The sequence below is a fragment of the Nonomuraea sp. NPDC050451 genome (assembly GCF_044458585.1).
Genome location: NZ_JBITHZ010000001.1, coordinates 170,256 through 227,926 on the forward strand (window position 1 = coordinate 170,256; position 57,671 = coordinate 227,926).

At 67.9% G+C, this 57,671-nt stretch carries 39 protein-coding genes and 2 pseudogenes (1 of these 41 only partly in view); 16 read left to right on the forward strand and 25 right to left on the reverse strand.

The genetic code is table 11. The features are described 5' to 3' along the window. Positions 1–435: 435 nt before the first annotated feature. From ACIBI9_RS00680 to ACIBI9_RS00705, 6 genes are all read right to left on the reverse strand, one after another. A complete protein-coding gene (locus ACIBI9_RS00680; RefSeq protein WP_397219803.1) occupies positions 436–600 on the reverse strand; it encodes a hypothetical protein in 165 nt (54 codons plus the stop codon). A gap of 606 nt (positions 601–1,206) precedes the next feature. After that, positions 1,207–2,046 carry an SDR family NAD(P)-dependent oxidoreductase gene (locus ACIBI9_RS00685; RefSeq protein ID WP_397219804.1) on the reverse strand — a complete coding sequence of 280 codons (840 nt, stop codon included), beginning with the start codon at positions 2,044–2,046 and terminating at the stop codon, positions 1,207–1,209. A 478-nt stretch (positions 2,047–2,524) separates the two neighbouring features. Continuing rightward, positions 2,525–3,313 carry an NAD(P)H-binding protein gene (locus ACIBI9_RS00690; protein WP_397219805.1) on the reverse strand — a complete coding sequence of 263 codons (789 nt, stop codon included), beginning with the start codon at positions 3,311–3,313 and terminating at the stop codon, positions 2,525–2,527. A 37-nt stretch (positions 3,314–3,350) separates the two neighbouring features. Beyond that, positions 3,351–4,190, reverse strand: a complete 840-nt coding sequence (locus tag ACIBI9_RS00695; RefSeq protein WP_397219806.1) for an NAD(P)H-binding protein — start codon at positions 4,188–4,190, stop codon at positions 3,351–3,353. Between the two features lie 13 nt (positions 4,191–4,203). After that, the gene (locus tag ACIBI9_RS00700) at positions 4,204–4,620 is read right to left on the reverse strand and encodes a hypothetical protein (RefSeq protein WP_397219807.1); all 417 of its coding nucleotides are present in this window, start codon (positions 4,618–4,620) and stop codon (positions 4,204–4,206) included. Further along, a complete protein-coding gene (locus ACIBI9_RS00705; RefSeq protein ID WP_397219808.1) occupies positions 4,584–6,194 on the reverse strand; it encodes an FAD-dependent oxidoreductase in 1,611 nt (536 codons plus the stop codon). Before ACIBI9_RS00705 ends, ACIBI9_RS00700 begins: the two co-directional genes overlap by 37 nt. Before the next feature lie 120 nt (positions 6,195–6,314). Between ACIBI9_RS00705 and ACIBI9_RS00710 the strand changes: the two genes are divergently transcribed. Beyond that, on the forward strand, positions 6,315–7,208 hold the full coding sequence (locus tag ACIBI9_RS00710; protein ID WP_397219809.1) for a LysR family transcriptional regulator: 894 nt from the start codon (positions 6,315–6,317) through the stop codon (positions 7,206–7,208). Between the two features lie 405 nt (positions 7,209–7,613). Here the strand turns inward: ACIBI9_RS00710 and ACIBI9_RS00715 are convergent, their stop codons facing one another. Beyond that, positions 7,614–11,339, reverse strand: coding sequence for a helix-turn-helix domain-containing protein (locus ACIBI9_RS00715; RefSeq protein WP_397219810.1), 3,726 nt, complete (start codon positions 11,337–11,339; stop codon positions 7,614–7,616). Between the two features lie 1,250 nt (positions 11,340–12,589). On the opposite strand from ACIBI9_RS00715, the gene ACIBI9_RS00720 reads away from it, so the two are divergent. After that, a complete protein-coding gene (locus tag ACIBI9_RS00720) occupies positions 12,590–13,285 on the forward strand; it encodes a tetratricopeptide repeat protein (protein WP_397219811.1) in 696 nt (231 codons plus the stop codon). A 198-nt stretch (positions 13,286–13,483) separates the two neighbouring features. Here the strand turns inward: ACIBI9_RS00720 and ACIBI9_RS00725 are convergent, their stop codons facing one another. From ACIBI9_RS00725 to ACIBI9_RS00735, 3 genes are all read right to left on the reverse strand, one after another. Beyond that, positions 13,484–13,702 carry a hypothetical protein gene (locus tag ACIBI9_RS00725; protein ID WP_397219812.1) on the reverse strand — a complete coding sequence of 73 codons (219 nt, stop codon included), beginning with the start codon at positions 13,700–13,702 and terminating at the stop codon, positions 13,484–13,486. Positions 13,703–14,186: 484 nt separating this feature from the next. Next, positions 14,187–14,843 (reverse strand): DUF3159 domain-containing protein, encoded by a 657-nt coding sequence (locus ACIBI9_RS00730; RefSeq protein WP_397219813.1) that lies wholly within the window; start codon positions 14,841–14,843, stop codon positions 14,187–14,189. Further along, positions 14,840–15,985: an FAD-dependent oxidoreductase gene (locus ACIBI9_RS00735; protein ID WP_397219814.1), complete on the reverse strand. Its 1,146-nt coding sequence runs from the start codon at positions 15,983–15,985 to the stop codon at positions 14,840–14,842. Before ACIBI9_RS00735 ends, ACIBI9_RS00730 begins: the two co-directional genes overlap by 4 nt. Before the next feature lie 167 nt (positions 15,986–16,152). Between ACIBI9_RS00735 and ACIBI9_RS00740 the strand changes: the two genes are divergently transcribed. Continuing rightward, on the forward strand, positions 16,153–16,692 hold the full coding sequence (locus ACIBI9_RS00740; protein ID WP_397219815.1) for a TetR family transcriptional regulator: 540 nt from the start codon (positions 16,153–16,155) through the stop codon (positions 16,690–16,692). 298 nt (positions 16,693–16,990) lie between these two features. Here ACIBI9_RS00740 and ACIBI9_RS00745 read toward each other — a convergent pair whose 3' ends face one another. From ACIBI9_RS00745 to ACIBI9_RS00755, 3 genes are all read right to left on the reverse strand, one after another. Further along, positions 16,991–18,175 (reverse strand): DUF2786 domain-containing protein, encoded by a 1,185-nt coding sequence (locus tag ACIBI9_RS00745; RefSeq protein ID WP_397219816.1) that lies wholly within the window; start codon positions 18,173–18,175, stop codon positions 16,991–16,993. Between the two features lie 587 nt (positions 18,176–18,762). Continuing rightward, positions 18,763–19,524: a hypothetical protein gene (locus ACIBI9_RS00750; protein WP_397219817.1), complete on the reverse strand. Its 762-nt coding sequence runs from the start codon at positions 19,522–19,524 to the stop codon at positions 18,763–18,765. A gap of 1,202 nt (positions 19,525–20,726) precedes the next feature. Next, positions 20,727–21,653: a tyrosine-type recombinase/integrase gene (locus ACIBI9_RS00755; protein ID WP_397219818.1), complete on the reverse strand. Its 927-nt coding sequence runs from the start codon at positions 21,651–21,653 to the stop codon at positions 20,727–20,729. Positions 21,654–21,947: 294 nt separating this feature from the next. On the opposite strand from ACIBI9_RS00755, the gene ACIBI9_RS00760 reads away from it, so the two are divergent. From ACIBI9_RS00760 to ACIBI9_RS00775, 4 genes are all read left to right on the forward strand, one after another. Then, positions 21,948–22,481 (forward strand): DUF5994 family protein, encoded by a 534-nt coding sequence (locus tag ACIBI9_RS00760; protein ID WP_397219819.1) that lies wholly within the window; start codon positions 21,948–21,950, stop codon positions 22,479–22,481. 117 nt (positions 22,482–22,598) lie between these two features. Further along, positions 22,599–22,922, forward strand: coding sequence for an STAS domain-containing protein (locus ACIBI9_RS00765; RefSeq protein WP_397219820.1), 324 nt, complete (start codon positions 22,599–22,601; stop codon positions 22,920–22,922). A 1,730-nt stretch (positions 22,923–24,652) separates the two neighbouring features. Continuing rightward, positions 24,653–25,033 (forward strand): hypothetical protein, encoded by a 381-nt coding sequence (locus ACIBI9_RS00770; protein WP_397219821.1) that lies wholly within the window; start codon positions 24,653–24,655, stop codon positions 25,031–25,033. Further along, complete coding sequence (locus ACIBI9_RS00775) at positions 24,993–25,670, forward strand: site-specific integrase (protein WP_397219822.1); 678 nt, start codon at positions 24,993–24,995, stop codon at positions 25,668–25,670. The genes ACIBI9_RS00770 and ACIBI9_RS00775 overlap by 41 nt, the downstream gene beginning before the upstream one ends. 224 nt (positions 25,671–25,894) lie before the next feature. Here the strand turns inward: ACIBI9_RS00775 and ACIBI9_RS00780 are convergent. Both ACIBI9_RS00780 and ACIBI9_RS00785 read right to left on the reverse strand, forming a co-directional pair. Further along, positions 25,895–26,238, reverse strand: a pseudogene (locus tag ACIBI9_RS00780) (ATPase P); the annotation flags it as partial. Then, positions 26,172–26,603: an STAS domain-containing protein gene (locus tag ACIBI9_RS00785; RefSeq protein ID WP_397219823.1), complete on the reverse strand. Its 432-nt coding sequence runs from the start codon at positions 26,601–26,603 to the stop codon at positions 26,172–26,174. The gene ACIBI9_RS00785 and the pseudogene ACIBI9_RS00780, both read right to left, overlap by 67 nt. Before the next feature lie 546 nt (positions 26,604–27,149). Between ACIBI9_RS00785 and ACIBI9_RS00790 the strand changes: the two genes are divergently transcribed. Together ACIBI9_RS00790 and ACIBI9_RS00795 are read left to right on the forward strand one after the other, a co-directional pair. Next, positions 27,150–27,542 carry a MerR family transcriptional regulator gene (locus ACIBI9_RS00790; RefSeq protein ID WP_397219824.1) on the forward strand — a complete coding sequence of 131 codons (393 nt, stop codon included), beginning with the start codon at positions 27,150–27,152 and terminating at the stop codon, positions 27,540–27,542. Positions 27,543–27,600: 58 nt separating this feature from the next. Then, positions 27,601–28,080, forward strand: coding sequence for a Chromate resistance protein ChrB (locus tag ACIBI9_RS00795; RefSeq protein ID WP_397219825.1), 480 nt, complete (start codon positions 27,601–27,603; stop codon positions 28,078–28,080). 263 nt (positions 28,081–28,343) lie between these two features. On the opposite strand, the gene ACIBI9_RS00800 is transcribed toward ACIBI9_RS00795, so the two are convergent. After that, positions 28,344–28,649, reverse strand: a complete 306-nt coding sequence (locus ACIBI9_RS00800) for a hypothetical protein (RefSeq protein ID WP_397219826.1) — start codon at positions 28,647–28,649, stop codon at positions 28,344–28,346. Positions 28,650–28,882: 233 nt separating this feature from the next. On the opposite strand from ACIBI9_RS00800, the gene ACIBI9_RS00805 reads away from it, so the two are divergent. Then, on the forward strand, positions 28,883–29,716 hold the full coding sequence (locus ACIBI9_RS00805) for a hypothetical protein (RefSeq protein ID WP_397219827.1): 834 nt from the start codon (positions 28,883–28,885) through the stop codon (positions 29,714–29,716). Beyond that, complete coding sequence (locus ACIBI9_RS00810) at positions 29,713–29,982, forward strand: integrase core domain-containing protein (RefSeq protein WP_397219828.1); 270 nt, start codon at positions 29,713–29,715, stop codon at positions 29,980–29,982. Before ACIBI9_RS00805 ends, ACIBI9_RS00810 begins: the two co-directional genes overlap by 4 nt. Positions 29,983–30,044: 62 nt before the next feature. Here the strand turns inward: ACIBI9_RS00810 and ACIBI9_RS00815 are convergent. The 4 genes and pseudogenes from ACIBI9_RS00815 to ACIBI9_RS00830 all read right to left on the reverse strand — a co-directional run. Next, positions 30,045–30,281: pseudogene (locus ACIBI9_RS00815) on the reverse strand (PKD domain-containing protein); the annotation flags it as partial. 127 nt (positions 30,282–30,408) lie between these two features. After that, complete coding sequence (locus tag ACIBI9_RS00820) at positions 30,409–32,331, reverse strand: family 20 glycosylhydrolase (RefSeq protein WP_397219829.1); 1,923 nt, start codon at positions 32,329–32,331, stop codon at positions 30,409–30,411. Further along, positions 32,328–34,478: an alpha-L-fucosidase gene (locus ACIBI9_RS00825; RefSeq protein ID WP_397219830.1), complete on the reverse strand. Its 2,151-nt coding sequence runs from the start codon at positions 34,476–34,478 to the stop codon at positions 32,328–32,330. The genes ACIBI9_RS00820 and ACIBI9_RS00825 overlap by 4 nt, the downstream gene beginning before the upstream one ends. A 212-nt stretch (positions 34,479–34,690) precedes the next feature. Beyond that, on the reverse strand, positions 34,691–38,221 hold the full coding sequence (locus tag ACIBI9_RS00830) for a ThuA domain-containing protein (protein ID WP_397219831.1): 3,531 nt from the start codon (positions 38,219–38,221) through the stop codon (positions 34,691–34,693). A 481-nt stretch (positions 38,222–38,702) separates the two neighbouring features. On the opposite strand from ACIBI9_RS00830, the gene ACIBI9_RS00835 reads away from it, so the two are divergent. Beyond that, positions 38,703–43,091 (forward strand): ThuA domain-containing protein, encoded by a 4,389-nt coding sequence (locus ACIBI9_RS00835; protein WP_397219832.1) that lies wholly within the window; start codon positions 38,703–38,705, stop codon positions 43,089–43,091. Between the two features lie 190 nt (positions 43,092–43,281). Beyond that, positions 43,282–43,623 carry an RICIN domain-containing protein gene (locus tag ACIBI9_RS00840; protein WP_397219833.1) on the forward strand — a complete coding sequence of 114 codons (342 nt, stop codon included), beginning with the start codon at positions 43,282–43,284 and terminating at the stop codon, positions 43,621–43,623. A 14-nt stretch (positions 43,624–43,637) separates the two neighbouring features. Here ACIBI9_RS00840 and ACIBI9_RS00845 read toward each other — a convergent pair whose 3' ends face one another. From ACIBI9_RS00845 to ACIBI9_RS00855, 3 genes are read right to left on the reverse strand one after another with little or no spacing between them, the layout of a single operon-like run. Beyond that, the gene (locus ACIBI9_RS00845) at positions 43,638–44,282 is read right to left on the reverse strand and encodes a DUF3159 domain-containing protein (protein ID WP_397219834.1); all 645 of its coding nucleotides are present in this window, start codon (positions 44,280–44,282) and stop codon (positions 43,638–43,640) included. 4 nt (positions 44,283–44,286) lie between these two features. Further along, on the reverse strand, positions 44,287–45,468 hold the full coding sequence (locus ACIBI9_RS00850) for an FAD-dependent oxidoreductase (protein WP_397219835.1): 1,182 nt from the start codon (positions 45,466–45,468) through the stop codon (positions 44,287–44,289). After that, positions 45,465–46,916, reverse strand: coding sequence for an FAD-dependent monooxygenase (locus ACIBI9_RS00855; protein WP_397219837.1), 1,452 nt, complete (start codon positions 46,914–46,916; stop codon positions 45,465–45,467). Before ACIBI9_RS00855 ends, ACIBI9_RS00850 begins: the two co-directional genes overlap by 4 nt. A 50-nt stretch (positions 46,917–46,966) precedes the next feature. Between ACIBI9_RS00855 and ACIBI9_RS00860 the strand changes: the two genes are divergently transcribed. After that, positions 46,967–47,575: a TetR family transcriptional regulator gene (locus ACIBI9_RS00860; RefSeq protein WP_397219838.1), complete on the forward strand. Its 609-nt coding sequence runs from the start codon at positions 46,967–46,969 to the stop codon at positions 47,573–47,575. Here ACIBI9_RS00860 and ACIBI9_RS00865 read toward each other — a convergent pair. Then, on the reverse strand, positions 47,556–49,115 hold the full coding sequence (locus tag ACIBI9_RS00865; RefSeq protein WP_397219839.1) for a cytochrome P450: 1,560 nt from the start codon (positions 49,113–49,115) through the stop codon (positions 47,556–47,558). The two genes, ACIBI9_RS00860 and ACIBI9_RS00865, sit on opposite strands and share 20 nt — an antisense overlap. A gap of 568 nt (positions 49,116–49,683) precedes the next feature. Here ACIBI9_RS00865 and ACIBI9_RS00870 point away from each other — a divergent pair. Next, entirely contained in the window at positions 49,684–51,333 is a 1,650-nt protein-coding gene (locus tag ACIBI9_RS00870) for a CAP domain-containing protein (protein ID WP_397219840.1), read from the forward strand. 234 nt (positions 51,334–51,567) lie between these two features. Further along, positions 51,568–53,082, forward strand: a complete 1,515-nt coding sequence (locus tag ACIBI9_RS00875; protein ID WP_397219841.1) for a sigma-70 family RNA polymerase sigma factor — start codon at positions 51,568–51,570, stop codon at positions 53,080–53,082. A 133-nt stretch (positions 53,083–53,215) separates the two neighbouring features. Here ACIBI9_RS00875 and ACIBI9_RS00880 read toward each other — a convergent pair whose 3' ends face one another. Further along, a protein-coding gene (locus ACIBI9_RS00880; protein WP_397219842.1) for a ThuA domain-containing protein crosses the window boundary here: on the reverse strand, positions 53,216–57,671 show its 3' portion. It continues 167 nt past the right edge of the window; 4,456 of the gene's 4,623 nt are visible here — the last part of the coding sequence; the start codon falls outside the window, past its right edge; it ends in the stop codon at positions 53,216–53,218.

The window sequence follows — 57,671 nt, forward strand, 5'->3', positions numbered from 1 at the left end:
CTCGGGCCCCCCCCCCCCCCGGGCGCCCCGCCCCGCCCCCCGCGCCCCCCCGGGGGGGGGGGGGGGCCGGGCCGCGGGGGGGGGGGGGGGGGGCCCCCCCCCGGCCCCCCCCCCCGCCCCGCCTTAGCGTCCGCTCACGGGGAGATCAGGAACGACAGGCCGAGTTCGTTGAGCTGGGTGGGGCATAGCGGCCGCCGTCGAGGTTGGACGGTCAGTCTCCACCGAGCTGGTGCGCCAGCAACTTCAGGTGCGTGGCGAAGCGCCAGCAGGCGTCGGCGGCGATGTCAGCCGGGTTCCCGGGCGGGGGGAGCGAGGATCACGACCGCGACGGTACGCCGTGACCGGGTCGAGTGCCCTGGCTTCAGCCTGTTCAGTCCCCCTACCGCTGCGGCGAATCACAGGGATTGATCTCGGTGTAGCGGTCGTCGGCTTCGGTCAGATCAAAACCCTCTTCCCACTCGTACCTCTTGGCGGGCCGACTCGGAGGTGGTCGTACTCCCAGCGCGGCCCGGCCTCGCTGAAGACGTGCAGCCACGGCTGGTCGTCGTAGACCAGGAAGTGCCCCAGGTCGTCGCGGTCCTCCCGGATCTCCTCCGGCAACGTGACCGTAGTAGTCCACCTCGACCATCACCGGCATCACGTACCGAACCCACGCCGTCGTCGACCACCGCGGCGGTCGCCGGCGCGCGACGCATTCGAGCTTGGGAGAGGGGCTTGGCGCTCCCTCTTGCGCCCCGGTCTCGCAGAGCCTGCAGCGGGTCGACGGCCCGAGCGTCGACGGGCCCGGCCTGCTGCAAGCTGGGCACGAAGAAGGCCGCCACTGGTTGTGACCGCCTTTCGCGGAGTGCCTGGCGGGCGGGTCTCGGGGACACTACCCGAGTTAGCCCCGACCGGCCGGCAGCGGGGCGCACCTCCCGGATCGCCCGGTTGATCCTCGCGCTGTGGGTGCCGCCCGCGCCGCTCGGCCAGCACGTTCTGTCGGCGCAAGGCCCAGTGCGGAGCGATTTCCTCGATCGGGTGACCCGGGTGTTTACGGGAGATCCTGGTGTAGGCAGAACGCGACAAGGCCGTTCGGGTCCAGCCAGGCTCAGTCACCCCGGCATGATCCCGTATGGCCTTCTCATTGATGCACTTGAGACCTACATCGGGTCGCCGACCAAGATCACGATCTGATCGTGCGTGAGGTCGTCGGTCGAGCCAGGCTTCTCAGCCGACCCGGCCCTGCGCCTGTGCCGAAAGATCCTGCCAGTCGTCCCAGGTCTTGAGCCGGTCGGCGTAGGCCTGCTGGATCATCGGGTAGAAGCCCTGGCTGAAGAGCACCCGCAGGGGCGGGTTGTCGGAGTCGACGAGCGTGAGGAGTGCCTGGGCCGCGGCGGCGGGGTCGCCGGCGGGCTGCTTTCCGGCGATCGCGCCGAGGCGCCGGCGGAGACCGTCGTAGGCCGGGTCGGTCTCGGCCATGTGGCCGTTGGCGAGCGGGTCGGGGTTCTTGCCGGACCTGGTGGCGAAGCCGCCGGGCTCGATGATGGTCACCTTGACGCCGAAGTCGGCGACCTCGCCGGCGAGGGCTTCGTTCAAGCCCTCGAGGGCCCACTTGGAGGCGTGGTACGCGCCGCCGAGCGGCATGGCGATGAGCCCGGCCGCCGAGGACAGCTGGATGATGTGCCCTGCGCCCTGCTCACGCAGATAGGGCAGCGCGGCCTGGATCACCCACACCGCGCCGAACAGGTTGGTCTCCATCTGGTCGCGCAGCTCCTGCTCGGTCAGCTCCTCGACCGCGCCGACCTGGGCGTAACCGGCGTTGTTCACGATGACGTCCAGACGGCCGAAATGCTCCTTGGCCCGCTTCACGCTCTCGAAGACGGCGGCCTTGTCGGTCACGTCCATCTCGAGCGGGAGCACCGCGTCGCCGTAGGCGGCGACCAGCTCGTCAAAGCTTCCGGTGGTCCGCGCGGTCGCGGCCACCTTGTCGCCCCGGGACAGGGCGGCCTCGACGAAGTTGCGGCCGAGGCCGCGCGACGAACCGGTGACGAACCAGACCTTGCTCATGATCTCATTCCATTCTTCGTTTTTGTTGGGTTGTCGACCACGAGATGCCGGCAACCCGCTTCCTGTGACAGGCGAGGCTCGTGACCTGCGCCGCACCGGCGTCCCGAGTCCTCGTTGCGGTACCGGAGATCGCGAGACGTAAGGTGGTGGGCTCAACGACCCAGTTGGGAGGGACCCCACTGAGGCGTTCGGTGGTCGAACGTCGACCTTGACACCGTCCGGAAATCGCGCGCCTACGTGCCCTCGCCCGCCGCAAGGAGGCATACGTCGGCCCCTGGCTGCCCGAACCGCTGCTGACCACCCGAGGACGCGAGCTCGCCGAGTGCGCCTCGATCTCCATGTTGCTGGTCCTGGAGACCTCGGGCCTGTTGAGCGGGCGGATTTCGTGCTGCGCGACGTAAGGGCTCTGTCCCGTATTCGGTGGTGGCGCGAGTAAGCTTCCCCGGTACGGAGGTGGCCCGCTTTCGCCGGGTGGTGATCAGCCGCCGAACGTGAGTGCGGGCCGGCCCAGCAGCTCTTCCAGGGTGCCGCTGGTAGGGCCCGGACGGCTGGCGTAGTCGGCCAGGGAGCCGAGCAGGCGGGCCGGGACCTCCTCGGGCAGCCCTTGTGCGAGCAGGCCCTGCCGTACCTGATCGGGCGGGAGTTCCTGGAAGGACAACGTCCGGCCGATGGCGGCGCCGATGAGGCGCACCTTCTCGAACTGGTCGAGTGACTGCGGCCCGGTCAGCGTGTAGACCTTTCCCGCGTGGGCGCTGGTGCGGAGGGCTTGTACGGCGACCGCCGCGATGTCGGTTTCGTGGATCGGGGAGGTGGCGGCCCGGCCGTACGCGCCGCGCACCACGTCACCGGCCTTGATCTGGGGCGCCCAGGCCAGGGCGTTGGCGGCGAAGTCGGCCAGGCGCAGCACCGTCCAGTCCAGGCCGGAGCTGGTGACGAGGTCCTCGGCGTGCTTGAACTGGGCGGCGAAGCGGGCTTCCCCGGCTGGATATTCCACGGTGGTGGCCGACAACAGCACCGCGCGCCGTACGCCTTGCTTGATGGCCAGCTTCAGCAGGTCGCCGAGGCCGGGGCCGGTGGCGCGCGGGCTGATCTGGATGCCTTCCACTCCTTCCAGCGCCGACTCGATCCACTGGGGATGGAACAGGTCTCCGCTGACGGCTCCCTCGGCGGGATTGCGGGTGATCGCGGTGACGGGGCTGCCGTCCTGGAGCAGCTGGTTCATCACCTGGCGTCCCACGACGCCGTTGGCTCCGGTGATCAGGATCATGGCGGTTGTTTCTTTCGGTCGATATGTGGACACAGCGTCAGGCCGGCGTCGGGCCGAAGTCCTGCGCGCGGGAGGCGACCCACTGGGCATAGGTGAAGGCCGCCCGTCCGGTGATCTCCTCGATCGTTGGCAGGACCGTTGCGGTCCTGCCGTCCCAAGTGGCGAGCCCATTGATCATGTCGTCGATCGCGGGAGCGGGCATGCCGTGGTGGAGCATCTGCTCCCGGAACAGCTTGTGAGGCAGTTCCTCGAAGCGCAGCGGTCGCCCGATCGTCTCGGCGATGATTCGTACTCGGTCGATCCCTGTCAGCGACTGCGGCCCGGTGAGCAAGAAGGACTCGCCCACGCGTTCGTCGAGGAGTGCCTGGACGGATACGGCGGCGATGTCGCACGGGTCGACCGGGGCCATGGCGGCGTTGCCGTACACGCCGCGGACGATGTCGCCGGCCTTGATCTGCGGCACCCAGGCGAGGTCATTGGTCATGAAGTAGCCGGGGCGGACGAATGTCCACGCCAGCCCGGAGGCGGCGACGGCCTGCTCCAGGCGCAGGTGCTGTTCGCCGATCCACGAAGGTGTGGTGTACGCGGTCGCCGCGGAGGACAGCAGGACTATGTGCTGCAGGTCGGACAGCCGGGCCGCGTCGAGGAAGGCGTCGAGCCCCGTGAAGACGGGGAACAGGAATACCCGCTCCACGCCGTCCAGCGCCTCCGACAGGGTGTCCGGCTGGGTGAGGTCGCCGGGTACGATCTCGACCTGCTCGGGGAAGGAATGGCCGCCGGGGTTGCGAGTAATGACCCGGATCTTCTCGCCGGCGTCGAGCAGCTGGTCGACGACGTGGGATCCGACGTTTCCGGTGGCGCCGGTTACCAGAATCATGGTTGAGGTTTCCTTATTCGGTGAGTCGACCCGTCGGGTCGAGGTCGGGGGGTGAGCGCGGGCAGGCGGGCGAGCTCGGGGGCGGGTTCGAGCAGGGCGCGGCTGCCACCAGGACTTCGCGATCGTCCATCGAGATTTCGAGGGTCTTGGTCAGCGTTTCGTCCAGCTCCGGGTAGTCGCTGCGGTTGTGGCAGCCCGGGTCTCTCTGCGAGCGATGGCCCCCAGGACGGTCGCTCTGGCCACGAGCAGCGATGCCTGCAGGTCGAGCAGGTGGGCAAGGTCCTCGAAGCTTCGCCGGACGGGCGCACTCGTCGCCGAGCTTGATCAGGGCGGCGAGCCGTTCGTCGACGGCGGCCACGACGGCGGTGACCTCGCCGGCGGCGTACAGGCCGGTCAGGTCGGTGGCGTTGGTCTCGGCGTCGACGACCACGCCGCCCATGGAGCCGTGGGCGGTGGGGGCGACTTCGCTCTTGCACGCGAGGGGAGCCGGGAGAAGGGGGTGCCCCAGTCGGAGAGCTCGCGAACCGCATCCGGTGCCTCGCGGATCAGGATCTGGATCATCGCGGGGTCGCCGAGGCCGTAGCCCTCCTTGTAGGTGTCGGCGAAGTGCTGTTGCCAGCCGTCCTGCGGGTCTCTGGCGCCCAGCACGGTGTGGGCGTCCGTTCGGGCGCGCTTGCCCTGTGGCGAGCGGGTCGGGTACACCCGCCGGGGAAGCTCAGGGTCGGGGCTGTCCAGCGGTACGGCGTCGCCTCTGACCAGGCCGAGCTGCACGACCTGGCGCGGCAGCACCGCGTCCAGCAGCCAGTCGGCGGCGACCCTGATCCGGTTGCCCGGCATGACGTACAAGTGGTAGCCCCGGGTGACCAGCTTCGCGGCCACTCCGGACAGCGGCACGCCCAGCGGGTCCGCCGCCGCCTGCCACCCGCCGAGATCGACGAGGAAGCCCAGCAGCCGATGCCGGTACGGCTTGGCGCCCCGGCCCAGTCCGAGCGAGGCCGCGACGTTGCGGGCCACGGCTGCGCCGTGCCGTTCGGCGTGCTGCCCCGTCATCGGAGTGATCTCGCCCGGACCGGCCAGGTCGGGAACCGCGGCCGCGTCACCGGCGGCGTAGATCTCCGGGTGGCCACTCACCGCCATGAACTCGTCGGTCTGGATCCTGCCGCCCACGGTGGGCAGGCCGAACGCGTCGATGACCGGATCGGGACGGACGCCCGTCGCCCAGACGATGGTCCTGGCCGGGACGAACTCGCCATCGCTGAGCAGCACTCCGTCCGGCGCGGCCTTGCGCACCGTGGTGCCCAGCCGCAGCTCGGCTCCGCGCTTGCGCAGGACCCGCTCGGCGGTCCTGCCCAGGGGAGGGCGCAGTTCGGGCAGGAGACGGTCGTCGTACTGCACGACGACCCAGCGCACCGGCACGCCTGCCAAGCTCCGGTACTTGCGCAGCAGAGACCGGGTGAACAACTGCCCGACAGCGGCCGTCTCGGTGCCCGTGTAGCCGGCTCCCACCACAACGAAGGTCAGCCGGGCCCGCTGCTCCTCTGGGTCTTCGGCCGCGGCGGCCAGCTCGACCTGCCGGATGACGTGGTCGCGCAGGTAGAGAGCTTCGGGCAGACCCTTCAACCCGTGGCTGTAGGTCTGGCTGCCCTCGATCGGCAGGACCATGTTCACCGCACCCACGCTGACGATCAGCCGGTCGTAGCCGACCTGCCGCGATCGGCCCTCGGAGTCGACGTAACGGACCTCTCGCTGATCGGCGTCCAGGCCGGTGACGGTGCCGGGCAGCAACCGGGTGTACGGCAGTGCGGCGGCCAGGGACACCGCGACATGGCGCGGGTGCACGATCCCGGCCACCACGTCCGGCAGCAAGGGCTCGTAGAGCATGAAATCGGTCGGGTTCAGCAGGGTGACGTCGATCTCCCGCCGGTGCTTGCGGTTCAGAACCCGCGCGGCGTTGTAACCAGAGAACCCGCCGCCGATGATCACGACTCGTGGTCGGTGCGTCATGGTCCCTCTCCTCAGTCCGCTTGATGACGGCTCTCCAAATGGTGGATTTTCCGGCGATCCGGATCAACGACGCACTTCGCTATGCTCCGGTAAGCGCGACTTACAGATGAAAAGGCGGACGTGGAACTTCGTGACATCGAGATCTTCCTGACGCTCGCCGAAGAGCTGCACTTCGGGCGCACCGCCGAGCGCTTGCGCATCACCCACGCGCGGGTCAGTCAGGTGATCAAGCAACAGGAACGGAAGATCGGCGCCGACCTGTTCTACCGGACCAGCCGCAGCGTACGACTGACGCCGATCGGCGAGCAGCTCAGAGATGATCTCCGGCCGGTCTACCGGGAACTGCACGAGAGCATCAGACGAGCCAGCCAGGCCGCCCAGGGCAAGACCGGCGTGCTCCGCATCGGCATGATCCCCAGCTTCGCTTACGACCTGCGACCGTTCTGGGACGCCTTCCGCGCCCTGCATCCCCAGTGGGGCCTGCAGATCCGGCACAACCTCTTCATCGAACCGTTCAAACCACTCCGCAGCGGCGCGATCGACGCCCTGATCAGCTGGTTTCCCGTCGAGGAACCGGACCTCACCGCCGGCCCCCTCATCTGGACCGAACCCCGGGCCCTGATGGTGGCCGCCGACCACGAACTGGTCGAGCGTGGGTCGGCCAGCCTTGAAGCACTTGCCCATTACGGCGTCTGCGGGCCCTCGATCACCCTGCCCGACTACTGGGAAGACACCGCGGTGCCCTTCAGCACTCCCAAGGGCCGCCCGGTCACGCGCACCGCGCCGATCACCACCTGGGACGAAATGGCCACGCTGATCGCCGACGGCCAGGCCGTTCAGCCCGTTCACTGGCACGCCATCCGCTACAACGCCCGCCCCGACATCGCCTACCTGCCCATCCGGGACGCCCGCCCCATCAGCTGGGGCCTGGTGTGGCGGACGGACGCGGAGACCCCTGCCGTCCGCGGTCTCGCCCAGGTTTTCCGAGACTTGGGCGCGCTCACTTTCGACTGAGCTGGGCGCCTAAGGTGTGCTCCCCTTGGGTACATCCCTGCAGCGAACCCCGAGTGCTGATGACGGCGGTCTGGCCGGGCGCGGGCGGTCTCAGACGGTTCGTGACTGACTCGCGTGGTGGGAGAGAAGTACGCCCGGCCGCCGAGTTGAGCAGCCGGGAAAGGGACACGGGAACGGCCTTGACCACGTCCAGTTGGCCGCGGGATCACCGCCTCCCGTTCGATCGCCTCGCGCCGCTCGGCCGAGATTGGCCTGGCTTCCCCTCTGCTCGGTGTTGGAAAGGTCGATGCTGATGCGCCCGCGGGCCGAAACACTTCCTCGACGCCTGTTCGAGGAACGGACAAGGCCGTGAGGATCGCCGGCGGTGGCCGGGCTCGCAGGCGCAGGTGTCGCGCCGAGATGTCGTCAGTGGCAGGTCTTCTGATAGGCCAGTTCGGGGATGTGTTGTTGCCACTCGGCAGGGGACAGGCCGCCGTCCCGGCGGCAGATCACGGCGGTGGCAGTGCCGGGATCGACGGTGATCTCACGTAAGGACCCGTCGGTGGATGAGACGAGGAGGGCGGTCCGGTTGAATGCCACGGCCGGTACGGACGGGGTGGCGAAGCTGATCGGTGCGGCGATTCGCTGATATCCCCGCCAGTCCCATAGCTGAATGCCGAACTCGCCTTTGTCGGCGACGGTCGCGAGTAGTTCGCCCTGTGGGTAAGGGACAAGAGCGTTGATCGCTGCTGTGTGTGCGGTCTGCGGCGGGGCCAGGCGCCTGCGCAGCTCCCTGTCCCAGAACGTCAAACGCCCATCCATGTCGCCGATCGCGGCCATGTTCTCGATGAAGAGAATCTCTCCCTCGGCGCGGGCGTCGGATGAGTGCTGAAGCATCTCTCCGGTGGCCGTATCGACCAGGATTCGCCCCTTGCTGGATCTGTCCACGAACAACCGGCGCCCGTCCGGCTCGAAGGTCACAGCCCCTGATCCCGCACCGGAGACGGTGCGGATCCAGCTTCTGGCTCTCACGTCCCACAACTCCAGGTCGTCGACATCCAGGCCGTCGAGCGCCTCTTCGTTGTCCGGGTGCGCGCTGAGGGGGGCGATCGCGACGGTTCTGCCGTCGGGGGAGAAGTCCACGCGCAGGACTCCGACGGCTGTCTGTCTCCGGACGCGCAATGCGCCGACGTTGCGGCCGTTCGTGGTGTCCCACAAGGTCACCACGGGAGACCAGGGGTGGGTGAGCGCGAGCGTGCGCCCATCGGGGCTGAACACCGGGGAGTACGCCGTCTCCGTTGAGTCGTTTTCGGGGAGATCGTCGACAGGTAGCGGGTCGCTCACGGGTTTCCGCGCGGCGACATCCCAAAGGCGCACCTCCGGCCTGCCTTTCCGGCGATTCGACGTCACCAGGAAGCGGCCGTCCGGGCTGAACACCCGCTTGCCGCTTCCCGGAGCGAGCACCTCGGGGCGGGTGTAGGGGGAGATGTCCAGGACGTTCACCGTGCCGAACTGGCCGATCACGCCGAGGCCCCGGGCATCCGGCGAGAAGCGGGCATCGGCTCCCACAACGTCGGAGAGAACCGAGGAGCTCATCAGCAATGTGCCATCGTCCACCCGCCACAGAAGCACCCACCCCCCACCCCGCGTCCCGGCCAGGAACCGGCCGTCGGGGCTGAACTCCACACGTTCCGCAGGTGGAAGCAGCGGGCTCAGGGCCTCCTTGCCCGAGGAGATATCCCACAGCCGGACACCGTCATTGGTCGAGACGGCCAGGTGCTTCCCGTCTGGACTGAACAGGCCTTCCGTGGCGGTTTCCGGTAGCCGGGGGGCCCGGAGCGGCTTGCGCTTCTCGATGTCCCAGAGCTCCGCTCTCCGCCCCGAGCTCGACCTGCTGCCGGGGGCCGACGGGGTGCTCGTCGGCTCCTTGGCTTTCGCCGGGATGACCAGGGCCAGCCGGCCGTCCGGGCTGATGGCGCTGACCGGCTCGTCGAGCACGCGTGTCCGGTCCGCGATGCTCCAGGCTTCGTTCATCCCATCGCGGACCCCGATGAGAAAGCGCCCGTCCGGGCTGAACTTCGTAGGGTCGAGGTGGGGGAATGCCACGCCGAGGTCCGTCAGGCCTCCGGCGCCGACGGTCCACAGCTGTGCGTTGGTCCCGTCGTCCACCGCCAGCGTACGGCCGTCAGGACTCCACACCACTTCCGAGACAGGTTGGCCCGTCCATCTTGCGCTCGCGACCTCTTTCTTCGTGGCCAGGTCGAGCACGCGCAGGGCGCCCGGCTCAACCGCCGTACCGGGTGTGTAGACGGCCAGCCTGGTGCCGTCCACGCTGAGCCCATGCACCAAGTCGGTCGCGCTGTACGGGGCGGTGAAGACGTCCACCAAAGGCATCGCCATCGAGTCGATCAGCTCGCTCCTGGCCTCGGGGACCTGGGCGATCTGCCAGGCCGCGGCGCTCAGGCGGCGGGCCAGCTTCGGGTCGCTCATCCGCAGGACAGCCGCGCGCCTGGCGGCCAGCCGGGCCGTCGCCTCTTGCAGCCGACCATCGGCCAGGTCGGCCTGCCGGGTGGCGACGCCCGCCGCAACCATGGAGGCGACCAGCAACACGGCCAGAACGGCCGAGACGGCGACCCGCCTGCGGGCGGTGCGCCGGGCCAGTGCCGCGCTCGCGTCAACGAAGTTCCGTTCCAGGGGTGTGAGATCGTCACGGTCCGCCGGCTCGATGAACAGCTTGTCGACGACGGCCAGCCGGCTGCCCCGGTAGAGCAGCCCGGCATCCCGGCCCTGCGCCTCCCATGCTGTGGCCGCGTCGGTCAACTGCCGATGTGTGCGCAGCCGGTCGCGTCCTTCGTCCACCCAGCCGCGCAGTCGCGGCCACGACTCGATCAAGGCCTCGTGCGCGAGCTCCACGGTGTCCTGGTGCAGCGTGAGCAGCCTGGCCCCGGCCAGCTGCTCGATGACCAGCCCGGTGTCCGCCTCCCCGTACGGATCCAGCTCCGCCCGGGCGGCGGGACGGCGGGTGTCCTGGGCCTGCTCACCCGGCTGGATCAGCCTGAGCAGGACCCGCCGGGCGATGCTCGCTTGCGCCGGCGACAGGCCGGCATAGAGCTCCTCCGCGCTGTGGCTGATCGCCCCGTGGACTCTGCCCACGCTCTCGTAGGCGTCCAGGGTCAGCATCTTCCCCGTACGGCGGCGCCAGACCTCCCGCAGCGCGTGCGACATCAGCGGAAGCGCCCCGGGCTCGTCGGCGACGTCGGCGACGATCTCGGCAGTCAGCGCTCGCTCCACCGTCAAGCCCTCGGCGATGGCCGGCCGGACGATCGCTTCCCTGAGCTCGTCGGGGTTCATCGGCCCCACCAGCAGGTTCGCCTCGCGCAGCGCTGCGGTGAGCTCGCGGTGCTCGGCGCATCGCCCGTAGAAGTCGGCGCGCACCGCTATGACCACCTTCAACCGGCTCTGCGGTTGCCGCGCGCTGAGCAGCAGGTCGATGAACTGCCCAGGCTCGCGCTGGTCCTGGCAGAGCGTGAACATCTCCTCGAACTGGTCGACCACGATCAGCATGTCGGAGTCGCCCTCGCCCGGGAGAAGCCGGTCGGCGTGCGACATCGGATGCTCGCCCGGTGTGAATATCAGGCTCCGCCCGAGGGATTCGCCCGTGGGCGCCGTCTCCCGGCGTGCGGCGGGCACGAGCCCGGCGCGCAACAGGGACGACTTGCCGCTGCCCGAAGGGCCGAACACCGCGGCGAAACGGTGCCGTCGAAGCAGCTCGTGCAATTCCTCGACGAGGCGATCCCGTCCGAAGAAACGACCGGAATCGTGCGTGTCGTACGACGCCAGGCCCAGGTACGGCCCGGCGGCACCGTCATCGTCCGCCCTCTCGAGGGCCAATTCATGAGCGACCTGCTGCCAGCGGCACTCCCATTCGGAGACGTCTCCGCCGCATGTTTCCACGAAGGCGAGGACCACGGGCAGTGAAGCCAGACGCTCACCTGCCGCCGCCTGCGACAGCGTGGTGACCGAATAACCAGCACGCTTGGCCATGGCCCGATAGGTGAGGCCCGCTTCCTGGCGCAGCTTCCGTAACTCGGAGGCAAAGCGTTGCACCGGTCCCGCTGCCGGGTCCACCGGACTTTCACGACGGCCCACCACCGTTACGGGACTCCATTCACTGGACGATGAAGACGGTTCAGATGTGCTCGCTGATTACATCAACTGTTGACCCTGACTCGCGATCGCGTGCGTTGCGGGCCTGAATGCCTGTACGCGTGAGCGACACGTGCCGGAAGGCCGGTCGGTGGTCAGGAGCCGCCGCCACTGGTCGAGGAGGCGCGGAGCGGATTCATGCGCCGAGAAAAGCATTGTTTGCCTGCCCGATGAGGGGTGCCGAACAATCTCGTCGCCACGATCCTGGTGCCACAGGCCCCGGCGGGCAAGCGCCACGGGGACCGCTTGCCACTGGGAACCGCCAGGACGGTCATACGGACGTGGGACCTGTCCCGACCTGCTTGGATATCGGGCTCAGCGACTGCTGAATTCGGAGGACAGATGAACGACAGAGCATCGCGTCACGGGTGGCGTGGGGCGACAAAGCACAACGCCATGAGGCGCAACATCTCTGTTCTGGGGCTCGCAACCACCGCGACCGTGGCCTTGGCCACGGTGACCGCCGCGCCCGCCGTGGCCGCCCCACCGACCGCCTGCACGAAATATGGCTGCGACTTCGTCTGGGGCTCCGGCTATGGCCGATGGATATTCGGTCGTCGTCAGGGCCGACATCAGTTTCAGGCCCCAGCCAGACAAGTGGCACACGAGCGGCGCCGGAAAGTGCACTGAGCGTTCTTACGGCAATGTCACCGAGCGTATGGCCATCGCCTTCTACACCTGCCTGGGAAAGCAGAGCACCAACTACATCCTCCCGGGTCATGCAGCCCTGTCGTTCAGCACGGTTTCACCTGATCGGTTGTTCATCTTGCCCAGGCCGGGCGGACCGCACGCGAGTTGCCTCCCGCGGTAGCGCTGGGCTCTACACCGGAATCTACGAGTACTGGCTTTGGCAGGCGTGAGAGAAGGCCCCTGCTCGCCGGCGATGGCAATTAAATGAGCAGCTACACGCCTGCCGCCGGACCGTGGCCGGCGGGCCGGCAGTTCCGCGCCGGTGTGTCAAAGCCGGCCGCACTGGCGCAGTACTCCCTGGTTCTGATCCCTGCCCCGGTGGCCCGGCGAGACGCTCAAGGCCCACAAGAACGTAGGACACCAGCTCAGTGTGCGTAGGCCCAAATCATTCAAGCCGCACCCACCGTGCCGAAACAGCCGTCACGCGCCTTCAGGCCTGTGACGGCCTTCCAGGAAAGAGCGGCACCACAACGGTTGCCGCCCCGATGTCGATGGAGAGATGAGCCGTGGCGGAAGTCCCGGACGAGGGCGACGGGAGCAGGCGGGCTCGGTTGCTCATGGAATCGGTGCATCTCGGGGAGTTGGAGCGCGCGACCGACGCCTTGAGCGCCGAGCGAGAGGCCATCGCCATCTACCGACGGCTGGCCGCGGTCTCTCCCGAGTTTTACCTGTCTGAGCTCGCCACCTGCCTGACCTGTCTCGGCGTGACCCTCTCCGAGCTCGACCGGCATGGCGAGGCGTTGAACGCCGAGCAGGAAGCAGTCTCTGTCTACAGGCGTCTGGCCGCGGCCTCCCCCGACCGTTACCTGGCCGACCTCGCCGATGCACTCATCAACCTTGGGACGACTCTGGCGGAGCTGGACCGGCCGGCCGACGCCCTGAGCGCCGAGCAGGAAGCGGTAGCCGTGTACCGGCGCCTGGCCGCGGCCTCCCCCCACCGTTACCTGGCCGACCTCGCAGAGGTGCTCGCCGACCTCGGCGTGACCCTGACCGAGCGCGGCCTGCCGGCCGAAGCGCTGCCCCTGGTGGAAGAGGCGGTCACCATTCATCGGAAGCTGGCCGCGGCCTCCCCTGAGCGGCACCGCGCCGGCCTCACCCATTCCCTGGCCGGCCTTCACGTCGTCATCTCGGCGCTCGGCCGCGACGAGGAAGCACGCCGCTCACGGCCAGCGCCTCGGCCGACTGTCGGCGATGGCCCCTGAGCGAGGTCCGGCACAGCCGCGACCTGCTCACCCGACCAAGAGAGGACGAAACGTATACGTACAGCGATCACACTTCTGGCCGGCCGTGGCGAAGCACGCAAGGGCACGTCCGCCATCCAGTGGCCGTGCAAGAAGGAAGCGAGCGAGCGGCCTTGGCAGATCACCAAGGTCGGCTGGTACTCCAGTGACATTTCGCGATCATGGTTCGGATCTGCGCTGGTAGTGGCAGTGCCGGGCCGTGGCCTGGTGGCGTCGGCGCCAGTGTGACCAGCGTAGAACGTCCGTGATGGAGCGGTGCTGGGCCAGCATGAGTGCGGCGAGCAGCCGGCGGATCTCGGGCAGTGTCAGCGGGATGCGGTCCTGGTCGCCGGGTGGCTGGGCGGCGGCGATGGCTAACGGCGGGGCCGGCGCGAGCATGGCCAGGGTGACGTGCCGGTGTCAGGCCGTCCAGCCGCGTCATTCGACGTGACCGCCTCGGCGGGCTGATCCACGAATACGCGCAGGTCGCATAGGGCGGCCGAGTTCTTGGCACGCACAGGGCTCGATCCACCAGCATCGCAATCAGTTGCTCATCCGTCATCGAACGATCCGGCTCGGCAGGCGGCTGGTTCATGGACGGCGACTCCACAGCGGTCTCGGACATCAGGTCTATCTCCCATGATCATCAGATCCGCCGTTAGTTTTACAGTCCCGAGCCGGTGAATGCGGACCTTCTCCTTTGGCGCGCGGAAGTCGTTGTCGTTGAGCAGTTCGTCGAGCCAACGCGCCAAGACTGCGACGGCTTGGGGTCGATTCTGTTCGGGCATGGGCACGATCTTCGGTTCAGTGACCGTAATCCATGGAGACGGCTCGCGTTGCGTGATGGTGTTGGAATATCCAGGGGCCGAGTTGGATGAGGCTGTCAACGGTTCGGCCCGATGACAGCCGGAGCCGGGGCCGGGTTTGTCGGGTCCGCTTGGGCGCGCAGGATCCGCCAGCACAGATAGACGCAGACGCCCATTGCGGGAGCACCGCCCAGCAGTGTGGCGGCGATGCCGAGCGGAGTCACCTTTCCGGCCAGGTACAGAGGTACCAGCACCATTGTGGCAATGCCGTACTTCGCCAGGAAGACCGCCGTGCACACCTGATAACGCCGTCGCCGTGCAGGGTCTCGCCGCCAGCCGAACCGTTCACGGCGTGCTGCCCCCACCGCCAACCCGATCACGGGCCACCGCACCAGAATGGATACCAGGAACACCGCACCCCCAGCCGCCTGCATGAGCACGGTCGGAAGGTAGAAGTCGACCGCGTGCCCGGTACTCCCGGCCAGCAACGCAGAGACCCCCACGACGACCAGCCCGACCGCTGCCTGCCAGTACTTTCTGTCGGTGAATACTCGAGCCACGGCGAACACCACCACGCCACCGACCGCCACCAGCGCGGAGGTCAATACCTGATCGGTCACCAGATAGGCGACCAGGAACAGCACCCGGGACGCGGCTCCTTCGGCGACCGTGCGCCAACCGCCCACCGCGGCGAACAAGGACAACGACTTCTGGGTCAATACGTTGAGACTCATGTGCCCGCCTTCGCCGCGGCAGGCGCGGAGAAGCTGTTCCGGCGCATCGTGTCCTCGTACGCGTCGATCGCGCCGATCAGGTCAAGCCGGCCGCGATACGTCTCGACCAGGGCCTCGCAGAGGCGGTGCGCATCCCGCATCGCCAGGTTGCCGCCGAAACCCGGGGCCAGGTGGATGGCGTCACCGATGACCGTCACCGGGCTGGCGGGCCAGGCGGGTATCGGCGGGATCGTCCCGATGCGCAGTGCGACCGTGATGTCCGGCCACGCCTCGGCGACGACCAACCGCAGGGCCGAGGGCAGGTTCACGATCAACTCCTTGGCCTGGCGCCACATCGCAGCCGGTGATCCGGCCGAGCCGAGCTGCTCCCGCGTGATCGGCAAAGCCCACATCGCATAGTCCTCGACCGTGGCGACCGCACTGAGGGGCAAGGCAGGCAGCCACCGCTGCCGCGCAGCCACCGGCGACTCGGTGAACCGCAGCACGCCCAGCACCATCATCGTGCCGTGCACCCGCACGCTGGTGGGGCTGTCGCCGATCAGCCCGGGCAGCCCGGTATCGGCAATCGCCCGCAGCGCGGTCGCGCCCATGAGCATGCGCCGTCCCGTATCGACCACCCGCGCGTGCGGCAGGTACTGACGGCGGACCGCCGAACCGATCCCGTCCGCGCCGACCAGCACGTCCGCCGTGTCTGTGCCGCCGTCGGCAAACCACACCTGGACCGTGCCGTCGGCTCGCTGCTCGAACCGCGTGAACTCCGCCCCGAATCGAACCACGTCCTCCAGCCCTGTCAGCAACACCGCACGCAGCAACGGACGATGAACCTGCCGCCCAGGCCGCGGCCGGCCCGCCACGCCGTCGGACGGCTGAGCGCCCACGATGGTGAGCGCTCCATCCACTTCGGACAACGTCAGCGTCCGCTCGCGCGGCCCGCCCATCGTGGCCTCAGCCATCGCGGCGTGCGCCGAAGGCAGGCACGCTCGCAGCGCCTTGGCGCCTCGGTCGTCGACATGCAGGCTGACACCCTGCGCACGTCCCCGCGCGTCGTCTCGCTCGTACACGACGACATCGATCCCCGCCCGACGTAAGCCCTGTGCCAGCGTCAACCCGCCCAGACCCGCGCCAACCACGATCACCTTCATCGCGACCCCTTTCTTCATCGCTGATGAAGTTCAAGCTATGGGGAGTTGACGTGAAAGTCCACCTATGATGAAGAAACTCCCGATAGACTCGTCCGGTCATGACAGAACACAGTTCCCCCGCTCGCCCCGGGCGCTGGCGAACGGGCGCGGAGAGCAAGCAGCGGATCTTGGACGCGGCACGTGCACTGTTCCGCGAGCACGGCTACGGCGGCACCACGGTGCGCGCAGTCGCCGCCGACGCGGGGGTCGATTCAGCGATGGTGTTCTACTTCTTCGGCAGCAAACAGGGCCTGTTCGCCGCCGCTGTCGAGATGTCCGCCCAGATCCCGCCGGCCATCGAATCGATCTTCGCCGACGGCCTCGACGGCATCGGTGAGCGCATCATCCGGACACTCGTGGAGAACATCGACGCATCAGGCCGCACCCCGCTCGCGATGCTCACCCGGTCGGCCCGAACCAACGACCAGTCCGAAACACTGATTCGCGAATACATCGACCGGGAAATCACCAGCCGAGTGGCGACACTGCTCGGCACGCCGGACGCCGCATTCCGGGCCGCCATGGTCAACGTCCAACTCTTGGGCCTCACCGTGGCGCGCTACATCGTACGGATCGAACCGATCGCGTCATCGTCCGTCGACGAACTGGTCAGCCGGTTCGGACCGCTCGTGCAGCACTGCCTGACCGGACAAACCGCACCGCCCTGAGTGACGCTCACCAGCACGCAACCGAGCATCGGTTCTACCGTCCGGCCACCGGAAGACAAGGCATCCACCGAACCGTCGAGAAGCGACGGAATAACGCACGCTCCGAACATCGACGCTTCACCAATGGCGCGTTCGGAGGGGCCGTCTCAGAGTGCGGTCTCGCCGAGACCGAGCCGGGATCGTTCACCCAGCCTTGCCCATAGCCCGAGCGTCGAGCCTTCGACCGGTGCGTGCGACGGGAGCACAAGAGAGCGCATCACTTCCATGCCTGTGTGGATGGATATTCGCACCCGGAGCGCTATCGATCTCGCGCCCTGAGGCTGGCCTGATCGGCGGCGGTACGGCCCGCCGCCCAGCCCTCCCGGTCCCAGGACGTGCGGACCGCATGCGAGACCAGGTTCGGGAACATGCGCTCGACCGCCTGCTCCACCTCCTGCTCGCGGGCCGCCAGCACCGGCACCAGGTCGGTGCCCCGGCTGGCGCTCTCCTGCGAGACCGCGGCCGCCGTGGCCTCGGCGAGCCGCTCCCCGATCCTGGAAGCGAACGCCGACAGGAACGACTGGCGGAATGTCTTGTTCCTCGATCGGCCGGTGCCGTGCTTCCTGGTGCCCGAGTTCACCAGCGCGGTCTGCGCCTGCACCAGCAGCGAGGTGAACAGCATCTCCACCCAGGACAGGTCCGCCGAGAACCCCAGCACGGTGGCGAACCCCAGCTCCTTCGACCAGATCACCCGGCACCTGTTGGCCTCGGCGATGAGAACGAGCAGCACGGCCTTGGGCTGCTCGTACGGCGCGTCGATGCCGACCCGGATGCCCGCCGGGGCCTCACCCCCGCCTGGTTGCGCGTCCAGCATCGCCGCGTCGATGCTGTACTTCGCCATCAGGCTCTGCGCCGCCGACATGAACGTCTCCGCCTCCGCCTCGTACGCCGTCGACTCCGCCTTGGCAAGCAGCGCCCGCACCCGCGCGAGCGTCTTCTCGCTGACCGCGTGCGAGCGTGCCTGGACCGTACTGCGAGCAGCCCCGGGCGGCGGGCTCAACGACTCCAGCCGGGGCAGCCCGGTCAGCAACTCCAGCAGTTCCAGCACACCGGAGACGGTCACCAGACGGCCGGCCCCGTCGCGCGCCTGCCGCGCCGCCAGGTAGCCGCCCTTCCACCACACCGCGGCCTCCAAGCCGGCGAGTTGGTCGCGCCAGCGCTCATCCACCGTGGCCGGCTCATAGGCCCGCATCTCCCAGGCGATGAGGTCGGTCGCCGCCCGCCCGTGCCAGTCGGTCAGCCGCCTGGCCGCGATCCTGACCACGTCGGCGGGCTGCCAGCCGTTCCGCCACAACCCCGAGATCGCACGGGTCGCGACCTCCACCAGCACGCGATCGGCGTCGTCCCGGTCGGCCAGGAAGGCGGCGGCGGAGTCGAAGGACGCCTGATCCTCGCGGGCGAGCGCCTCCATCGCCGCGCCGATCAGCTCATTGGCCTTACTCACACATGCCGTCCACCTTAATGAAAGTCCGCCAGAACTCTACCGTGACGGAGCCCCATCCCCTGCTCACCGGCGCGGAGGAAGGCGGCGAGGTCCTGACCGACCCCGTGGGGCTCAAGAACTCGAATCACTCTCAGCGCAGAGGCCTCGTCCGGTTGAGCGGGAGGGGGTGAAGGCGCCGAGCGACCAGCCCGGGTCGGCTGGGATCATGTTTCGTGATCTTGTCTACGGTGTACGCCGTCACTCGGCGGCTCATCGTCGGCAGGCGCGCCCATCGTAGGATTTCATTCGCCCATTCCGCCGAAACCAACCCGGATCAGATTCGTCGTACCACCAGGCTGGCCACCGGCTCCCGAGGGCTGGGAACCTCGCTCGGATGGCTACCGAATCAGTCCTGGCCCAAGGCGCCGGACAATTGGAGCTTCTGGGTAGCCGAGTAACGCGTCGACTGGCGAATCATGGATTCGAGCCTGTCATGAAGCGGCCACTGAGCAAGCGCACTCGTCTGCGCCCGCCGCCCGGTACTGAGTGGACGCCGATCCAGCCGTAACCTTACGGACTTTCATCCGAGGGTCGTTGATCTGGACCGCTCAGGGTGCGTTGGGCGGGGGTGTGCTGGTTGGCGTAGGTGGCGGTCGTTGCGCAGGAGGCGTGGCGGCGATGAGTTGCATGACGCCGGGGGCGACGCCGCCGTCGCGGAGCATGGTGATCATGGTGTCGGCGAAGAGCGTATGGGGTGATGTGTTTGGCCAGGCCACGTTCGTGGGCGAGCGTGAGGGCCGGTTGGAGGATGCGGTTGCGCTGGTTGTGGTGGTCGATGAGCTGCCGGTGCGGCTCTGGAATAGCGGCTGGTCGGCGTGGCTTCCTTCTGCGTGCCGGATTATCAGGGCTGTGAGGTCTGGGCTGATGGGGACGACCCGCTGTTTCTTGCCTTTGGGGTGGGGCTTGAGTCGCCATCGGCGGCGGCCGGTGTTCTCGTCGAGCAGGTAGGCGTAGGTCTGGACGATGTGGATCTGGCGGCCTGCGGGGTCGAGGTGGGTGACGTGGAGGCCGGCGATTTCGCCCCAGCGGAGGCCGGTGGCCATTTCGGTGATGATGAACAGGGCGGTGTCGGGGTCGATGTCGTGGACGGCTGTGAGGTAGAGGACGGCTCGTGAAGTTACCGGTGTGGTCGGCAGGCGGAAGCCGGTGCAGGGGGAAGAGGTGAGCAGCGGGGGTTCGCCGTCTTCGCCTTGATGGAGGGCTGCCTGGAAGACGGTTTGATCGCTCCCCGGTACACCTTCGCCACTGTGGCAGCCGACAGTGTTCCCGCGCCTGGCGGTGCAGGCCGGGGTGAGCCTGCTGTTTGCCACTGGCGGAGCACCTCGGGGGAGAGGCAGCCAGTCGTCTTCACGGCGATGTCGTTCGCTTGTGCCCATCGTCGTGCGGCTTGTTCGTCGGACAGGGGTGGGCGGGGTTGGTGCTGGTTGCCGGCGGAGGGTTTGGTGAGCATCCATTCCACCCATTCCCTCAGCACCCGGCGGGTGACCTGGTCGAGCGGCAGGTGACCGAAGCGGGGGGAAGACGTGGCGTTCGGCTTCGGCGAGGTAGGTGGCGCGTTGGGTGGGGGAGGCGCCAAGACAGGTGGCGTAGTTGTGGCGGGCGTACTGCTCGAAGCTCGGCATCTCAGGGTCGCATGTGGGATCGTAGTTCGGATCTTCGATGTCGTGACAGCCCTTGGGGTAGCCGTGGGGTCGGTTCTCGCCGCTGAGCGTGACCAGAGCGGCGAGTCATCGGCCACCTGGCGGTCGTAGCAGGTCTCGAAGTCTTCCTTGCTGTTCCTGCCGCCGCCGATTCGCCACTTGACCAGCCAGGACTTCGCGCCGTTCGTGGCCGTGCGTTCGATGATTCTCGCCACCCGTGCCCCCATTGACGTGCTGGTGGCATGGTGACGGACGGAGGGGATGGCGGGTGGCGGTCACGCGCGGAGATGATCAAACGTCGACTGCCGCATGGCGAGCTGCGGGAACATCGGGGAACATGATCTTGAGGTGATCATTCGCGACCCGCTGACATCGTCCAAAACAGGCTTTCGACCTGCGGTGATGTCGGTAGGGCGGGTGGGACTTGAACCCACGACCCACGGATTATGAGTAGGTTCCCTCGGTGTCATTCAGTGCCGCGGAGTGCTGTTTTCTAGCGCTGTGGCCGAAATTCTCCCCGCCGTCGTGTCGGGAAGTGATGATGGATGCCGCGTTGTATCGCGTACACGCGAGCAACCACCGAGCAACCATGCGTTCTTGGCGATCACCGTTATGCGCCATTTGCCCCCTATCTCAGCACGGCTGTGTAGGGTCAGGATTTCGTGGCGACGCCCCAGCCCACAGCAAAATTGAACGCGTACGAGCAGCCACCGAGCAGTCATCGGCCCGGGCGATGTTGTCTGCTCGCCAGGATGACTTGTAGTCGCTTCGCAAGCGATGCAGAGCCGGCTTGACATGCATGGATGGAGTTTTCGGCAGGCGCAGGTCTCGTGCAGGTGGAGCGCCAGGGAGAGCGTCGCTGAGCGGGCTGTCTAAGGGTCGGTGACGAGGGTGTCCAAGGCGGCGGCCTTGTCGGCTTCGGTGGGCAGGGCGTAGCGGCGGGTGGTGTCCAACGAGCCGTGGCCCAGCAGTTCGGCGACCAGGATGGGGTCCTTGCCGTCGCGGATGAGCTGGGTGGCGAAGGTGTGGCGCAGGACGTGTGGGCTGAAGGGCTCGGCGGGGTCGTCATTGAGGCCGACGGCGGCGCCGAAGCCGGTGATGATGTCGCGGGCAGCGCGGTCGCTCAGCCGGGCGCCGCGGTGGTTGAGGAACAGCGCGGCGTGGGTGTCGGCCCCCTTCCAATCGGCGCGAGTTGTCAGCCAGTCGGTCAGGGCCTGGCGCAGGTCCGTATGGACGGGCAGCAGGCGGATCTTGCCACCGTCGCGGCCTTTGCCACGGATGCGCAGTTCGCCCTTGCGGGCTGAGAGGCGCAGGTCGGCCAGGTCGAGGCCGACGACTTCGGAGATGCGCAGGCCGGCGTAGTAGGGCAGCAGGGCGATGGCCTTGTCGCGCGGGGATGCGGTTTGCTGGACGTGGCGGATGTAGCGGAGGGTGCGCCGGGTGTCCAGAGCGCGGGGGGTGGTGCGGCGGGTGTCGCGTTCGCGGTGGGCCTGGGGTTTGCCGAGGCCGCGGCGGGTGTAGAAGTCGTCGATGGCCGACAGGTAGGTGTCGATGGTGTTGGGGGCGCGGCGGCCGGTTTTGAGGTGGCGGCGGAAGTCGCGTACCGCGCCGGTGGCGGCGATGGGGTCGGTGAGCGGGTCGCCGTCCAGGGTGCCGGCGTCGGCCTGGTCGGTCAGCCAGGCCAGGTAACCGCGCAGCCGGGAGGCGTACTTGGTCCTGGTGGAGTCGGCCAGTGGGGCGTGCTCGAGTGCGGCGGTGTAGTCGGCCAGGATGGCGGCGTGGGGGGCGGAGAGCGGCACGGCCCGCGTCCGGCTTGCGTTTCCGGAAGCCACTCCGGCCGGCTGCGGGATCTCTGAGGATGTGTTTCCGGAAGCCACCCGCTCAGTCTACTTCCGGAATTACCGAATTCCGGAAGTACGAGGTAGAGTGAAGACACCGAGGTCTTTTCGAGCGTTGGCAGCCAGGTCGGCGTCGCCCCCGGCGAACCACCACCGGCCCCTTTCGAAGGGGCCCGGACAGGTCAGACGACCATGACGCCGACACTTCTTTCTCAACCGGCACCGCTCAGCTCTGTCTCATCGACGATCCCTCGGGTGGATTCCGCGCTACGGCTCAGCCTCCACCCGGTGCTGGACCGGCGAGCCCTGGTGGACGGGGCCTGGTGGCCTTACTCCCGTGACGCGGCCGCCGAGTTGCCCGGTCTCATCGCCGCCGTCGACCAGCGGCTGGGGCGGATCACGCTGATGGTCGGAGTGTCCCGGGACGCGTGGCAGGACATCCCGAGTCGGATCCCGGCACGCGGGCGGCAGGTCCGCATCGGCTGGTTCCGCCACGCCGACCCTCACGTGGTCGTTCTGTTCTTCGCCGCCGCGAAGCCGGTCGCCCTGCTGGTCATCCCGCCGGATACGGCCGACGGCCCCGCTGAGGCCACGCTCAAGCTCACCGCCCACGACACCGCCGGCTTGACTGCCGATGACATCCTCATCCACGCGCGCTTGCCGCCCGAGCCCGCCACGCTTGTGTGCGCGATTGCCGCCGGCAGCTTGGCCTGCTGGGAGAACGAGGGCGGGTCGGTCACCGACCAGGAGGCGCCCTCCTCCATCGCACGGCCGTCAGGGCCGGCGTGACCCGGTCGCCTGCGGCCGGATCGAACGGTTCAAACACTGCCCGCTCTGGCGGCAGACCGGCTTTCCGGCCGGCAGGCATCTCAGCCCGCTTCAGCTTCTCCAATGAGGAGGCATTCCATGACCGTCATCGACACCGCCCCGCTCGGCGTGGCTGACCCATCGAGGCCGACCACCGTCCATCTGTCCGGCGACATCGACATCTTCACCAGCGCAGCGCTTCGCCGGCAACTCATGGACACGCTGCACTACAGCACAAGCCTGCTCATCCTCGACCTGTCCGGGGTCACGTTCTGCGACGCCGGTGGCCTGGGCGTCCTGGTCGGCATCCAGCACCGCGCCCGGCCGATGGGCATCACCGTGGCCCTGACCGCGCCCCGACCGTTCATGTCCCGGCTGCTGCACATCACTGGCCTGGACCGCGGTCTGCCGATGGTGGCGTGATCGGATGCCCACGCAGGCTCCTCAGGCTCCGCCCCCGGCATACGAGGGGCGATCTCCGTTCCCGCACGCCCGGCAGCGCCTCAGCGCCGATGGTGGGCAAGTGGCACTGAGGACCCGTGTCCACACATCGGGGTAAGCCTCCGCCCTATATCCGCGACAGCTTCTGGCGCGGTCGGACCTTCACCAGTCTGGAGGAGATGCGCGAGCAGGCCGCGCGCTGGTGCCTTGAGGTCGCCGGGACTCGAGCCTGCCGGCCGCTGGCCGATGCCGCGCCGTTGGTGGTGTTCAACGCGATCGAGGCCGTCCGGCTGACGCAGGTGCCGTTCGTGCTGTCGCGCTGGTCGCCATTCCTTCCTGCCCGTCCCCGGGCCGACCGGTTCAGTTCCCTTCCCCGGCTGTCGTCGCATGCGGTGACCGGGGGACGCTTGTCCTGGTCGTGGAGCCGGTCGTTTCAGGCCGTGTGCCGCCTTGGGGGTTGCGATGTCTGGTCGTCTCCGGGCGTCTGGGCCACCGCCACCGCCCAGCTGCTGCCCCGGCTGCTGGCCGGCCGCACGAGCGGGCCGATCTTCTTGGCCGACCGGCGCCCAGGCCTGCGCGCGTACGCGCAGCCGCCGACATCTGTCCCGCCATCGGCCGCAGCCGCCTGTCCTACCCCTGCCGAGTTCCTGTTCAAGACCGCCTTCGCCGAGTTCGACTCGCACGGCCGCAGGCTGCACCCTGCACCACCTGCGCCACAGCGCGCTGACCCACCTGGCCGCCGCCGGCTGCACCGCACCGAAACTGCAGGCCAAGTCCCGCCACCAGCACCTGGCCAGCCTCGGCCGCTACGTCCGCGCGGGTAGCCCTCGCGCCGCTCGGCGGCCACCGGCAGCATGGCGACCGCGTCGGCCAGCAGCGGTCCTTCCGCGCGCTGTGCCGCAGCCTGGAGCGCGTGCCGGGCAGGACACGCGGCCGCGACCGCCAGGTCAGGGATGGCGGCCATCAGGGTCATGCCGGCCAGGGGGCCGCACCGGTGAGGGCGATGCTGATCAGGGAGTGGCGTCGTGGGGGGCATGCTGGTCCTCTCGCAGACGACTACAAAGAGCGAACGCCAACATCACGCAGGTAGCCAGGCGGTGCACCGCCTCATCAACGCCGAGGCGCCAAGGCCGGGATCGCAGCGCTCACCCGCAACAGCCAGCTGCCCCTGGCATAGAGACGTTCAGGAGTGGGCTGCGCGGATCTCCGTCACGGTGAACTCGTCGACGATGTGCCGGTTCTGCACCAGGAACCCCACCACTCCCGCCACAGCCTCCACGCCCAGGGCGGCTCTCACACGTGCGCTCAGAAGGTAGACGAGAGGCGTCGACGGCTGAGTGAGAGTGAGGCCGCGGTCGTGGCGGTGCACGTCCTGCAGCGCCCTGATGGGGATCGGCCGCTCGGTGGTGAACCACGCCGCGACCTCCCACAGTGGCTGTGCCGGATCGACGTCAGCACAGGCGTGATAGCAGGCGACGCAGCCGTGCCCGGCATGCTGACCATGCGGGCAGGTCCACTGGGCGACGTCGGCCTGGCTCTGGGCATGGGCCCGCAGGACGGCCGCTTCGGTGACGCGGCGGCGCGCCGGCCTTGACCGGTCTTCCCACGGAGAGACAGAGTCGCTGCTGATGTTCGGATCCCTTCGCGGCTACATCCCAGTATGTCGGAGCCTAGTCTCGTTACCCGGTCGGTACCCGAGCGGTGGGAGTCGCATGCGATCCACGAGCTCTTCGCTGGCGTCCGGCGATTCCGGAGACGGCATCATATCTTCACCGCGCGCGGACCGGTTGCTGGACTTCAACCCGGCCGCCGTCATTGAACTGGCTCCCGCCGTACGCCCCAAGCCCGTCATCTGGACCGATGAGAAGGTTACCCAGTGGCGCAAGGACCACGCCAAGCACGCCGACCGGCTCAAGCGAGCTCGCGAAGGGAAGCGGGTCGACCCGATTGCCTCCTACGTCGGCGCTCCGCGACCATCGCCGGTGATGGTGTGGACCCCCGAACAGACGTCGGCGTTTCTCGCTTACGCTCGCCGGGGATCGGCTGTTCGCGTTGTATCGGCTGATCGCGGTACGCGGCCTGCGGCGTGGTGAGGGGGTCGGGGTGCGGTGGCCGGACGTCATCTTCGAGAAGGCACGGATCGGTGTGCATTGGCAGATCACCCAGCTTGGCTGGGATCCGATCCAGGGCACCCCGAAGACCGATGCCGGTGACCGTGAGATCGCGGTGGATGCGGAGACGATGGCCATCCTGAAAGAGCACAGGAAACGTCAGGCCCGGGAACGGCTGGCGGTCGGCGGAGACTGGGCCGAGTCCGGATTCGTGTTCACCGATGAGCTGGGCCGGCCGCTGCACCCACAGCATGTGACCGACCGCTTCTACTGGCTGTGCTATGAAGCCGGTCTGCCGCCGATCCGGCTGCATGACCTGCGCCACGGAGCGGCCACCGCCATGCTCGCGGTCGGGGTGGACATCAAGATTGTGCAGGAAACGCTCGGGCACACCTCGTCGGCGTTCACCCGCGACACCTACACCAGCGTCTACCCCGAAGCCGCCGCCGCGGCAGCAGAAGCGACCGCCGCACTGCTCGCCGCGCAGGCGCCGTCGTCGGCCTCGCCGGGACGCCACACTGCTCGGCCCGTAACAGACCATAAGCCGAGGGCGAACGACACGTCTGGAAAAGTTGGCGGCTCGGTGATCCACCTGCCACCAGCAAGGCGGCCACAGTGACGTCCGGGAGGAGCACGTTGACCTTCCGGAAGTAGACGTGGCCGGGGAGACAGGTCGGCCGTGGTTCGTTCGGCCGACCTGCTTCCGTGATCTTCCGCACCTGGCCTCCTCATAGGGAGGGGCCCTGCGGGGAAGGGAGGGATGATGCGGCCTCAGGGATGTGGTGCACATTTCCTGAAGAGAATCGGAGCGGAGTACTTCTGGGGGACGCTGCCTGCTCCGGCTCACTCCCGGCCCTCGACGGTGACGGGTGGACCGGCTGGGATCCGCAGCGCGGGGTGCAGGACCGGCGGGGTGAAGCGGCGCGGCCGGTTGGCGTTGCCGACGACCGACAGCGAGGAGGCGGCCATCGCGGCGGCCGCGGTGATGGGGAGAGCCGCAGTCCTAGGAATGGGTACAGAACGCCAGCCGCGATGAGAATGCCGACCGCGTTGTAGACGAAGGCCAGGAACAGGTTCTGCCGGATGTTGCGCATGGTGGCCCGCGACAGCCGTACCGCGGTTACCACCCCGGACAGCGCGCCGGAGATGGGCGTGATGTCGGAGGCCTCGATGGCCACATCGGTACCGGCCCGGCCAGCACCAGCTCGCCGCCAAGCTGTCGCGCCCTACGGTGCGCGCTGATCAGCGCGCCCATGCCTTCGAAGCCGCAGGACGCCAGCTGGGTCAGATCCACCACCACCGCGGCGGGCCGCTCGGCCAGGACACGGACCACCTCACGTACGAGATCGGCGAGGGTCGCCGCGCCCAGCTCGCCCCGCAGAGCGATCACCGGGCAGACCGCGGAGTGCCACACCACCACGATCGCCAGCTCATCCCCCCGCCTCGGACACCGCCCCTGCTCGGGGGTCTGCTCGTGGATCTGTACTTGGCTGTGCTCGCCCATCGCGATCACCTCACTGCCTGGGCCTCTGCCCGTTCTGGCGTCGATCATGTCGGGGCGAGAACTGGTTCTTTCCCATCGCGGCCAGAAAATCTGTTGTCATCACGGTAGACATTCGCGCCTGTTGGGGATAATGTCTCTGACATCGCAAGGGACGGATCCACGAGGGCAGCGCAGCACGAGCACCATGACGAACTGCCCGGACGGACGTGGACTGCAGTAGGGAAACGAAGGAAGGGCAAGGAGGCAGAAGGTCGGACTGTCGCGGCCGGTGCAGAGCAAGAGGGCCGGGGCGGTGGACGCGCTGCCGTTGTAGGACGTCGACGCAGGCTGTCGACGTAGGAAACCGGAAAGGAGTGTTGAACGCCATCAGGATCGCCCGTTGCCGGCTGGATGTCATCGCCGCACGGGTACCGCAGCTCCACGATAAGGACGGTGGTCTACGGTCACGCTTACGCGATCCCCGCACCCCGCCTCAGCAGGCGGGCATCTGCGGAAGAAGTGAACCGGCCGGATGGCCGGTCGATGGTGTTAAACCTCATTCGGGCCCCGGCGCATCCAGGCGCCGGGGCCCCTGTTCGCATTCGGGAAGGTTGAATGGATCAAACAGACCAGGTGTCGCCCTCCAGGCGAAACCCGCACCACCGCACAGAAGACACGGCGGCTGACAAGCCGGCCGCCTCCTCAGGCAGTCCCGAGCAACGGCTTGATGACGAGGACTACCCGGCCTACAGCATGGGCCGGGCCGCTGAGATCCTGGGCGTCACTCCGGCGTTCCTGCGCAGTCTCGGCGCCGCCAAGCTGATCGAGCCGTTGCGCTCGGAGGGCGGCCACCGCCGCTTCTCCCGCTACCAGCTCCGCCTGGCCGCCCGCGCCCGCGAACTCGTCGATGCCGGCACTGCCCTGGAGGCGGCCTGCCGCATCATCATCCTGGAAGACCAACTCGCCGAGGCGCTGCGCATCAACGAAGAACTGCGTCAACGCGACTGACCGATGCATTCAGGCCCCGGCAGAGCCCGGGGGCGCCGGGACCCACCGCGCAGCAACGATGTCAGACAGCGCTGCGACCAAGGCCCCCGTGACCGAGGAGAACGGCTTCGCCGTCTCGATCGCCGTGCACGAGGGCTCCATCGTGGCGCGCGGCCGGCGACTGCCCAACGAGCCGACCCGGCTGCGGGCGGCGGTCTGGCGCAGACTGCGCAACCTCGGCGCCGTCTACCTGCAGAACTCCGCCGCCGCGCCGCGCACACCGCAGGGCGAGCGGGCTCTGCGGGCGCTGCGCAGCGAGATCGTCGAGTCGATGTCCGGCCAGGCGTTCCTGGTCAGCACAGGACGTGATCGCCGAGCAGGTCCCGCAGCGGCACCTCGTCGTCACGATGGGGGGATTTTTCCCGCCATGATGAGCGGCCGCGTGCAGCAGCGCCGATGCGTCATCGTGCTGGTCTTGCCCCCCGCGGCCAGCGCGGATCTTCCCCGTGTTGTGGACATGATCGTGTTCTCCCCCGAAATGGTGAATGATCTTTCTTGACTTCCGTCTACGTTTGTGATCATTTCCACACCTGGAGTGATACCCCCGCCCCGGCGAGCTGGCATGGAAATATCCGCGCAGTTTCACAGGTGAACTCAGCAGCGGAAACACCGTTCGTGATCCACTCAATGTGGGTTGTGGGCTCATGTGGGCTAACTCCCCTGTACTGCCTCCCTGGCGGATTGAGCTGACGGGCTTCCTTGGGCGCCGGGCGGGCGGCATCGGGGGTCCGGGCGAGCGGAGTTGTGGCGCGCTGACCGTGGTTATGCGGCGCCCGCCGGTGTGGTGGCCAGGACGTGGCAGATGCGTTTGGCGGCTGTGGCGGGGTCGGTGACGTCGTTGATGGGTTCGGGCCATGACCACCAAAACAGCCATTGGTCGTCCATCGGTGCGGCGGAGATGATCTCCGACAGGGTGGGGGCTTGAGGGTTGATCACCCGTAGACACGGTAGCCGTTCGTCCGGGGTGAGCAGGCGGGCGTGCAGGCCGAGATCATGCAGTAGTTCCCGCAGGTTGGTGAGGTGGGCGGCCGCTTGCGCGGCTATGGCGGGGGCAACAGGCTCGGGCATGGCTGGCTCCAAAGGATGGACAGGTGGCGAGGAGAGGGATGGCCTGCTGTTCACGGGGCAGGCGGGTGCGGCGGCTGGGGGTGTTCCAGCTGGGTCTGGTTGCGGCCGGCGGCTCGCCGGGCGTGGTAGGTCTGCGCCTGCCGATAATGTCATCCGGCCAGGTCATGGCCTTGCTGAGAACGGTCGGATGCGCGTGATCCTCAACCGTTCGGAGTGCGGCATGATGATCGTCCGTGCTCTTTCGCCTGGCCTATCTCGCTGTCACGAACGCCTTCGCCGCGCTGCGGTTGCTGCCAGTGAGCGATCGGGATAAGGACGTTGAGATCCTCGCCCTGCGTCATCAGATCACCGTTCTCGAACGGCAGCTCGGTGCCGACGCCAGGGTGAGATTCGCTCCCGAGGACCGTGCCTTTCTCGCCGCCCTGCTGACGTCGTTACCCCGCGAGGTCTTGCGCCGGCTGCGGCTTCTCGTCCGGCCGGATACCGTCCTGCGCTGGCACCGCGATCTGATGACACGGCGTCATGCCAGCACGTGTTGGCCGAAGCGGCCGGGGCGCCCGCCCACGGTCCGCTCCATTCGCACGCTCATCCTGCGCCTGGTCCGGGAGAACCCGTCCTGGGGATATCGTCGGGTGCATGGTGAGTTGGCCGCGCTCGGCATCGCGGTCGCGTCCTCCACGGTCTGGGAGATTATCCAGCAGGAAGGGCTTGACCCGGCCCCCGACCGGGCCTCCACCTCGTGGGCCGACTTCCGGCGCTCCCAAGCTGATGCGTTGCTGGCTTGCGACTTCATCGAGACCGTCACCCTCAGCGGGCAGCGCCAGTACATCCTGGCCGTCATCGAGCACGCCAGCAGGCGCGTCCGCGTGCTGGGTACCACCGCCCATCCGACCGCAAGCTGGGTCGTCCAGGTGGTGAAGAATCTCGTGATGGATCTGGAAGAGGTCGGTTGCCGGGCCCGCTACCTGATCCGGGACCGTGACGGGAATTTCCCGGCCTCCTGGACGAGATCCTGGCCGAGGCCGGTATCCGGACCGTGCTCACCGGGATCCGGGTGCCGCGGATGAACGCGGTCATGGAGCGTTGGGTGCAGTCGTGCCGCCGTGAGCTGCTCGACCGCTGCCTGGTGTGGAACGAACGCCACCTACGGCACGCCCTGCGTGAGTACGAACAGTTCTACAACGGGCACCGTGCTCATCAAGCCCTGGGTCAAGCGGCTCCACTACGCGCCGTCCCGGACCCGATCACGGATCCGAAGCGAATCGTCGACCTGAACATACGTCGGCGGGACCGGCTCGGCGGGGTCCTCCACGAGTACTCACATGCCGCTTGATCTGCATGGATGTAATTTTTGGCAGGCGCAGTGTTCCCGGCGGTGATCTTCGTGCTGGCCGCCGCCGTGTCGCCTCGGACGTCTTTCACCGTCAGCCGGGCCTCGAACAGCCCCTTCGTGGTGTAGGTGAAGGTCGGGTCGGCCTCGGTCGAGTCCGTTGTCCCGTTGCCGTCGAAGTCCCACGCGTAGGCGATGTTGTCACCGCTCGAACCCGTGCTGGAGAACTGGACCCAGAGATACCGTCCCGGATCTTGACCTGTGCCAGCGTGTGCACGCGGCCGGTCGTGAAGGTCTCCCAGCTACCCGTGTTCGCGGGTGAGCCGGCCGGGCCGTGGTAGCGATCACGGCCCGGCCGGCTCCATGCGTCACCTGGCGACGAAGGGGTCGAGGCTTGATGCGGATGCTGGTGGAGCGGCCGGTCTTCGGCTATGGCAGGGCCCATTGCTGGTTGGGTGTGCCGTGGCAGGTGTTGATCACCAGTTTGGGGAATTTCGTGGTGCCCGCGGCGTTGACGTCCAGGCACTTGCCGAGGGCGGTGAGTTTCTGGGCGGTGGAGTCGTAGGTCCATTTCTGGGCGGCGGTGCCGTTGCAGGCGTACAGCTGCACGGCTGTTCCGTCGGCCGGATTGGCGTTTTCGACGTCCATGCATTTGCCGAGGGAGCGGATCTCTCCGTTGGCTGGGTTGTAGGCCCATGACTGGTTGGCGCCGCCGTTGCAGGTGTAGAGGATCAGGTCGGTGCCGTCCTCGCTGTTGAAGGCGGGGACGTCGACGCATTTGGCCGATCCGGCTCCCACGATCGGCCCAGCGGGAGCGGTGCCCCACGGGACTTGGGTGGAGCGGTAGTAGGTGGTCTTGCGGAGGTCCCAGCGGGGTCCCTGGGCGCCGAGGCGGGCGCTGAAGCTCAGCCAGTTGTGGGTCGAGGCAGGTGACCAGCCGATCTCGGCGATGGCGGCCAGCCGTGGATTGGTCATGAATTCGGCGTCTTCGATGTCGGCGATGGTCTCGGTCCACAGGGGGGCTTCGACTCCACGGATGCTGGATTCGCTGACGCCGCTGATGACGGTGGCGGGGTCCCAGCCGTAGGCCTTCTGCACGTCGACGTAGCCGGCCCAGTCCAGGCCGAGCGGGGTGCTCGGGTTGTACTTCATGTCCAGGTAGGCGTTTCCGGGGGGTGAGAACACCAGCTTTCCGCCCTGCGCCACGACGCTGTTGGCGTGGGTCGCGGAGCCCCAGTACTGGCCGGTGGTGTCGGTGGGGAGGGTGGCCTGGCCGATCTCCTGCCAGCCGACCATCTTCTTGCCGTGAGCCGCGACGGTCTCGCCGACGCGTTTGACGAACTCTTTGTAGCCGGACTCGTCGGTGCTGTGCGCTTCGTCCCCGCCGATGTGGAGGTAAGGGCCGGGCGTCATCGCCGCGAGTTCGCGGATGACGTCGTCGACGAACCTGTACGTGATCTCCTTCGAGATGCAGAGCGAGCTGTACCCGACCGCGGTGTCGGTGCGAAGCGGCGGCGCCTTGCCGTCGCAGTTGAGCTCGGCGTAGGAGGCGAGTGCCGCGTTGGTGTGCCCGGGCATGTCGATCTCGGGGACGACGGTGATGAACCGGTCGGCCGCGTAGCGGATGATCTCCGCGTAGTCCCGCTTGGTGTAGTGGCCGCCGGGTCCGCCGCCGACCTCGGTGCTGCCACCGTAGGTGGCGAGCCGGGGCCAGCTGTCGATCTGGATGCGCCAGCCCTGGTCGTCGGCGAGATGCAGGTGCAGGACGTTCACCTTGTACAGCGCGGCCTGGTCGATGAAGCGCTTGACCTCGTCCACGGTGAAGAAGTGGCGGGCCACGTCGAGCATGACGCCTCGCCAGGCGAACCGCGGCTGGTCGGTGATCGAGACACCGTTGATCGTCCAGGGGCCCGGCTGGACGGTGGGGCTTTCCACCTTCGGTGGAAGGAATTGCCGGAACGTCTGCACGCCCCGCATCAGCCCTTCCTGGGTGCGTGCGGTGATGGTCACCCCATTTGCGGTGACCTCGATCTGGTAGGCCTCCTGTGCCATGGTCGCGGCCCCGGACAGGGAGAGTTTGATGCCGGTACCGGACGTCATGATCGGGAACGGATAGCCGGTGGAACGCCGCAGGATGCCCGCCAGGTACTCGGCCACAAAGCCCGACCCGACGATCGCCGTGCTCTGCGACAAGGTGAAGGACGTCCCGGCGGTGACGTTGACCGACGCCGGGACGGGAACGATCTGAGGCGGGTCGCCGGGTGCCGCCACCGCGGTCTCGGCACTCGACAGCGGGAGTAACGTCGCCGCGGCCGCGATCACGGCCAGGCGCCGTAACTGGGTTGGTTTCATCTCGTATCTCCAACGTAGGTGTCAATGCGGTCGACGAGCATGTACTGGCCGGAGCGTTTGACGGCTTTGAGGGTGTGCCGGCCGTGGGGCAGGCCGCGGCGGGAGTAGAGGAGCTGCTGGGACAGCCGGGTGGGGTTGGTCGTGTCGACGGTGGCTTGGAGAACGCCGTCCAGGTAGAAGTCGACCAAGCCTTGGTCGACGTACTTCTCGGATCGGAAGTCGATGCCGGTGCCGGTGAAGGTGTAGGAGAACGCGTCACCGTTGGTCGTGGTGTAGTGGACGTCCTTGTTGTAGTCGTCGGCGTAGCTGCGGTTGGTGCTGGTGTGCCAGGCGCCGGTGTAGGTCGTGCCGGGGGCGTCGTCGTTGAGGGTGGTCGGCGGCCCTGAGGGATAGAGCTGGGTGGCGGGGACGATCTGCTGGGGTGTGTCGGGGCTGGACCAGAACAGCTTGGCGGCCGACGCGCCGCCGTTCTGGGTGACCTCCATGGTGATGGGGTACCGCTTGCCGGCCGTGAGAGTGATGGTGCCTTTGTCGATCTTCGCGGCGTGCGGCGTCGTCTTGCTGATCACGAGCTGGTCGCCGATCCAGAGGCGGATGGTGTCGTCGGACAGGGCGGCGAAGGTATAAGGCTGGCTGTAGCGGGGTTCGATCGACCCGGTCCAGCGGGCGGAGAAGTTCGTGGTGGGGATGGCTGGTGCGGGGGAGCCTTCGTACTTCCAGTCGGCGTTGACGGTGGGGTCGACGCGGGTGACCGCAGGGGTTCCGGTGAAGGTGTTGTTGGCCCAGAACTGTGCGGTCAGTCCGGTGCCTGTGCCGACGGGATGGGCGGGTGCCGGCGTGATGTCCAGTTCGATCACCGCGGCGATCGGATCCGGAGCCGCGCCGGTCGGCCGCAGGTCGTAGCCGTCCCCGGAGGCGGTCACCGACACCGCGGCGCCGGTGGCCGGCACGCGGGCGCCGGTCACCGTGAACGGGGACTTGGCGGTCAGATGCAGGGCTGCGCCGGAGGTGGGCCAGGTGTAGACGGAGGCGTAGAGCTTGTTGCCGTTGCGGCTGACCACGCCCCAGGAGGGTTTGGCGACCAGGCCGGTATAGGAGGCGCCGTAGACGGCCGGTCCGTTCGCGCGGAGCCAGTCACCCATCCCCTTGAGTCTGTCGAGCTGTGGCTGAGGGATGACTCCCTTGTCGTCGGGCCCGACGTTGAGGAGGTAGTTTCCGCTGCTCGCGGAGATGTCCACCAGATTGCGGGTGAGAGTGGTGGTGGACTTGTAGTTGGTGTCGTACGCGGCGTACCCCCAGTGGTCGTTGATGGTCATGCAGGACTCCCACAGCTGGCCGTCGGTCGGGGTCGCGGGAATCTCCTGTTCCGGGGTGCCGTAGTCGCCGTCCGAGATGCCCCGTTTGGCCACTCGGTTGTTGACGATGGTCGTGGGGGAGAGGGTCCGGACGTACTCCTCCAGACGCGCGCCCTCCTGCGCGGTCCACGGGTCCTCCCACTCGCCGTCGAACCACAGGACGGCGATGTCCCCGTAGTTCGTCAGCAGCTCTTTGAGCTGCGCCTTCATCCGTGCCACGTAGGCGGCGTAGTTGGTGGAGCCCGGTTGGGCGTCGGGATCGTGCCAGTCCCAGATGGAGTAGTAGAAGCCGAGCTTCACGCCCTGGGCACGGGCGGCGGTGGCGAGTTCGGCGAGGATGTCCCGCTTGAACGGCGTGCGGTCGTGGATGTTCCAGTCATTCTCCTTGGTGGGCCACATCGCGAAGCCGTCGTGGTGCTTGGTGGTGATGACGACGTACTTCTGCCCCGCCGTCTTCGCCGCGCTGATCAAGGCGTTGGCGTCGAAGCCCGACGGGTTGAACGTGGCGGCCTTCGCCTCGTACTCGGCCCACGGGATGGCGCAGTTGCGCCTGATCCATTCCGCGTCGCGGCAGAGCGTGCCGTCGGGGCGCCGGTACTCGCCCTGGTAGGCGCTGTAGAGGCCGAAGTGCATGAACATCCCGAAGTGCCCGTCCCGCCACCACTGCGTGCGTGCCGACGTGAACACGTCATCGGGCGTGTAGTTGTCACCGGGTTCCGCCCGGACGGGCCCACCGGTGAGCGCGAGGGTGGAGCAGAGGATCAGCGAGCTCAGCACGGCTCCGAGTCGCATGGCCTACCTCCCTGCAAGATTTGCTGTGCTCTCCTGCTTGGCGATGGAGTGGTACAACTGCGGCAGCGTGTCCCCGTCGACGGTGCGCGCCGCGCCCGCGTGCTCAGCGGTGTGGCTGAACGGCTTCGTACGGGTCGCCCAGTACCGACCGGCGTCCGACCGCCAGACACGCCAGCCTGCGACCGGTGGTCTGGCGGTCGGTGCCATCGAGATCAGCCCACCTTGGTGAGACGGAACTTCTGGTTGTCGGCGTTGGTGCAGTTCCATTGGATGACGGCGCCGCCGTCGGCCTGCGAGACGCCGCTGACGTCGAGGCAGAGGCCGCTCGCGGCGGCGGTCACCTTGTAGGTCCCGTCGCTCGTGACGGGGAAGAACCGCTGGTGGACGAGGTGGGCATGGCCGGACGGGTGGCAGGACCACTGGACCAGCTGGGTGCCGCCCGTGGTGGAGCCGTTGGGGACGTCCAGGCACTTGCCGCTCTTGACGTTCTTGAACTGGTAGCCGCCCGCGGCCACCGGGATGGCCTGCCATCTCTGCTCGGTGCCCGTGCCCGCGGTCATCTGCACGATCGGCGCGCCGTCGGCGGCGGAGGCGTCCTTGGGGGTGACGTTCTTGCCGCTGTGTTGTGCGGTGATGGTGTAGACACCGGCTGCGGGACCGCCCTGGGTCTCGCCCGCGAACTGGATGGCGTCCAGGTCGAAGCCGTTGTTCTGGCTGTTCTTGAAGACCGCGTAGATGGACTTGGTGCGGACGTCCGACTTCACCGGGACGGCGGCGGTCATCTGGTAGGTGTCCCATCCGCCGGTGTTGTGGACGGGTGCGGTGGCCAGCAGGGTTCCGGTGGGGGAGTCGGCGTGGAGTTCGATGTTGCCGCCGCCGGACGGGCTGGAGATGCGGAAGGCGGCGGAGGTGATGTTGTTGAGGTCCATCGGGGTGAAGGCGATCCAGTCGTTGTCGCTGATGTCGCCGATGCGCTTGCCGCTCTCGGCGCCCGCCTGGTCGATGACGCGGACCCCGGACATGGTGGTGAAGTACTCGGCCTGCTTGCGCTTGGGCTGCAGGACGGCCTTGGCGTATCCGGTCAGCGGGTTCTCGCCCTGGTCGGTGTAGTGGGCGTTGATGGCGTAGTAGAGGTTGGCGCCGGCGGGGTGGCCGCCCAGGTCACTGGTGGTGATGGTGCCTTCGCAGCCAGGCTTGTCCACCGTCTCGTGCTCGTGGTCGTCGTGGCCGAGCGCGGGGTTGACCAGGACCTTCGAGCAGTCGATGGTGCCGCCGTCAGGGTCGGTGACCTTGACCTTGTACGGAATGTCCTGGCCGAATTCGATGAGCGTGCCGTTCAGGGGAGTCTCGATGGTCACCACCGGCTTGGAGTTGCCCACGGTGATCTCGACGTTGGCGAAACCTTCCTTGCCTGTGGAGTCCTTCACACGTAGCTGGGCGGTGAAGCGTCCCTTGGTCTGGTACGTGTGCGACGCCTTGGCCGCGGTGGAGTCGACGGTGCCGTTGCCGTCGAAGTCCCAGGCGATGCCGACCGGGTCGCCGTCGGGATCGGAGCTGCCCGCGCTGTCGAACTCGACCGTCAGAGGTGCGGGTCCGTCCGTCTTCGACGCGGTCGCCTTGGCGATGGGGGCGCGGTCGCCGCCGGAGTAGTCGATCCGGTAGAGGCCGGAGTCGCTGTTGCCGCCGCCGAACTGGCTACCCCACTCCAGCAGGTACATCGACCCGTTGGGACCGAACGTCATGTCCATGGGCTTGGTGAACGAGCCGAGGAACGGGTCGATCTTGAGCACGTTGTCCTGGTCGTCCAGGTGGATGGTCTTCACGAAGTGCCGGGACCACTCGTAGAAGAAGTTCTTGCCGTCGAAGTAGGCGGGGAACTTCGTGGCGGAGGGGTTGGCGGCGTTGTACCGGTACACCGGTCCGGCCATCGGCGCGGCGCCGCCGCTCCCGAGTTCGGGGAAGGTCGGGGAGGTGCCGTAGCCGTACCACATGACTGGCTTCTGGATCGGCGGCAGCTCGGTCAGCCCGGTGTTGTTGGGCGAGTCGTTGACGGGCGCGGTGCAGTTGAACTTGGGGCCGATGACCTTGGTTTCGGGGTTGTAGGGGGCGTAGGGCTGGTTGTCGCCGTGGCAGAACGGCCAGCCGTAGTTGCCGGCCTTCTTGATGATGTTGTACTCGACCAGCCCTTCCGGCCCGCGGTCCGTCGTGGGCCCGCCGCGGTCGGGACCGTAGTCGGCCGCGTGCACGTATCCGGTCTTCTGGTCCACGGTGAAGCGGAAGGGGTTGCGGAATCCCATGGCATAGATCTCGGGCTTGGTCTTGGCCGTGCCAGGCGGGAAGAGGTTCCCGGCCGGGATGTCGTACGTACCGTCCGCCTTCGGTTTGATGCGCAGGATCTTGCCGCGCAGGTCGTTGGTGTTGCCCGCGGTGCGGGCGGCGTCGAGCATCTGCTGCCCGGGACGCCAGTCGAGGGGTGCGTACCCCTGCCAGTCGGGCGACAGGTTCGGCGGGACGTCGTCACCGGTCCCCAGGTAGAGCGTCCCGTCCGGCCCGAACTCGACCGCGCCGCCGGTGTGGCCGGGCTCCGGATAGGTGCGCTGCCGGTACGCGGGCACTTCGAGGATCTTCTTCTCCGTGGCCAGGTCGATCTTGTCGCCGCTGACCGTGAAGCGGGAGAGCCGGTTGACGTCGGTGCTGCTGCTCTCCGGCGACCAGTAGACGTAGATCCACCCGTTCTGGGCGAAGTCAGGGTCGAGCTCCATGCCGACCAGGCCGTCCTCGCCGCCGGTGTAGACGCTGAGCGTGGCGGCGGTGACCGTGGTGTGCGTGTCCGGCTTGAAGATCTTGATCTCGCCCTTGCGCTCCACGTAGAAGACCCGCCCATCGGGAGCGACGTCCAGCTCCATCGGGTCGGCGGTGTTGTCGTCCAGCGTGACCTTCTCGAAACTGCTGGTCACCGTGCCGCCGCAGTCGCCCTCCGCGGCGCCCGCGGCCCACTGGATGCCGCCGAGCACATGCTGGCGGAAGAGGGACTCGGCGTAGGCGGCGGTGTCGTGGCCCATGGCGGTGGCCCAGACCTTGCCGCCCTCGGCCTTGCGGCACCAGGAGATGGGATGGTCGGGTCCCATCTTGGAGGGCCCGGGGTCGTAGGTGGTCTCGTCGGCAGAGACCAGGACGTGCACGTTGCCGCGCGGGTTGGGCGAGAAGTTGTACCACTCCTCCGCGCGCTGCCAGCGCAACGGCAGGTCCTTGGTGGAGGGGTGGACGCGGTCGGTCACCTTGGCAGTGCCCTGCAGCACGCCCGGAGAGTGCGCGGGCATGTGCGCGCCACCGTTGACCAGGTCGTCCCACCAGGGGAACTCGCTCTCGATGCCCATGTCGAGGGTGTTGTGGATGCCGACGATGCCCTTGCCGGAACGGACGTATTTCTGTACGGCCTGCCGCTGGCTGTCGTTCTCCCAGACCATGCCGGAGTTCTGCAGCATGATCAGCACGTCGAACGTGGCGAGGTTGGCGTCGTTGAAGGCGCTGGAGTCGTCGGTCTGGACGACCTCGAAGTGGTTGGCGGCTCCGAGATCTTTGATCATCTGGATGCCTGCGGGGATGGAGCTGTGGACGTAGCCGACGGCCTTGGTGAACAGCAGCGCGCGGAAGACGTCGTGCTGGGCGGTGGCGGCGACGGCTGTACCCGAAAGTAATAACAGCAGGAATGGGGTGATCAGGGCAGCAAGAACTCGACGCATGGGGGGTCTCCGGGATCAGAGATGGGTGAGGGCTAGTCCGCCGGTGAAACCGGCCTCAACGCCCTAGCGCGGGGCGTCAGCCGATTTCCGGCCTGCATCCCTCATATTGCCGGATGCTAAGGCGGCTTATGTCGAGCGTCAAGCATAAGCTTGGAAGTTGGCGGCATAATCTCGCGGAAGGTCCGCTCTGCGGTTAACGGCTTAGGCGCGCCGAAAGATCTTGCAAATGCGCGTAATGCGCGAGGTTACCCGCCACTCTTTCAAGACAGGAGAGTCCTGCCCCCGTGTGGCGGTGCCGTCTGCCCGGCGCGGAGCGCTCGATAGCATCGGATGATCAACACGGCTACTTTCGATTTTTATCAACGAAACCTGCTGGACTTCGCCGCGTCTTGTGTCTAAATTCGGGTGAAATTCGCCGCAACCTCCTCGTAACGAAGGGATCGCGTGCATGTTTCGTCGCACCCCCCGCTGGCTCGCTCGCTTGAGCGCCTTAGCCCTGGCCGTCTCCGGCATGACGGCCTTGGCACTGCCGGCCCGAGCTCACGACGCCATCGATCCAGCCGCCTACCAGACCGTGACGCTGGCCAAAGGCGCCGCTGAAACAGGCGAGCCCATGAGCCTCGCCGTGCTACCTGATCTGTCAGTCCTCCACACCTCGCGTGACGGGACGCTCCGCCGTACCGACAAGGGCGGAAACACCCAGGTCATCGGCACGCTGCCGGTCTACAGCCACGACGAGGAGGGCCTGCAGGGAGTGGCCGCGGACCCGGGCTTCGCCACCAACAGGACGATCTACCTCTACTACGCGCCCAAGCTTTCCACCCCGGCCGGTGACGCACCGGCCACGGGCACGGACTGGAGTGCCTGGCAAGGAGTGAACCGGCTGTCGCGTTTCACCTTGAAGGCCGACTGGACGCTCGATGTCGCGAGCGAGAAGAAGGTCCTGGACGTCACTGCGGATCGGGGCATGTGCTGTCACGTCGGCGGCGACATCGACTTCGACGCCCAGGGCAACCTCTACCTGTCGACCGGCGACGACACCAACCCCTTCGACTCCGCCGGCTACGCGCCCATCGACGAGCGGACCGAGCGCAACCCCGCCTACGACGCCCAGCGCACCTCGGCCAACACCAACGATCTTCGGGGCAAGATCCTCCGGATCAAGGTGAATCCCGCCGACGGGTCCTACACCGTGCCGTCGGGCAACCTGTTCCCGCCGGGCACGGCGAAGACCCGGCCCGAGATCTACGCCATGGGCTTCCGCAACCCGTTCAGGATGAGCGTCGACAAGAAGACCGGGGTCGTCTACGTCGGCGACTACGGTCCGGACTCGGGCGGCACCAATCCCGATCGCGGGCCCTCAGGGCAGGTGGAGTTCAACAAGGTCAGCCAAGCGGGCAACTTCGGCTGGCCCTACTGCACGGGGACCAACACGCCCGCGGAGACCTACAACGAATACACCTTCCCCTCCGGGCCTTCGGGCGCCAAATACGACTGCGCAGGAGGCCCGGCCAACAACTCCTTCCGCAACACGGGCCTGGCCAAGCTGCCGGCCGCGCAGCCGGCCTGGATCCGGTACGGCGGCGACGCGGGCAGCCCGCCCGAGTTCGGCACGGGGTCGGAGTCTCCGATGGCCGGCCCTGCCTACCGCTACGACCCGGATCTGCAGTCGGAGGTGAAGTTCCCGCAGGAACTGGACAACATGGTCTTCCTCGGCGAGTTCGGCCGTCGCTGGATCAAGGCCGTCAGCCTGGCCGACAACCACATCCTGAACTTCCCGTGGAGCGGCACCCAGGTGATGGACCTGGCCTTCGGCCCCGACGGCGCGCTCTACGTGCTGGACTACGGCACCGGCTACTTCAGCGGAGACGCGAACTCCGCTCTGTACCGCATCGAGTACATCAAGGGCCGCGACCGGAGCCCGACCGCCAAGGCGTCCGCGGACAAGACCTCGGGGCAGCCACCGCTGACTGTCGCCTTCTCCTCCGAAGGCTCGAGCGACCCCGACGGCCAGGCGCTGACTTACGCCTGGGACTTCGGCGACGGCGGCACCTCGACCCAGGCCAATCCCACGCACACCTACACCGCCAGAGGCGAGTTTCAAGCGACACTCACCGTGAAGGATCCGGCGGGAAATTCAGGCACGTCAAGCCTGCCGATCACCGTGGGCAACACCGCGCCGACGATCGCTTTTGAGACGCCGCGCGAGGGCCAGCTGTTCGACTGGGGCGACACGGTGCCCTTCAAGGTCACCGTGACCGATCCGGAGGACGGCACGATCGACTGTGCGGCGGTCAAGGTGACCTACATCCTCGGACACGACAGCCATGGCCACGCCATCACCTCGAAGAATGGCTGTGAGGGCACGCTGACCATTCCCAAGGACGGTGAGCACGACAGTGCGGCCAACATCTTCGCCGTGTTCAACGCCTCCTACACCGACAAGGACAAGCTGACCGGCAGCAAGGAGCACATCCTGCAGCCCAGGCACCGGCAGGCCGAGCACTACGCCGCCGCCTCGTCGGGCGTCCAGCAAGAGAACAAGCCGACGGCCGCCGAGGGCGGCAAGACGGTCGGGTCCATCGAGAACGGCGACTGGATCTCCTTCAAGCCCTACGAGCTGAGCGGCGCCAAGTCGGCACGCTTCCGGGTCTCGTCAGCAGGTGCGGGCGGAAACATCGAGATCCGTACCGGCTCGCAGAGCGGGCCGCTGGTGGGCAAGGTGGCAGTGCCGAAGACCGGCGGCTGGGAGACCTTCACGGACGTGGAGACCGCACTGACCGGCGTCACCACCAAGACCGACAGCCTGTTCCTGGTGTTCACCGGAGGCACGGGCGCGCTGTTCGACGTCGACTCCTTCATCCTGTCGCCCGAGGCCGTGACGCAACCCGTCACCGGAACGATCGGCGGGCCCGGCGGCGGCTGCGTCGACGTCGCGGGAGCGAACACCGCCGACTCCACCAAGGTGCAGATGTACGAATGCAACGGCACGGATGCCCAGAAGTGGACCATCGACAGCACCGCCGGCACGATCAAGGCGCTCGGCAAATGCCTCGACGTCAGGGGAGCGGTCACCGCTGACGGCACCGAGGTGCAGATCTACACCTGCAACAACACCAACGCCCAGAAGTGGACCGTGGACGGCACGTCCGGCACGATCAAGGCGCTCGGCAAATGCCTGGACGCCACCGACCGGGCGCAGTTGGTCATCCGCACCTGCGATGGGGGCGCCAACCAGAAGTTCGGCCCGCCTGGCAGCTCGCCCGCCGACGGCGGTGACGTGCTGGTCTTCAGCCGCACGACGGGATTCCGGCACGACTCCATCACGGCCGGCATCCAAGCGATCAAGAACATGGGCTTCAAAGTGACCGCCACCGAGGACCCCGGCGCCTTCACCACGGCGAACCTGGCCGCGTACAAGGCGGTGGTTTTCCTCAACACCACCGGCGACGTGCTGAACGCCGACCAGCAGGCCGCCTTCGAGTCCTACATCAAGGCGGGCGGCGGGTACGCGGGCGTGCACGCGGCGGCCGACACCGAGTACGACTGGCCCTTCTACGGCGAGCTCGTCGGGGCCTGGTTCTCCTCCCACCCGGCGATCCAGCAGGCCAAGATCAAGATCGACGATCGGGCGAACCCGGCCACCGCTCACCTGGACACCACCTGGACCAGGACCGACGAGTGGTACGACTACAAGTCCAACCCGCGCGCCACCGCGCACATCCTGGCCACGCTGGACGAGTCGTCCTACGGCGGCGGGAAGATGGGCGCCGACCATCCGATCTCCTGGTGCAAGACCTACCAGGGCGGCCGCTCCTTCTACACCGGTCTCGGCCACACCGCCGAGACCTACTCGGAGCAGGCCTTCCTGCAGCACCTCAAGGGCGGCATCGCGTACGCCATGGGGACCGCACAGGCCGACTGCCGTCCGGAGACCGGCTACACCGCCCTCTACAACGGCTCGACCACCGGCTGGGAGCAGGCCGGACCCGGCAGCTTCACCAACGCCGACGCCACGCTGACCTCCACGGGCGGCATGGGCCTGTACTGGTACAAGGCCAAGGAATTCACCAAGGGCTACTCACTCAAGGCCGACTGGAAGCTGACCGGAGACGACAACTCCGGGATCTTCATCGGATTCCCACCCTCCACCGATCCCTGGTCGGCGGTCAACAACGGCTACGAGATCCAGATCGACGCCACCGACTCGGCCGACAAGACCACCGGCTCCATCTACGGCTTCAAGTCGGCCGACACCGCCGCACGCGACAAGGCGCTCAACCCGCCCGGCCAGTGGAACGCCTTCGAAATCAAGGTCGAGGGCGAACGCGTCCAGGTCCTGCTCAACGGCGTAAAGATCAACGATTTCACCAACACCGATCCGGCACGCTCGCTCAAGGACGGGCACATCGGCCTGCAGAACCACGGCAACGGCGACACCGTCTCCTTCCGCAACATCCGCGTCAAGGAACTCGGCCCGCCCACCGGCGACACCGTCATCCAGGCGGAGAACTGGTCCCAGGCCAACGGCGTCCAGACCTACCCGCACACGCCGGCACACGGCGGCACCGTGCTCGGCTTCGTCAACCCGGGTGATTGGGCGGCCTACGACGGGGTGGACCTCACCGGCGTCACCTCCTTCACCGCCCGCGTCGCCTCGGTCAACCCTGCGGGGGGCTTCGAGATCCGCACGGACTCGCCGACCGGCCCGGTCTTGGGCCGCGTGACCGTCCCCAACACGGGCGGGTGGGAGTCCTACCAGGACGTCTCGACCCCGCTGACCAACGTGCCCGCTAAGACCGTCCGGCTTTATCTCACCTTCGACGGCTCGAATCTGGACGTGGACGACTTCACGCTTCGCCGCGGCTGACTCCGCGACGTAGCCGGCACGACCTGACGCACGGCGCCCCTGACGGCGACACTCGGTCGCGAGTGGGCCGGCAGGGGCGCAAGCATCCCTCTCCGAGAGGCCCCGCCATGGTCCCCACGCGCGACGGGGGCCGCAGGTCCGGTGCCCTCCTCTCCCTGCTCCTCGCCCTCTGCCTCGCCGACGTCTGACCGTGGCGCCGCCGGCCGCCGCCGACACCATCGGCTCCGTCACCGGTTTCAGCGCGGCCGGCACCACCCAGACTCTGGCGCGCGGCCCCGACGAGCAGTTCTACGGCACCGGCCTCCGCCTGGGGGAGTGGGCGCTGCGTGACAAGAGCGTCCCGGTGAAGGTCTCCCACACCTGGAAGCCCGGCCAGTACCCGCCACGGAGATCGGCGCCACCCTTCACCAGGTCGATCACCGTACACGACGGAAGCTGCCTCACCACTCTCGACGCGGGTACGGCCAACGGCACCGCACTGACCCTAGCCACCCGCGACGGCACCGATCCCCGGAGATGGACACTGACCTGAGAACGAAGCAATGATCAGGTGCTCGCACCGCGCGCGGGCAGCGCGGCCGAGTGGGCATGGAAGGGACAAGCCGGCCCGCGGCAGGGTCGTGCGGTCAGGCGGCGATAGAGCCTCCAGAGAACGACCGCGGACAACAGGTATGCGGGGGCTTCGATGAGAATCTTGACGGCTCCCATCGCGACCGCCTGATCGTCGAGGTAGAGCCTGATCTGGTTGGCCGTGAGCGCGGCGTCCACCAGGAACCAGATCAGATTGACGATGGTGAAGGCGCGCAACTGGATGGGGCAGCGTCGCCAGGCCGGCCCCTGCCGGGTGAGCACGCCGTACGCGAGCCCGAACGGCGGCAACCCGAGCAGGAGCAGGACGGGCGTGGCGACCGCGAGTGTCCCGCGCATCACCAGTAGAGGCAGGAAGAAGTCGGCGGCGTTGCCCGACGCGGTGGCCAGCGCCGCCGCCCCTGCTGACACGCCGAACCCGGCGAGCGCCGCCCATGGCTTCCGGGCCTGCCGCACCTGGAAGAGGGCGACCGCGGCGGCTGCCGCCAGCGCGGCCACCAGTGATGGAGCGATCTGCCTCGTCGTGGCGTACGCGACGGTGAAGCCGATGACGGGCAGCGCGGTCTCGACAACGTGGGCGCCGACCCGGCGCAACAGGTCCACGGGTTCAGCCGCGCAGCAGGAAATCGCCCATGGTGGACACCGAGGCGTTGACCGCTTCGAACCCGTCCCGACGCATTTCCTCCTCGTAGGTGGCCACCGCATCGAGCAGCGGGCGCCCATCGGCCAGGTAACGGCACAGGCGCCCGGCGTCCTGCAGGGCGGTGTTGGCGCCCGAGCCGCGGTTGGGCGGCATGGCATGGATGGCGTCGCCCAGCAGGGTGACCGCGCTGGGCTGCCACGGCTCGACCGGCATCGAGGCGCCGAGCGGCAGGCAGAGCGTCTGCTCCGGCCAGGCCCGGTCGACGACCAGCCGAAACGTCGGATGAGCCGGCTCGACCAGGTCGCGTGCGCGTTCCCAGAGCCGCCTGGTGCCGAGGGTCTGAACTCCCGTCCCGAGCCTTTCGCTGGGCGGGATCAGCGCCCACATCAGGAAGTCGGTGGCCTCGCCCGGGTTCAGTCCTGGCAGCAGCCGCGCGGCGGCGGTCAGTGGCGGCTCCTTGAACTGCATGGCCGCCAGGACCATGCCGAGGTCGTCCAGCTCGGTGATGGTGAAGTTGCTCCCGATCAGATCGATGATCCCCGTGCTGGTGATCTCCGCCGTGATCGGGGTCTTGCCTCCGAGCCAGCGCGCCCCCGTATCGATCACCTCGGCGTGCGGAAGAAGCTGGCGGCGTACGGCGGAACCGATGCCGTCGGCTCCGACCAGCAGATCTCCGTCGGCGTGGCCGCCATCGGCGAAGTACGCGCGAACACCCTGGCCCAGGTACTCGAACCGGACGAGCTCCCGGCCGAAGTGCACGTGGTCCTCCAGGCCGTTCAGCAGGATCCGCCTCAGCAGCTGACGGCTCACCGGGTGGCCGGGCCGCACGGCGTCGGGCCTGCCATCCTCGCCGTCGAAAGAGTTCGTGGCCAGCAGCTCCAAGCGGCCGTTCACGTCACCGATCACCTTGAGCGCTCGGCTGTCGTGTCCCAGGGTCGCCTCGAACAGCTCGGCATGGGCCGGCGGCAGGCAGGCGTGCAAGGCCTGCTTTCCCCGGTCGTCGATGTGGAAGCGAGCTCCCTGGGCGCGGCTGTCCGGTGCCGGGTCTCGCTCGTAGACGGCCGCGTCGATCCCGGCTCGGCGCAGCCCATGGGCGAGTGTGAGTCCGCCGAGTCCGGCTCCGGCGATGATGACGCGCAAGGTCACGGCTGATCTCCCCTGTTCAGGATCTGGTTGAGTACGGTTTCGAGGTCGTGTTCCGGTGATGCCGTCCGCGCGCGCCAGGCGATGATGCCATCGGGACGGACGAGTACGGCACCGCTCGCACTGACGCCGAGGGCCTCTGCCCATGACGGCTGGAGTGGGGTGAGCGGGAGGTCAGTGCTCGTCCAGCCGGGTCCGGCCAGGCAGACGAAGTCCCGGCCGAACAGATCGGGCCCCAGGTAGGGCACGCGGGTGCCGGGCAGTCCTGCGGGCTCCAGGGGGTCCACGAAGGTCCGTTCGCTTTCCGTTACCACCGCCGAGGACCGGTACACCGCACCGAATTCCAGGGTGAGCCGGTCGGGCAGCTCCTCGGAAGGTGGGATCACGCCGATGCGGGTGAGCGCGTCGGTGAGCGTGAGACTCGCGAGCGGGCGGCGCTCGGCGTCGTAGCTGTCGAGCAGCCCGGGACTCGCCCTGCCACTGAGTATCAGAGCCAGCTTCCAGGCGAGATTCTGCGCGTCTTGAAGCACGCTGCCGCCGTGCATGCCCGGTGTGGGCGGCAGCGAGCAGGCGGCGTCGCCGATCAGCGCGACCCTGCCACGCGTGAGCCGCTCAGCGGTGAGCAGGGTGATCGGCAAGCTGAAGGTGCCGTCGATCTGGACTTTCAGGTCCGGCAGGCCGGCCGCTGCGCGGACGAGCCCGACGAGGTCCTCGCCCTCGTCGGGGCTATCGTCGGCCGGGCGTGGGCGCAGGAGCACCCACGAGTCGGGCCCGGCCTCCTTCAGCAGGGTGCCGTCCACGCCATCGAGCTGCACTCCGGCGAAGTGCCGCCCGCGGATGGCCTCGCTGAGGTCCGCGCGGAAGGCCAGCCCGTACAGCTGGGCGATGGTGCCCGGACCTTCGGCCTCGATCAGGGCGCGTTCACGGACGAGGCTGTGCGGGCCGTCAGCGCCGACCACGTACGAGGCCCGTACGCTCGTCTCACCCTCCGGCCTGCGCACGTCGGCGACCAGCCCGTCGGCCTCCTCCCGCAGGTCGATCAGCTCGGAGCCGGTCCAGATCTCCGCGCCCAGCTCCCGGGCGCGTTCGCGCAGCAGCTCACGCAGCCACGCATGGTTGCAACACACCGGCTCCAGCGGGCTCAGCAGCGGCGGCACAGCCACCCACGGCTGCGGTGCCCGCCCGAGTTCGGCGCCGGCCAGGGTGTCGGCCTGCAGCATGTCGCCGAGCTCGTCGGGGTGGAAGCCGGCCGCGCGGACCCGTTCCTCCAGGCCGAGGACGCGCAGCAGCTCCACGGCGCGCACGCCGAGCCGTTCGTTGCGCGAGGTGGGTGGCAGTTCGGTCCGGCGTTCGACGATCAAGCAGGGCACGCCATGGTGGCCGAGGAGGGTGGCTGCGGCCAAGCCGCTGAGCCCTCCACCGACCACCAGGACGCGGACGCTCCCGTCCATGGGTCCTCCGTCTCGGATAAGTTCGACAGGCGGTGAAGTAAGCTGACGGCGTGAACGACACCGTCGGTGAGCAGGGGCGCCGCGGCCGATGGCGCACCGGCGCGGCCAACCGGCAGCGGATCATGGAGGCGGCGGCGGCGCGGTTCGGCGCCGAGGGGTTCCAACGGGCCACCATCAGGGCGATCGCCGTCGACGCCGGGGTCGACCCCGCGATGATCCACTACTTTTTCGGCAGCAAGCAGGGCCTCTACGAGGCCGTGCTGAACAGGTACAGCCCCCAGCGGGATCCGGTGGGTGAGCTGCTGTCGGAGGGGGTGGAGCACTTCGGGGAAAGGCTGGTGCGGCGGTTCCTCGAAGTCACCGAGGGAGGCGACGCCGCGGACGGGGTGGGCGCCCTGACCCGCCTGGCCGTCACCGATCCGGAGCCCGCGGCCAAACTGCGCGAGTTCATCGAGAACGAGTTCGCCGGCTCGCTCGCCAAGCACCTCGACCTGCCGGACGCGCACCTGCGGGCCGGCCTGATCGGCGCCCAGCTGGCCGGCCTGGCCGTGGCCCGCCACCTCCTGCGCGTGGAGCCTCTCGCTTCGATGTCCACGGAATCGCTTGTCACGCTGATGGCGCCCGTGATCCAGCGGCTGGTCACCGAGCCGCTGGGGTGAACTTCACCGGCAGTTCGGCCAGCCCGCGGAACAGGGTGGCCGTCCCTGGCCGCTGACGCAGTTGCTCGGGCGGGCAGTCGAGCGCCAGGTCGGGGAAGCGGTCCAGCAGGCCGCGGAAGGCGATCTGCGCCTCCAACCTGGCGAGCGGCGCGCCGAGGCAGAAATGCAGCCCGTGGCCGAAGGCGACATGGGCATTGTCCTCGCGCTGGATGTCGAACCGGTCAGGGTCGGGGAAGCGCCGGGGATCCCGGTCGGCTGCGGCCAGCGCCACCGTCACCTGGCTGCCCGCCGGGATGGTCACCTCGCCGATCTCGATGTTCTCCACCGCTGTGCGGCCCGTTCCTTGCTCGACGGGTCCGTCGTAGCGCAGCATCTCCTCGATCGCCGAGGGCAGCAGGTGTGGCTGGTCGCGCAGGAGGGCGAGCTGGCCGGGGTGGCGCAGCAGCGCCGCCATGCCGTTGCCGATCAGGTTGACGGTCGTCTCGTGGCCGGCGACGAGCAGCAGGTTCAGCATGCCGACCAGCTCGCGCTCGTTCAGCCCGTCCTCGTCGTCCGCTGCCGCCACCAGTGCGCTGGCCAGGTCGGGCTGTTCGTCTCTGGGTACGCCGGGCCGCAGGTCGCGGCGCTTGCGTTCGATCAGGGCGGCGAGGTAACCGTTGATGGCCTCGATGCCCTGCGATCGCCTGGCGCGCAGCTCCTCGTCCAGGGGCATCAGCAGCATGGCGGCGGTCCAGGACCTGAAGTCGTCCCGGTCCTCCTCAGGCACCCCGATCAGCTCGCTGATCACGGTGATCGGCAGCGGGTAGGCGAACGCGTCGATCAGATCCACCCGTCCCAGGGGCGCCATCCGGTCGAGCAGATCGTCGGTGATGCGCTGCACCCGGGGCCGCAGAGCCTCGATGCGGCGCGGCGTGAATCCCTTGCTCACCAGGCGGCGCAACCGCGTGTGGTCGGGCGGGTCGCTGTTGAGCATGTTCGTTCCGGTCGGTCCCTCGTCGGCGGTGACGATGCCCAGATCACGTAGCCATTTGGGAGCATGCCGGGGGTGCTTGGAGATGCGCGGGTCGTTCAGCAGGACCCTGGCCTCGTCGTAGCCGGTGACCATCCAGACCTGACCGCCGAGCGCGCCCTCGGCGGGGCGGACGGGACCGTCCTCGCGCATGCGGGCGTATATGGGGTGCGGGTCGGCCCGCCCCTCCGGGCTGATCAAGCTGGGCTCGGACGGCGCCGGCGGTGGCTGCTCCAGTGTGGTCCGTACCGCGCTGGCCGGGAAGCTTCCGAGCACGCCGACCTTGACCTTGCCCGTCCACTCATCCCCGTCTACGACGCCGGTGAAGCGCAGGTTCATCCCCATGACCGCCCTGCGCACCAGCCAACCCACCTCATTGCCGTGCACCGAGCCCTCGTCGATCTCCCAGATCCCCTGCGCGCCGGTCATCGTCCCTGCCAGCCGTTCGCCGTCCGAGGTGAACGTCGCGGCGAAGCTCTGCTCGCCCCTTGGAGACTCCGCGGTGAACGCCCACGTGCCGTCGATGCTCATGCTGGGGCTTCCTCCTCCCAGAAAACTTCGTCTTTCGATGAAGAAATATAGGCCACTGGAGTGATTACTTCAACGCACCATGAAGTAATCTGGTCCTAGCGTGCGGAGGAAGGCCGACAGGTCGCGCTCGAGCGGTCGGCCGATTCCCTTCGGGGCTCCCCCTGGGGTGTGCAGCCGAAGATCTGCACTTCGGCGAGGGTTCGACGGCCGGAGATCGTCGAAGGCAGGCATGACGCTGCGGGCAGAGGGGTGATTCCAGCATGCAGCCTCCTCGGTGAGGAGGCTCACAGTCCAAAAGCTTCCGAAAACTCGTAATCCAGACCTGTGGACGGACTCCTTTCTGGTGAGAGATGGGAGTGCTGATGAACAGGATCGGATTGGAGTCTCCTGTTGCCGATGGTGTTGAGAATGGCAGCGGGTGCGCGATCCACGCCTGCCACATGCCGCACTCCTTCGACCGGGGGACGTGACGAGGCGTCCCGCGCCCCGCAACGCATGGTTCCCCGCGATCCCTTTCCTGACGTATGGGACGCAAGAGGCGTTCCACGACAGACCAAGGAGTTCCCCTTTGAACCGCATCCTCGCTGCCGGTGGCGTCCTGGCCACCGCCGGCCTCCTGGCCTCGGCACTCGTCGCCCCGGCTCAGGCCGCTCCTGAGGGAGCCCCCGCGTCCGGGGAGCCGGTCGCAGCCAAGGACGCCTTCGACGTCGTGTCGTTCTGGCTGGTGGGCAACGGTAAGGCGCTGAAGGAGGCTGAGGAATACCACCCGGACTACAAGGTCAACACCCATACCGCCCGCCTGAAGTCCACGGGTGCCCCCGCATCCGATGGCAAGCCGGGTGTCATTCCCGCGATAGGCGAGGAGAAGAAGACGGCTGCCACGTCGAGGAACATCAATCTGCCCAAGACCGTGGGGAAGGTGTTCTTCGTCCGTGACGGCAAGCCGTACTGGTGCTCGGCCACCTCTGTGCAGTCCAAGTACCGCAACCTGGTCGCCACTGCCGGCCACTGTGCCTACGACACCGACGACGACGGCCATGTCCTCGACCGCTGGGTCTTCGTCCCGGGCTATTACCAGGGCAGGGCGCCGTGGGGCATCTACGCTGCCAAGCAGGCCTTCACCCATTACGACTTCGACGTCTACGAGGACTTCGACCGCGACTACGCCTTCGTCTCGGTTTACAACGGTCTCAAGGTCAAGCTGGTCGGCAAGAGCGGCAAGGTGGAATACGACGCCTATCTCGGGCCGAAGTGGACCTACAACGGCCAGTGGCAGTACGCGGTTCTGGAGGACGTCGGTCGTCTGGGCGATGCCGTCGGCGGTCAGGGCCTTGCCTACAACATCAAGCCCGGTCAGAAGGTGTACGCGTTCGGTTACCCGGCCGGTGAGCACCCCGACGGTGACAAGCCCTACACCGGCCTCACCCCGAAGTGGCTCTACGGCACGACCGGCAAGACCGTGGTCGACACCGCTTTGAAGATCGAAGAGCAGATCGCGCTCAAGGGCGCGGTCACCTACGGCTTCGACGGAGGCCCCTGGTTGCTGAAGTACAGCAACGGCAAGCGCCTCGGCTACGTCAACGGCGTCACCTCCACCTTCATCGACGCCGACGACAACGGCCGCTACGACCAGATCGGCTCCCCGTTCTTCGACGGAGAGACGTACGGTGTCTACACCGCCGCCGCCAACGTCTGGTCCGGCAGCATCCTGCCGAAGGACCCGAAGGTGCCGAACTCGAGTCCCTCCAAGGGGTCCCCCACGCCTGCGTCCCCCTCATCCGGCCCCACCAAGGCGCCGACGACGCCCCCGCCGTCATCGGGACCCGTCGGCACGGCAGAGGAGAACGAGGTCGTCCGCCTCACCAACGCCGAGCGGGCCAAGGGCGGCTGCAAGCCGCTCACGCACGACGCGCAGCTGCGCGCCGCGGCCTTCGGCCACTCCGACGACATGGCCAAGAACAACTACTTCAGCCACCAGTCCAAGGACGGCCGCAGCTTCGTGGACCGCATCAGGGCGGCCGGGTTCACCGGAGGATCGGGCTGGGCGGAGAACATCGCCAAGGGCCAGTCGAACGCGGCCTCGGTGGTCCAGAGCTGGATGAACAGCCCTGGTCACCGCAACAACATCATGAACTGCGGTTACACCTTGATCGGCGTCGGGCTGGCCAAGAACTCTGGCGGGACGAGTCACTGGACGCAAGTCTTCGCCGCCAAGTAGTCCTGCGTGCGCGAGGCGTGCAGGTGGCTTATCTCACCATCTCGGGCCTCTCCCGCTCGTGGTGCGAAATATCTCAGAAGTCGCGTAACCCGCAGGCGCTAGGCAACTCCCTTTAACAGTGAAGGGGCTGGGGCGACCTTCACGGGCTAACCCCGTGAAGGTCGTCGCCAGGTACACAGGTGCGTCGTATCCGGGAGGGATGCACAAATTCTTGATCAGGTGACGGAAGGTCGTATGTGTGAGGACGCGGAACTGACCCAGCGGGTCAGGGCCGGTGACAGCCATGCTGTCGCGGAGCTGTATGAGCGGCACCACGCGGCCGTCCTCGCCTTCGCCCGCCGTCTGTCCCTGGATCCGCAGGCCGCCGAGGACCTGGCCAGCGAGGCGTTCACCCGAACCTTACGGACCGTCCGCACGGGTGCGGGCGGTCCGTCCGGCGGGTGGCGTCCCTATCTGTATGCGGTGGTGCGCAACACGGCGGCCGAGTGGGCGCGGACCGATCAGCGTCTGGTCCTGATGGGCGAGTTCAGGGCTGAGGAGTTCGCCGACCTGCTGGTGACAGAGCCCGAGGTTTCCGACGACCTCGTTGTCCGGGCCTACCGCTCGCTGCCGCCGCGCTGGCAGACCGTACTGTGGCACACCCTGATCGAGGAGGAGGAGCCCGAGCGGGTCGCACGGATCCTCGGCATCACTCCCGGGAATGTGAGCGTGCTGGCCTTCCGCGCGCGCGAAGGGCTGCGTAAGGCATACCTGGCCGCTCATGTTGTGGCCGGCTCGCCCGAGTGCCAAAGTTTCGCCGACCGGATGGCGACGGTTGTCCGCAAGCCCAGCAGCCGCATTCCCCGGGCGCTGCGTGCGCATCTCGACGTCTGCCCAAGCTGCGCACGGGCATTCGCCGAGCTGCGCGACCTCAACTCCACACTGCGGGCCGCGCTGCCGATCGTGCTGCTGCCGCTCGCCGTAGGGAAGGCCACCGCATCGAAGGGGGCAGCTGCGGGGATATCGGGCTGGGTGATCCCGGCGACCGCTACAGCCGCGGCAGTCGCCGCTGCTGCAGCGGTCGCCTTGACCCTGCTGCCGGATTCCCAGCTCCCAGCGACCGCACCCCCACAGGTGTCCGCCGCGTCGACGTGGAGGGCGGTACCGTCATCCACACCCACACCGAAGTCCACCTCCAAGCGGAAAGACACTCTGAAGCCGACCGCGGGCTCCACGGTCAGGACGGCCCCACGCACGCGGATCACCGACGTGGACCGATGCACCGGGCGGGCAGGCGGCCAGGTCACGGCGCGGTCGTGCACCACCCCACGCCATCCCCGGAAGACCGCCACAGCCCCGCCCGGGCCCACGACATTGGACATCGACCCGGTCACCACGAGCGCCCTGCGCAACGTCGGCACCCGACTCTGCCTCGACGTCCCCGAGGGCAGCCGCAACAACGTCGGGCAGATCTGGGTCTACAGCTGTAACGGCACGAGCGCCCAGCTGTGGACCAGAACGCCCTCTGGGCAGATCACCGTCTACGACGGCCAGAAGTGCCTGGATGCCCTGGAGCAGGGCAAGACCGACGGCACCGCGGTCGGCATCCACGACTGCCAGGGAGGAGATAACCAGAAGTGGACCTTGAACGCTGATGGCACGATCCGCGGAGTCGGCTCAGGCCTGTGCCTGGACGTGGACGTGCCAACCTCCCGGGTTCAGCTCTGGTCCTGCCACGACGGCGACAACCAGAGGTGGCAGGCGGTCTAGCGAGGTCGCGGCCGGGGCCTGTACCGCGCCGGGAGGTCGTCTTCGCGCCCATCCGGCGCGCCGCTCGTGAGAGCATGCCCATGCCGCTGCCCCGCTCGTAGCGGGGCAGCGGCCTATTTAGGGTGTTCGGTTGTCAGCCGCCGATGACCGAGATCATCTTGTCGGCGTCGCGGGTGAGCACCTGGCGTACGTCGGCGCGCGGGACGAGCTTCCCGTCCGCGACGAGTTTCTTGAATTCGGCGAGGAGCCGCACCGCTGTTTCGTCCTTGCCGGAGGCCTCGGCCTTACGGGCCTGGGTCAGTTTCCTCGTCAGCTTGTCGTGCGCGCCCGCCGACAGCCAGCTGGTGGCCCGGAATCGGTCGAGCAGGTTCTGCATGTCCCGAAGCGAGGTGGTGACGTTGAACCCCACCGACGTGGTCACCGCGTTGCCGGCGTTGTCCGTTGACGTCACTGCGACCGTGTGCTTGGCCAGCGCCTGGGTGAACAGTGGCAGCACCGAGCCCGAGGTGTGCGGGGCGCCGTCGAGGGTGCCGGTCGTGGTGCGGACGCCCGAGGTGGCGTCCACGGCCTCCCAGGTGATCACCACGTCCTGGGAATCGCCGTACACCTCGTCGTCGGCCACGCCCGACACGAGCAGGATGGGCTTGGTGCCGTCGATCTTCAGCACCGCAGCCTTCTCCTCCTCGCGATTGCCCGCCGTGTCGGTCGTGCGGTAGCGCAGTTCGTGCTCGCCGTCGCCGTCGACCACCACGGGCGTTCCTGCGTAGGCCTTCCAGCCGCCGCCGTCGAGCGAGTACTCGATGAGCTTGACGCCGGAGTGGGCGTCCTGCGCGGCCAGCTCGACCGGGACCGAGTCCTTGCTCCATCCGCTCTCGTTCGGCGGGGCGAACGAGGCGGTGGTCTGCGGAGCGGTCGTGTCGATCTTGAGCGTGAGAGAGCGGGCCTGCTCGACGTTGCCCGCGCCGTCCCGCGAGCGGTACTCGAGGGTGCGCGCCCCGTCACCGCTCACCGCGAACGGCATGCTGTACGCGGTCCAGGCTCCGCCGTCGACGCGGTACTCGGTGGCGGCCACGCCGCTGCCGTTCTCCTCGTCCACCGCGGTCAGGGTGACCTCGACGGGAGCGGCGGTGTACCAGCCGTCCTTGCCGTTCGGCTCGGCCGGGTTCTGCTTCGCCGTGGTGGTCGGCGCGGTCTGGTCGGCTGGGCCACCGCCGACCTTGGTGAGACGGAAGGTCTGGTTCGGCGTGGCCGAGCAGTTCCATTGGATCACCGCGGCGCCGTCGGCCTGGGAGACGCCGTTGATGTCGACGCACAGCCCGGTCTTGGCGGAGACGATCTGGAAGAGTCCTTCGCCGCCGCCAGTCGGAACCACGGTGAAGTACTGGTTGGGCGCGTCCCCGCTGCCGCTGGCGTGGCATGTCCACTGGACCAGCTGGGTGCCGGGTGTGGCCGTGCCCGGAATGTCGGCACACTTGCCGCTGCCGACGTTCTTGAGCTGGTAGCCGCCGGGTGCGGTCATCAGTTCCCACCGCTGGATGGGGTCTTCGGTGGCGCCCATCTGGACGAGCTTGGCGTTGTCCGCGGTCGACGCGTTCTCAGTGGTCACGTTCTTGCCGCTGTGCTGGGCGGTGACCTTGTAGACGCCCGGCTCGATCGCGGGAGGCGGAGCCTCGCCCACGAACTGGACGGCGTCCAGGTCGAAGGCGTTGTTGGCGGAGTTCTTGAACACCACGTAGAGCGTCGAGGTGGTCGCGTTCGCCGCCACTGGGACGGTCTGGGTTTGCTGGTAGTTGTTCCAGCCCCCGGTGTTGGGCACGGCGGCGCTGGCCAGTAGCCGGCCGGTGGGGGACTCGGCGCGCAGCTCGATCAGCCCGCCGCCGGTGGGGCTGGACAGGCGGTAGTTCACGCCCTTGACGGCGTGCAGGTTCATCGGGGTGAACGAGATCCAGTCGTTGTTGCTGATGTCGCCGATGCGCTTGCCGCTCTCGGCCCCCGGTTGGTCGATGACACGCACGCCGGTCTGGGCGTCGAAGAACTCGGCCTGCTTGCGCATCGGCTGCAGGACTGCCTTGGCCCGGCCGGTGAGCGGCATTTCCTGCGAGCCGTCGGTGTAGTGGGCGTTGAGGACGTAGAACAGGTTGGCGCCGTCGGGGTGGCCGCCGAGGTCGCCGGTGTTGACGACGCCCTCGCAGCCGGGGATCTCCACGGTCTCGTGCTCGTGGTCGTCATGGCCGAGCGCCGGGTTGACGAAGACCTTCGCGCAGTCGATCTCGCCGTCCTCGGGGTCGGTGACCTTGATCTTGTACGGCACGTCCTGGCCGAACTGGATCGGCGTGCCGTTCAGCGGGGTCTCGATGGTCACCGTGGGCTGGCTGTTGCCGGCGGTGATCTCGATGTTGGTGAAGCCCTCCTTGCCGGTGCTGTCGGTGACCTTGAGCTGGGCGGTGAACCGGCCTGGGGTCTCGTACACGTGGGTGGCCTTGACCTGGGTGGAGTCGACGGTGCCGTCGCCGTCGAAGTCCCAGGCGTAGGTGAGGGAATCGCCGTCGGGGTCGTAGCTGCCGGAGGCGTCGAACTCGACGGTCAGCGGGGTGACGCCGTCGACCCGCGAGGAGGTGGCCTTCGCCACCGGCGAGCGGGCGCCGGCCGCGTAGTCGATCCGGTAGAGGCCGGAGTCGTTGTTGCCGCCGCCGAAGTCGGTGCCCCACTCCAGCAGGTACATCGCGCCGTCCGGGCCGAAGGTCATGTCCATCGGCTTGAGGAAGGGCGTGGTCCCCAGGAAGCTGTTGATCTTGAGGACTTGGTCGTTGGAGTCGAGGTGGATCTCCTTGATGTAGTGGCGCGACCACTCGTAGAAGAAGTTCACGCCGTCGAAGTAGGGCGGGAACTTGGTCTTCGAGGGGTTGTTCGCGTCGTAGCGGTAGACGGGGCCGCTCATCGGCGCCGAGCCGCCCGAGCCGAGCTCGGGGAAGGTGGGGGAGGTGCTGTAGCCGTACCACATGATCGGCTTCTCGATCGGCGGCAGCTCGGTCAGGCCGGTGTTGTTCGGTGACTCGTTGACGGGGGCGGCGCAGTTGAACTTGACGCCGATCTCCTTGGTGTCCGGGTTGTACGGCGCGTACGCCTGGTTGTCACCGTGGCAGAACGGCCAGCCGAAGTTGCCCGGCTTCTTGATGACGTCGTATTCCACCAGGCCCTCGGGGCCACGGTCGGTGGTGGGGCCGCCCCGGTCCGGGCCGTAGTCGGCCACGTGCAGGTAACCCGTCTTGGCGTCGACGGTGAACCGGAAGGGGTTGCGGAAGCCCATGGCGTAGATCTCGGGACGGGTCTTCGCGGTGCCCGGCGGGAAGAGGTTGCCCTCGGGGATGTCGTAGCCGCCGTCGGCCTTCGGCTTGATCCGCAGGATCTTACCGCGCAGGTCGTTGGTGTTGCCCGCGGTGCGGGCGGCGTCCAGCATGTGTTGACCGGGCCGCCAGTCGAGCGGCGCGTAGCCCTGCCAGTCGGGCGACAGGTTCGGAGGGACGTCGTCGCCGACGCTCAGGTAGAGGCTGCCGTCAGGGCCGAACTCGACCGCCCCGCCGGTGTGGCCTGGCTCGGGGTAGGTCCGAGCGCGATAGGCGGGAATTTCGATGATCTTCTTCTCGGTGCTCAGGTCGATGGTGTCGCCCTGCACGGTGAACCGGGACAGCCGGTTGACGTCTTGGGCGCTGTCGGCCGGCGACCAGTAGACATAGATCCACCCGTTCTGGGCGAATTTCGGGTCGAGTTCCATGCCGACCAGGCCGTCCTCGCCGCCGGTGTAGACGTTGAGGGTGGCGGCGGTGACGGTCATGTGGGTGTCGGGCTTGTAGATCTTCACCTCACCCTGGCGCTGGACGTAGAACACCCGCCCGTCGGGGGCGACGTCCAGCTCCATCGGGTTGCTGGTGTTGTCGTCCAGGGCGACCTTCTCGAAGCTGCTCCATACGGTGCCGCCGCAGTCGCCCGGCTGGGCGCCGGCCGCCCACTCGACGCCGCCGAGGACGTGCTCGCGGAACTCCGGCTCGGCATAGGCGGCCGACTCGTGTCCCATGGCGGTGGCCCACACCCGGGCGCCTTCGGCCTGGCGGCACCAGGAGATCGGGTGGTCAGGACCCATGGCGGAGGAGCCGGGGTCGTAGGTCGTCTCGTCCGCGGCGACCAGGACGTGCACGTTGCCGCGCGGGTTGGGCGCGAAGTTGTACCACTCCTCCGCACGCTGCCACCGCTGCGGGAGGTTCTTTGTGGAGGGGTGCACGCGGTCGACGACCTTGGCCAGCCCTTGGAGCGTGCCGGGCGAGTGCGCCGGCATGTGGGCGCCGCCGTTGATGAGCTCGTCCCACCAGGGGAACTCGTTCTCGATGCCCATGTCGAGCGCGTTGTGGACGGCCACGACGCCCTTGCCCGACCGGACGAACTTCTGCAGCGCCTGTCGCTGGGCGTCGTTCTCCCAGACCATGCCGGAGTTCTGCAGCATGATCAGGACGTCGAACGTGGCCAGGTCGGTGTCGTTGAACACCGATGAGTCGGCGCTCTGCACCACCTCGAAGTCATGGGCCGCGGCCAGCTCG

Coding starts and splice junctions, on each gene's coding strand:
- ACIBI9_RS00705 (WP_397219808.1), bottom strand. CDS start 6,194: ATGACGCACCGACCACGAGTCGTGATCATCGGCGGCGGGTTCTCTGGT.
- ACIBI9_RS00730 (WP_397219813.1), bottom strand. CDS start 14,843: ATGAGTCTCAACGTATTGACCCAGAAGTCGTTGTCCTTGTTCGCCGCG.
- ACIBI9_RS00725 (WP_397219812.1), bottom strand. CDS start 13,702: ATGCTCGCGCCGGCCCCGCCGTTAGCCATCGCCGCCGCCCAGCCACCC.
- ACIBI9_RS00875 (WP_397219841.1), top strand. CDS start 51,568: ATGTGTGAGGACGCGGAACTGACCCAGCGGGTCAGGGCCGGTGACAGC.
- ACIBI9_RS00785 (WP_397219823.1), bottom strand. CDS start 26,603: ATGATCGACGCCAGAACGGGCAGAGGCCCAGGCAGTGAGGTGATCGCG.
- ACIBI9_RS00810 (WP_397219828.1), top strand. CDS start 29,713: ATGAACGCGGTCATGGAGCGTTGGGTGCAGTCGTGCCGCCGTGAGCTG.
- ACIBI9_RS00825 (WP_397219830.1), bottom strand. CDS start 34,478: ATGCGACTCGGAGCCGTGCTGAGCTCGCTGATCCTCTGCTCCACCCTC.
- ACIBI9_RS00865 (WP_397219839.1), bottom strand. CDS start 49,115: ATGAGCATCGACGGCACGTGGGCGTTCACCGCGGAGTCTCCAAGGGGC.
- ACIBI9_RS00765 (WP_397219820.1), top strand. CDS start 22,599: ATGACCGTCATCGACACCGCCCCGCTCGGCGTGGCTGACCCATCGAGG.
- ACIBI9_RS00790 (WP_397219824.1), top strand. CDS start 27,150: ATGGATCAAACAGACCAGGTGTCGCCCTCCAGGCGAAACCCGCACCAC.
- ACIBI9_RS00820 (WP_397219829.1), bottom strand. CDS start 32,331: ATGAAACCAACCCAGTTACGGCGCCTGGCCGTGATCGCGGCCGCGGCG.
- ACIBI9_RS00770 (WP_397219821.1), top strand. CDS start 24,653: ATGCGATCCACGAGCTCTTCGCTGGCGTCCGGCGATTCCGGAGACGGC.
- ACIBI9_RS00735 (WP_397219814.1), bottom strand. CDS start 15,985: ATGAAGGTGATCGTGGTTGGCGCGGGTCTGGGCGGGTTGACGCTGGCA.
- ACIBI9_RS00800 (WP_397219826.1), bottom strand. CDS start 28,649: ATGCCCGAGCCTGTTGCCCCCGCCATAGCCGCGCAAGCGGCCGCCCAC.
- ACIBI9_RS00795 (WP_397219825.1), top strand. CDS start 27,601: ATGTCAGACAGCGCTGCGACCAAGGCCCCCGTGACCGAGGAGAACGGC.
- ACIBI9_RS00690 (WP_397219805.1), bottom strand. CDS start 3,313: ATGATCCTGATCACCGGAGCCAACGGCGTCGTGGGACGCCAGGTGATG.
- ACIBI9_RS00855 (WP_397219837.1), bottom strand. CDS start 46,916: ATGGACGGGAGCGTCCGCGTCCTGGTGGTCGGTGGAGGGCTCAGCGGC.
- ACIBI9_RS00695 (WP_397219806.1), bottom strand. CDS start 4,190: ATGATTCTGGTAACCGGCGCCACCGGAAACGTCGGATCCCACGTCGTC.
- ACIBI9_RS00685 (WP_397219804.1), bottom strand. CDS start 2,046: ATGAGCAAGGTCTGGTTCGTCACCGGTTCGTCGCGCGGCCTCGGCCGC.
- ACIBI9_RS00830 (WP_397219831.1), bottom strand. CDS start 38,221: ATGCGTCGAGTTCTTGCTGCCCTGATCACCCCATTCCTGCTGTTATTA.